At 56.3% G+C, this 48698-nt stretch carries 46 protein-coding genes and 2 pseudogenes; 15 read left to right on the top strand and 33 right to left on the bottom strand.

Annotated features, from left to right (window positions below; all coding sequences use genetic code 11):
* Positions 1 to 38: 38 nt before the first annotated feature.
* The 9 genes from L2W48_RS09140 to L2W48_RS09180 form a co-directional block, all read right to left on the bottom strand.
* Complete coding sequence (locus tag L2W48_RS09140; protein ID WP_236100196.1) at positions 39 to 2069, bottom strand: methyl-accepting chemotaxis protein; 2031 nt, start codon at positions 2067 to 2069, stop codon at positions 39 to 41.
* 202 nt (positions 2070 to 2271) lie between these two features.
* A complete protein-coding gene (locus tag L2W48_RS09145) occupies positions 2272 to 2676 on the bottom strand; it encodes a YbaY family lipoprotein (protein ID WP_236100198.1) in 405 nt (134 codons plus the stop codon).
* 137 nt (positions 2677 to 2813) lie between these two features.
* A complete protein-coding gene (locus L2W48_RS09150; protein ID WP_236100199.1) occupies positions 2814 to 3044 on the bottom strand; it encodes a glutaredoxin domain-containing protein in 231 nt (76 codons plus the stop codon).
* Between the two features lie 39 nt (positions 3045 to 3083).
* Positions 3084 to 3533, bottom strand: coding sequence for a 4Fe-4S binding protein (locus L2W48_RS09155; protein ID WP_236100200.1), 450 nt, complete (start codon positions 3531 to 3533; stop codon positions 3084 to 3086).
* Positions 3534 to 3589: 56 nt separating this feature from the next.
* Positions 3590 to 5761 carry a heavy metal translocating P-type ATPase gene (locus L2W48_RS09160; protein ID WP_236100201.1) on the bottom strand — a complete coding sequence of 724 codons (2172 nt, stop codon included), beginning with the start codon at positions 5759 to 5761 and terminating at the stop codon, positions 3590 to 3592.
* A 5-nt stretch (positions 5762 to 5766) separates the two neighbouring features.
* Entirely contained in the window at positions 5767 to 5991 is a 225-nt protein-coding gene (locus L2W48_RS09165; protein ID WP_236100202.1) for a DUF5665 domain-containing protein, read from the bottom strand.
* Between the two features lie 27 nt (positions 5992 to 6018).
* Positions 6019 to 6216, bottom strand: coding sequence for a heavy-metal-associated domain-containing protein (locus L2W48_RS09170; protein WP_236100203.1), 198 nt, complete (start codon positions 6214 to 6216; stop codon positions 6019 to 6021).
* A gap of 25 nt (positions 6217 to 6241) precedes the next feature.
* Positions 6242 to 7375 carry a SufB/SufD family protein gene (locus L2W48_RS09175; RefSeq protein WP_236100204.1) on the bottom strand — a complete coding sequence of 378 codons (1134 nt, stop codon included), beginning with the start codon at positions 7373 to 7375 and terminating at the stop codon, positions 6242 to 6244.
* Positions 7375 to 8199: an ABC transporter ATP-binding protein gene (locus tag L2W48_RS09180; protein ID WP_236100205.1), complete on the bottom strand. Its 825-nt coding sequence runs from the start codon at positions 8197 to 8199 to the stop codon at positions 7375 to 7377. Before L2W48_RS09180 ends, L2W48_RS09175 begins: the two co-directional genes overlap by 1 nt.
* A 213-nt stretch (positions 8200 to 8412) precedes the next feature.
* On the opposite strand from L2W48_RS09180, the gene L2W48_RS09185 reads away from it, so the two are divergent.
* Positions 8413 to 9366: a DnaJ C-terminal domain-containing protein gene (locus L2W48_RS09185; protein ID WP_236100207.1), complete on the top strand. Its 954-nt coding sequence runs from the start codon at positions 8413 to 8415 to the stop codon at positions 9364 to 9366.
* Between the two features lie 101 nt (positions 9367 to 9467).
* Here L2W48_RS09185 and L2W48_RS13040 read toward each other — a convergent pair whose 3' ends face one another.
* The 3 genes from L2W48_RS13040 to L2W48_RS09200 form a co-directional block, all read right to left on the bottom strand.
* Entirely contained in the window at positions 9468 to 9563 is a 96-nt protein-coding gene (locus tag L2W48_RS13040; protein ID WP_268906642.1) for a type II toxin-antitoxin system YoeB family toxin, read from the bottom strand.
* Positions 9560 to 9838: a type II toxin-antitoxin system RelB/DinJ family antitoxin gene (locus L2W48_RS09195; protein WP_236100208.1), complete on the bottom strand. Its 279-nt coding sequence runs from the start codon at positions 9836 to 9838 to the stop codon at positions 9560 to 9562. The genes L2W48_RS13040 and L2W48_RS09195 overlap by 4 nt, the downstream gene beginning before the upstream one ends.
* Before the next feature lie 96 nt (positions 9839 to 9934).
* Complete coding sequence (locus L2W48_RS09200; protein WP_236100209.1) at positions 9935 to 12079, bottom strand: methyl-accepting chemotaxis protein; 2145 nt, start codon at positions 12077 to 12079, stop codon at positions 9935 to 9937.
* A 174-nt stretch (positions 12080 to 12253) separates the two neighbouring features.
* Between L2W48_RS09200 and nikA the strand changes: the two genes are divergently transcribed.
* The 5 genes from nikA to L2W48_RS09225 are packed head-to-tail and all read left to right on the top strand — an operon-like array spanning position 12254 to position 17208.
* Complete coding sequence (nikA, locus tag L2W48_RS09205) at positions 12254 to 13861, top strand: nickel ABC transporter substrate-binding protein (protein WP_236100210.1); 1608 nt, start codon at positions 12254 to 12256, stop codon at positions 13859 to 13861.
* 15 nt (positions 13862 to 13876) lie between these two features.
* Positions 13877 to 14818 (top strand): nickel ABC transporter permease subunit NikB, encoded by a 942-nt coding sequence (gene nikB, locus L2W48_RS09210; RefSeq protein ID WP_236100211.1) that lies wholly within the window; start codon positions 13877 to 13879, stop codon positions 14816 to 14818.
* A gap of 1 nt (position 14819) precedes the next feature.
* A complete protein-coding gene (gene nikC / locus L2W48_RS09215) occupies positions 14820 to 15641 on the top strand; it encodes a nickel ABC transporter permease subunit NikC (protein ID WP_236100212.1) in 822 nt (273 codons plus the stop codon).
* The gene (locus L2W48_RS09220; RefSeq protein WP_236100213.1) at positions 15638 to 16411 is read left to right on the top strand and encodes an ABC transporter ATP-binding protein; all 774 of its coding nucleotides are present in this window, start codon (positions 15638 to 15640) and stop codon (positions 16409 to 16411) included. Before nikC ends, L2W48_RS09220 begins: the two co-directional genes overlap by 4 nt.
* Positions 16408 to 17208, top strand: a complete 801-nt coding sequence (locus L2W48_RS09225; protein ID WP_236100214.1) for an ABC transporter ATP-binding protein — start codon at positions 16408 to 16410, stop codon at positions 17206 to 17208. Before L2W48_RS09220 ends, L2W48_RS09225 begins: the two co-directional genes overlap by 4 nt.
* 57 nt (positions 17209 to 17265) lie before the next feature.
* On the opposite strand, the gene L2W48_RS09230 is transcribed toward L2W48_RS09225, so the two are convergent.
* The 6 genes from L2W48_RS09230 to L2W48_RS09255 all read right to left on the bottom strand — a co-directional run bounded on the left by L2W48_RS09230 (position 17266) and on the right by L2W48_RS09255 (position 22777).
* Positions 17266 to 18267: a BMP family lipoprotein gene (locus L2W48_RS09230; protein WP_236100215.1), complete on the bottom strand. Its 1002-nt coding sequence runs from the start codon at positions 18265 to 18267 to the stop codon at positions 17266 to 17268.
* A 27-nt stretch (positions 18268 to 18294) separates the two neighbouring features.
* Positions 18295 to 19158 (bottom strand): ABC transporter permease, encoded by an 864-nt coding sequence (locus tag L2W48_RS09235; RefSeq protein ID WP_236100217.1) that lies wholly within the window; start codon positions 19156 to 19158, stop codon positions 18295 to 18297.
* Positions 19159 to 19161: 3 nt separating this feature from the next.
* Positions 19162 to 20208 (bottom strand): ABC transporter permease, encoded by a 1047-nt coding sequence (locus L2W48_RS09240; protein WP_236100266.1) that lies wholly within the window; start codon positions 20206 to 20208, stop codon positions 19162 to 19164.
* Between the two features lies 1 nt (position 20209).
* Positions 20210 to 21727, bottom strand: coding sequence for an ABC transporter ATP-binding protein (locus L2W48_RS09245; protein ID WP_236100219.1), 1518 nt, complete (start codon positions 21725 to 21727; stop codon positions 20210 to 20212).
* The gene (locus tag L2W48_RS09250; RefSeq protein WP_236100221.1) at positions 21720 to 22397 is read right to left on the bottom strand and encodes a metal-dependent transcriptional regulator; all 678 of its coding nucleotides are present in this window, start codon (positions 22395 to 22397) and stop codon (positions 21720 to 21722) included. Before L2W48_RS09250 ends, L2W48_RS09245 begins: the two co-directional genes overlap by 8 nt.
* 128 nt (positions 22398 to 22525) lie before the next feature.
* Entirely contained in the window at positions 22526 to 22777 is a 252-nt protein-coding gene (locus tag L2W48_RS09255; protein ID WP_236100222.1) for a hypothetical protein, read from the bottom strand.
* 151 nt (positions 22778 to 22928) lie between these two features.
* Between L2W48_RS09255 and L2W48_RS13120 the strand changes: the two genes are divergently transcribed.
* Positions 22929 to 23822 (top strand): peptidylprolyl isomerase, encoded by an 894-nt coding sequence (locus L2W48_RS13120; RefSeq protein ID WP_236100224.1) that lies wholly within the window; start codon positions 22929 to 22931, stop codon positions 23820 to 23822.
* Between the two features lie 74 nt (positions 23823 to 23896).
* Here L2W48_RS13120 and L2W48_RS09265 read toward each other — a convergent pair whose 3' ends face one another.
* Positions 23897 to 27466, bottom strand: coding sequence for an AsmA-like C-terminal region-containing protein (locus tag L2W48_RS09265; RefSeq protein WP_236100226.1), 3570 nt, complete (start codon positions 27464 to 27466; stop codon positions 23897 to 23899).
* 93 nt (positions 27467 to 27559) lie between these two features.
* Positions 27560 to 28300: a thermonuclease family protein gene (locus L2W48_RS09270; RefSeq protein WP_236100227.1), complete on the bottom strand. Its 741-nt coding sequence runs from the start codon at positions 28298 to 28300 to the stop codon at positions 27560 to 27562.
* Between the two features lie 201 nt (positions 28301 to 28501).
* On the opposite strand from L2W48_RS09270, the gene L2W48_RS09275 reads away from it, so the two are divergent.
* The 3 genes and pseudogenes from L2W48_RS09275 (at position 28502) to L2W48_RS09285 (ending at position 32673) form a co-directional block, all read left to right on the top strand.
* Positions 28502 to 29611, top strand: a complete 1110-nt coding sequence (locus L2W48_RS09275; RefSeq protein WP_236100229.1) for a M20/M25/M40 family metallo-hydrolase — start codon at positions 28502 to 28504, stop codon at positions 29609 to 29611.
* A 334-nt stretch (positions 29612 to 29945) separates the two neighbouring features.
* A pseudogene (locus L2W48_RS09280) lies at positions 29946 to 30437 on the top strand (AbrB family transcriptional regulator); the annotation flags it as partial.
* A 223-nt stretch (positions 30438 to 30660) separates the two neighbouring features.
* Positions 30661 to 32673, top strand: a complete 2013-nt coding sequence (locus L2W48_RS09285) for a methyl-accepting chemotaxis protein (RefSeq protein ID WP_236100234.1) — start codon at positions 30661 to 30663, stop codon at positions 32671 to 32673.
* A gap of 73 nt (positions 32674 to 32746) precedes the next feature.
* Here the strand turns inward: L2W48_RS09285 and L2W48_RS09290 are convergent, their stop codons facing one another.
* The 9 genes from L2W48_RS09290 to L2W48_RS09330 all read right to left on the bottom strand — a co-directional run bounded on the left by L2W48_RS09290 (position 32747) and on the right by L2W48_RS09330 (position 40247).
* Complete coding sequence (locus tag L2W48_RS09290) at positions 32747 to 33196, bottom strand: DUF2000 domain-containing protein (RefSeq protein ID WP_236100235.1); 450 nt, start codon at positions 33194 to 33196, stop codon at positions 32747 to 32749.
* A gap of 56 nt (positions 33197 to 33252) precedes the next feature.
* On the bottom strand, positions 33253 to 34284 hold the full coding sequence (locus L2W48_RS09295; RefSeq protein WP_236100237.1) for an AIR synthase-related protein: 1032 nt from the start codon (positions 34282 to 34284) through the stop codon (positions 33253 to 33255).
* Entirely contained in the window at positions 34284 to 35243 is a 960-nt protein-coding gene (locus L2W48_RS09300; RefSeq protein WP_236100238.1) for a radical SAM protein, read from the bottom strand. The genes L2W48_RS09295 and L2W48_RS09300 overlap by 1 nt, the downstream gene beginning before the upstream one ends.
* A gap of 180 nt (positions 35244 to 35423) precedes the next feature.
* The gene (locus tag L2W48_RS09305) at positions 35424 to 35651 is read right to left on the bottom strand and encodes a hypothetical protein (RefSeq protein ID WP_236100240.1); all 228 of its coding nucleotides are present in this window, start codon (positions 35649 to 35651) and stop codon (positions 35424 to 35426) included.
* Between the two features lie 261 nt (positions 35652 to 35912).
* A complete protein-coding gene (locus L2W48_RS09310) occupies positions 35913 to 36140 on the bottom strand; it encodes an HD domain-containing protein (RefSeq protein ID WP_236100268.1) in 228 nt (75 codons plus the stop codon).
* Positions 36141 to 36279: 139 nt separating this feature from the next.
* Complete coding sequence (locus L2W48_RS09315) at positions 36280 to 36831, bottom strand: hypothetical protein (protein WP_236114993.1); 552 nt, start codon at positions 36829 to 36831, stop codon at positions 36280 to 36282.
* The gene (locus tag L2W48_RS09320; RefSeq protein WP_236100243.1) at positions 36821 to 37531 is read right to left on the bottom strand and encodes a B3/B4 domain-containing protein; all 711 of its coding nucleotides are present in this window, start codon (positions 37529 to 37531) and stop codon (positions 36821 to 36823) included. The genes L2W48_RS09315 and L2W48_RS09320 overlap by 11 nt, the downstream gene beginning before the upstream one ends.
* A 19-nt stretch (positions 37532 to 37550) precedes the next feature.
* Positions 37551 to 38495 carry an agmatinase gene (locus tag L2W48_RS09325; protein ID WP_236100245.1) on the bottom strand — a complete coding sequence of 315 codons (945 nt, stop codon included), beginning with the start codon at positions 38493 to 38495 and terminating at the stop codon, positions 37551 to 37553.
* 27 nt (positions 38496 to 38522) lie between these two features.
* Complete coding sequence (locus L2W48_RS09330; RefSeq protein ID WP_236100246.1) at positions 38523 to 40247, bottom strand: dipeptidase; 1725 nt, start codon at positions 40245 to 40247, stop codon at positions 38523 to 38525.
* 219 nt (positions 40248 to 40466) lie between these two features.
* On the opposite strand from L2W48_RS09330, the gene L2W48_RS09335 reads away from it, so the two are divergent.
* Together L2W48_RS09335 and L2W48_RS09340 are read left to right on the top strand one after the other, a co-directional pair.
* Positions 40467 to 42434 (top strand): OPT family oligopeptide transporter, encoded by a 1968-nt coding sequence (locus L2W48_RS09335; RefSeq protein WP_236100249.1) that lies wholly within the window; start codon positions 40467 to 40469, stop codon positions 42432 to 42434.
* Positions 42435 to 42553: 119 nt separating this feature from the next.
* A complete protein-coding gene (locus L2W48_RS09340) occupies positions 42554 to 43552 on the top strand; it encodes a hypothetical protein (RefSeq protein WP_236100250.1) in 999 nt (332 codons plus the stop codon).
* Here the strand turns inward: L2W48_RS09340 and L2W48_RS09345 are convergent.
* Complete coding sequence (locus L2W48_RS09345; RefSeq protein ID WP_236100252.1) at positions 43531 to 44130, bottom strand: LysE family translocator; 600 nt, start codon at positions 44128 to 44130, stop codon at positions 43531 to 43533. The two genes, L2W48_RS09340 and L2W48_RS09345, sit on opposite strands and share 22 nt — an antisense overlap.
* Positions 44127 to 45029, bottom strand: a complete 903-nt coding sequence (locus tag L2W48_RS09350) for a DMT family transporter (protein WP_236100254.1) — start codon at positions 45027 to 45029, stop codon at positions 44127 to 44129. Before L2W48_RS09350 ends, L2W48_RS09345 begins: the two co-directional genes overlap by 4 nt.
* A gap of 189 nt (positions 45030 to 45218) precedes the next feature.
* Between L2W48_RS09350 and L2W48_RS09355 the strand changes: the two genes are divergently transcribed.
* The gene (locus L2W48_RS09355; protein ID WP_236100256.1) at positions 45219 to 45821 is read left to right on the top strand and encodes a pentapeptide repeat-containing protein; all 603 of its coding nucleotides are present in this window, start codon (positions 45219 to 45221) and stop codon (positions 45819 to 45821) included.
* On the opposite strand, the gene panD is transcribed toward L2W48_RS09355, so the two are convergent.
* Complete coding sequence (panD, locus tag L2W48_RS09360) at positions 45818 to 46204, bottom strand: aspartate 1-decarboxylase (protein WP_236100257.1); 387 nt, start codon at positions 46202 to 46204, stop codon at positions 45818 to 45820. The two genes, L2W48_RS09355 and panD, sit on opposite strands and share 4 nt — an antisense overlap.
* Before the next feature lie 5 nt (positions 46205 to 46209).
* Positions 46210 to 47058, bottom strand: coding sequence for a pantoate--beta-alanine ligase (panC, locus tag L2W48_RS09365; protein ID WP_268906612.1), 849 nt, complete (start codon positions 47056 to 47058; stop codon positions 46210 to 46212).
* A 93-nt stretch (positions 47059 to 47151) separates the two neighbouring features.
* Here panC and L2W48_RS13155 point away from each other — a divergent pair.
* Both L2W48_RS13155 and L2W48_RS09370 read left to right on the top strand, forming a co-directional pair.
* Positions 47152 to 47457: pseudogene (locus tag L2W48_RS13155) on the top strand (IS66 family transposase); the annotation flags it as partial.
* Positions 47458 to 47570: 113 nt separating this feature from the next.
* Positions 47571 to 47927, top strand: a complete 357-nt coding sequence (locus L2W48_RS09370; protein ID WP_236100259.1) for a hypothetical protein — start codon at positions 47571 to 47573, stop codon at positions 47925 to 47927.
* Positions 47928 to 48698: the final 771 nt, after the last annotated feature.

The following is a 48698-nucleotide window of genomic DNA, read 5'->3' on the forward strand; positions in this document are numbered from 1 at the left end:
ACAGCCTGATTCCCGGCGCCCGCTACTTTTATCTTTATCTAGCTGTCCTTCTCCGACGGGACCAATCCCGTTTCACCCTTCCTCAGCTTGAAGCGTCTCAACATCTCCTCCAGGCTCTTGGCATCGTAGGCCAATCGTTCCGATTCCTTGGAGACCCCATCTGAAGCCCTGAACGTCTCCTCCACCGTCGAGAGAATGCGCTCCATCCGCTCGGCCACACCTCTGGTTCCCTGAGAGACCTTCTCCACCGAGTGCTCCATCTCCTGGGCGGACGCGGCCTGCTCCTCAGCTCCGGCCGCCACGTTCTGCATGGCCTGGTTTACCGTTCCCACCGCCTTAAGGGTTCGATCCAGACGAGACTGGGCCACCGAGGCCCTCTCGGACGTGGACTCAAGAGATTCGGCGGAACGATGGCTCTCCTCCATAGACTCTCGGGATTTTTCCTTTAGATCCTCTATAAGACCTCCGACCTGCTGCGCCGCCTGGTTGCTCTCCTCCGCCAGCTTTCGGACCTCCTCCGCCACTACCGCGAAGCCTCTACCGGCCTCTCCCGCTCTGGCAGCCTCTATGGCGGCGTTGAGAGCCAGGAGGTTCGTCTGGTCGGCTATAGCCGTTATTGTGGCCACGAAACCGGCTATATCCTCCACCGACCGGCCCAGACTCTTCATGGTGTCCATGGCTTCCTTGGAAGCGGACGTAACGGTCTTTATCTCCTCGATAACCCTCTCTACCTCAGCGACGGCCTCCTCGGCGGTGGCCCCCATTGTGGTGGCGGCCTCGGCGCCCTCGGTAGCGGCTGAAGCCACCGAGGTAGCGCTGGCAGCCACCTCCTCTATACCCCCGTTGATCTGCCCGAGGGAATCGGAGTTCTCGTCCGCCGATCGAGACGTGTCCTCTACCAGCCCCTTGGCCTCGTCCATGGCGGCCCCCGCCTCGCCGGAGTACTCGCTCAGAGCAGCCGCCGATGAAGTGAGATCGCCGACGGAACGGTCTATTATCGACAGCAGGCCGTTCAGCTCGTCCACCATATGGTCCATATCGGAGGCCAGATCGCCGAACTCGTCGCTCTGGGATACGTCGGAACGAAAGGTCAGATCGCCCTGGGCCATCGCTCGAGCCAAACCGGCCATGGGCCCGAGAGGACGAAGTATCCTCTTGACCACCAAGGCCACCGCCATCATGGCTAGGAGCAGTGCGGCGATACCTATTCCGGCGGTAACGGCAAGAATATGATTTCTAACGCCGTTCAAGGCCGCTACGGAACGACCGGCGAAGGATATCCCTACGACCTGGCCGTCGCCATCTCTTATGGGCTCGTAGGCCGTAACGTAAGGTATGCCAAGTATGGAGGCGGGACCGGTAAAGGAGCGTTCCTCTTTAAGCAGGATATCGGCGATCTTAGGATCCAGAGAGGTTCCGATCACCCTATCGCCGTCCTTCACTATGGTGGTCATGAACCTCTTGTCTCCCAGAAATATGGTGACGTCCACCTTGAACAGCCTCTTAGCCTCGTCCACGAAAGCCATATCGTCCATCCTTATTCCGGCGGACACAACGCCTATGACCTTTCCTTCACTGAAGATGGGAGCCCCCGCCCTGGCGGAGAAGGGAATCTCGGAACCTCTCTCAAGCGCCCAGGAAGCCTTTCCACCAAGGGCTGAGGCCACGTTGGATTGGTCCGACACCGAATCGCCGAGGCGGTCGGACGAATGGGTCCTCGCCAAGACAACACCCTTCGAATCGGTCACCGTGGCGAAATCCAGCTTCAGCTCCGCGAGGATCGGCGAGACCATCCGAACGATCTCATCCCTGTTTCCTCCGTCTATGGCCTCGACCAGATCCGGCCTGTACGACAAGGCGAGAGCCCCGTCCATAGCCCTCTTTCCGGCGACCTCCATGGAGTTCAGAAGCCCCATAGCCCCGGCCATCGCCTGCTCCTCCGCCTGATCCACGAAAGCGTTCGAGAAAAGCCGCCAGGCCGGGATAGCCACAGCGATAACCATGATCAGCAGAATAGGCACCATGGTGAGGCCTATCTTTTTCCCCACAGATAAACGAAACCCCTTCAAAAAAAGCCATCTCCTTTTACCAATTTGGTATTACCTACAGGTTACATTGTACAGGAGAAGATGAAAATAGCCGGACTATTCGAGAAGGGATATCGAATCGATCTGACAGTGGCTTTTATATCGGTCGAGGGAGCATTCAAGCCCAGTCAAGAAGGCCCTCCCTAAAAGAAACCGCCCTGCGTGGACTCGCAGGGCGGTTTCTTCATCTCACCGATATCAACATTATCTCGACAGGCTCGTCGTCTTTCGGTATGGGAACCGGGTCCTTAGTGACGAACAACAGTTCTCCCGTCCCGCTCTCTATTCTAGCGAAAAGCGAGTAGACCGCTCCTTCCAATATCGTCTTTTCCCTGTAAAACAGCTCGAAGGAGAGGGGGACCTGTTCGCCCTCCAGGTTTCGAGATACCGACGCCACGGGAACCCTGGATCCGTCCTTTTCCTCCGAGAGTATCACTATGAAACGACACCCATCGGGAAGGACTATCCTCTCCCTGTAGGCCGCCGTCCCCGATATGGATCGGTGATCGTAAAGCTCCGCGGCGAAAAAGACCGCCACGACCAACAACGTTAAACCGGCTACCATCGCCAAGGTTTTTTTCAAGTTCAAGCGCTCTCGCTCCTCTCTCGTTTATCTTTATATGTTATCACGAGAGGTCCTCCGTATAAAAACTCCGGATCGAGGGAGAGATAAAAAAATCGGCGGAGAGCATCTCTCCGCCGAAAAACATATATTATCGTATTAACCTAAAGCCCCAGGGCTTCGTCCAACGCCGCCTTGTCGAAACCGACTATGAAGCGGCCGTCCACGTCTATGACGGGAACCCCCATCTGACCGGTCTTAGCGACCATCTGCTTCGCTGCCTCTCTATCTGCTCCTACGTCTACAGGCTCGAACTCCACGCCTTTCTCCGTAAGATATTCCTTGACTCTCTTACACCAGATACAGCTCTGGGTCGAGTAAACTTTTACGGTCATTACGACTCCTCCTTTTTTCGGCTGAAAAATATGCTATGACTAACGTCTTAACAGGTTACCCACCGGGCAGATCGAACACCAGGCCCGATGGTTTCTCCACAACGCCAAAGGCAACGCCACCATGGAGGTGACGAAACACATCCTGTAGGCTACTTTTCCCATCAATTTCCAGGAAAAACTCTCCAGCAGTCCGCTGACGATTATCTGAAAACCGAACATGAACAGGAAGACCGCTATCGATATATACCATATTCTCTTTCCCGTCATCCACCTGGGAACGGGCTTCTTAGGCGAGATTCTCTTCATCACCAGGTCGAGAAAGCTTCCTCTAGGACAGTAAGAACCGCACCACTTTTTGCGTTTCCCCGCCAAAAGGGCTAACCCCATCAGGAGGAAAGCGGCGAGAGCGACTACGGGATACCACCATCCTACTATCATAACGGTACCATAAACGAACGCCGATATCCAGCGAATGGATTTTCCGCTCACGATCGAACGACCCCCTCTCGAATTCGCATCAAATATACCCTAAGGGGGTATATTTGTCAACGACCGACCCTCATGGAGTTGAGTATCACCGATATGGAGCTGAAGGTCATGGCGACCTCGGCCACCACCGGATGAAGCAATCCCGCCATGGCCAGGGGCAGCGCCAGTAAATTGTAGCCGAAAGCCCAGAACAGGTTCTGTCTTATGACGGAGAAGGTCTTTCTGGAAAGGGCTATTCCCTGGGCGATGCGTTCCGCTCCTCCGGAGACTATGACCATGTCGGCGCTGTCGATGGCCAGGTCGGTACCGGACCCTACCGCGACACCGACGTCGGCGCCTTTGAGGGCCGCGGCGTCGTTCATGCCGTCTCCCACCATCAGGACCTTGCCGCCCCTGCTCTGCTCGGATCGGATTATGGCCAGTTTGTCCTCCGGCTTAATACCGGCATGGACGTTCGACCGATCTATTCCGACGGCGTCCGCCACCAGCTCGGCGGCGCCTCGGTTATCTCCGGTGGCCATCACCGGCCTTATGCCCAGTTTTTTAAGCTCCGACACTGCGTCGACCGACTCCGGCCTGATAGGGTCCTCCAGGGCCAGAAATCCCATGACCTCGCCTTCCTTTCGGACCTCCACCACGGTCCGGCCAGCCTGGGTCATCTCCTCGTATTTTTCCATGGACTTCGGTCGTCCCAGGGTCCAGGTCTCGCCGTCCACTACGGCGGTAAGCCCCTCTCCGGCTATCTCCTCCACCGATTCCATGTCTATGGGGTCGGCGTCCAGAGCGGCTATGGCCTTGGCAAGAGGGTGATTCGACGCCGACTCCATGGCCACAGCCACGGCCAGAGAGCGGGAATCCAGAGATATCCGGGTAACCTCGGGGTGTCCCTCCGTCAGGGTGCCGGTCTTGTCCAGCACCACCACCGTTACGTCTCCGGCGGTCTGTATGGCCTCGGCGTTGCCTATCACTATGCCCTTTCTGGAGGCGGCGCCGGTTCCGGTTATGAGGGCCATGGGGGTAGCCAGCCCAAGGGCACAGGGACAGGCTATCACTATGGTAGTGACGAAGGCGAAGAGCCCCACCGAGAGGGGATCTCTTGCGGAGACGACCCAGGGTATCCAGCGAGATGCCTGGTCCAGTATCCATCCAAAACGGTCCACCCCGAGATACCAGAACAAACCGGATGCCAAGGCCAGAGAGGCAACAACCGGCACGAAGGCTCCGGTCACCCTGTCTGCGAAGGCCTGTATGGGTATCTTGGCTCCCTGAGCCTCCTCTATGAGGGCGATCATCCTGGACAAAAACGTGTCTTCTCCGGTGCGGGTAACCTCTATCTTCAAAGATCCCGTCACAGCGACGGATCCCCCCGTAACCTCGTGCCCCTCTTCCTTGGACACCGGCATGGGCTCCCCTGTTATCATGGATTCGTCCACGGCGGAGCGACCGGATAGCACGACTCCGTCTGAAGGTATCCTTTCTCCCGGACGAACCGACAGGACCATCCCTGACGAAACCGCCTCTATCGGAACTGTGACCTCTCCGTCGTCTCGGACCACTCTGGCCTCCCGGGCCTGTAATCCCACAAGTGCCCTGATCTCCTTGGAGGCCCTGTCCCTGAGGTGAGACTCTATAAACCGTCCCGTGACGTGAAGGGCCACTATCATGGCCCCCACCGCCCCGAAGGAGGATACAGCGACGCCGGACTGAGCCAGTATGGCCGTGGACCACGCCGCCAGGGCTCCGAGACAGACCAGCACATCCATGTTACCGTGTCCGTGGCTGAGGGCTATCCAGGCCCCTCTGAGAGAACGCCATCCGGCGCCGAATATCACCAAGGCTCCTCCGGCTATCTCCATCCAGTGATATCCAAAGACATGATAGCCTACCATGTGAGGTATCATCAGGGCCATCAGGGGACCTGTGACGACCCAAGCGAGGATAAGGTTACGTCTGGCCTCGGAGTACCGTCTGCTCTCAAGATCCGCCGGTCTCTCCCGAGAGACGCCGTATCCCGCCTTGGTCACGGCCTCCTCCAAGGTCTCCAGCGGAACGTCCTTTTCCAAAACGACAAATGCCGTCTCCGTACCCAGGTTGACCGCAGCGAAAGCGACTCCGTCGATCTTTGAAAGCCTTTTCTCCACTATTCTGGAACAGGATGCACAGGTCATCCCCGTCACTGTGAGCGATACGCTCCTTTTCTCCTCTTCCATGTCCTCATCCTTTCTCATATGCCCTACCTGACGCCGTTTTGAAGCAGATGCATCTGATCGTTTACCACCTGCAGAAACTGGGCCACGTATTTACCGACGAAGGGCAGGTTCCAGTCCACCACTGTTTTGAGAAACCCGACCAGTCCCCAAAGAAGGGCCGCCGCCACAACGGTCAGGCCCAGGGCGAAGCCTACGCCTCTGGCGATACCTCCGAGAAACGAGACCCACAGGAAACGTCCGTATTTCATAAGACAAAAAAAGCGGGGTTTCCCCCGCTAGATCTCCTCGGCCTCGTAGCCACCGTCGTCGAGGGCCTCTATCACCCTTTTAAGGTCGTCGGTCTCGATCGTGACGGTCTTTTCCGACAGGTTTACCGAGAAACTGGGAACCTTCATCTCTTCCAGTATGGCGGTTATCCTGGCCTCACAGTGGGCACAGGACATATCAGGCACCTTGAGCAAATGACTCATCATGGCTATACCTCCGTCCTTTCGGATGTTACATGGCTCCTTCCGATCCGGCCTTGCGGATGGTTTCCTCCATGTCTCTCTTGAGTTCGTCGGGCAAGCCCATTATGTCCAGCGACAGGAATCCCTTTATTATGAGCGACCGAGCGTCCTCCTCAGAGAGCCCCCGGGCCATGAGATACTCTATCTCCTCCTGGGCTATCTTCCCTACAGCCGCCTCGTGGGACATTTCCAGGTCGTTGCAGCGGGCCTCCAGCTCGGGAATGGCGTGGATAAGTCCGCTATCGGAGAGGATGAGGCCGTCGCACTCCAGATGGGCCTTCACTCCCGGCACCTCTCCCACCAGATGCCCCCTGGCGTATATCTTTCCGCCCATGGAGACGGCTCTGGAGACGACCTCGGCCCTGGTATCGGGGGCCTTCAGTATCACCCTGGACCCCGAGTCTATGGTGGATCCCGGTGTTGCGAGAAAGACACTGTTGAAGGTGGCCACTGCCCCTTCGCCGTTAAGGATCGCCGTGGGGTACATTACCAGGTCCTTGGCCGGTTTCAGGCATATGTAGTTGGAGATGAAGGTTCCCCCTTCCTCCACCATTATCTTGGTCTTGGGACGGACCGCCATTTCCTCCGCCCAGTTGTGGACCATGGTGAACGACAGAGTCGCTCCCTTTTTGACGTAGATCTCCGATATCCCCACGTGGAGACCGGACCTCACCCCCGGAGCGGAGGCGCAGCCGCTCAGTATATTGAGAGTGGAGCCCTCCTCGGCTATCACTATGTTGTGGACGTCCTGGGCGGATCGATCCTCCGCCAGGTAGAGACAGGTCTGGAGCGGATATGTGACGGTGGCTCCAGGCCTGGACCTTATGAAATAGCCTCCGTCGACCTGATCCGATTCCTTTTCCATGAGTTTCCAGCTGTATTCCTTCAGGCCGTCGTGCAGGTCCATGGCGGTCTGCATAGGAAGCACCTCGACGTTGGGGTCGGAGCAATTACAGTGAACGGTGGAGCTGTCTGTCAGCATGAAGCTGCCGGAGACCTGGGCGTTCGGGTCTATTCCGCTTCGGACCAGTGTGGCTTTGTCCTCCTCGGGAAGGTCCGCCAGTCTGGCCAGATCGGGCCTCTCGGGAGCCCTGTGTCCGTAGGCTTTTCTATCTATGTCCATCAGCTCCGCACCCCTTCCTTTACGAGACAGCGGAAGCACTCGGAGTATCCGCTTCGACGGATCTCCGCCAGGATGTCCCCGGCGTTTCCGGAGCAGACTATCCGACCGTCCATCATAACGTGGCCTCTGTCCACGTTGACGTAGTCCATTATGTGGCCCGTGTGGGTTATGAGAAGTCCCGCCTTGTAGCGAAGCTCTTTCATCTCCTTCAGAGAGACGTCCACCCTACAGGATGTTCCGGGACATCCGTCGCAGGCGGACATGGGCCTCTCTCTGCCGAGCACCGACGCGGAGGCCCGCCCTATGAGGGCCATGTTCTCCAGGTCGACGCCGGACTCGGGCTCGTCCAGAAAGACCAGCTCGGGCTTCTGAAGCAGCAGCTGAAGCAGCTCCACCCTCTTGAGCTCGCCGCCGGACAGTCCGGCGTTGACCTCTCGGTCAAGAAAAGGAGTTACATTAAGTTTTTCCGAAAGGGCCTCTATCTCGGCGGAGTCGCCTCCGTCGCATATCTCTAGCAGCGATCTGAGCTTTACGCCGTTTATGGTCGGAGGCCTCTGGAACGACATCCCCACGCCGAGACGGGCCCTCTCGTCCACGGACATACCGGTGATATCCGTGCCTCCGAACAGAATAGTTCCTTTGGTGACCCGGTATTTACCGAGTCCCATGACGCTTCCCAGAAGGGTCGTCTTGCCCGAGCCGTTCGGTCCGAAGACGGCGTGGACTTCGCCCTCGCCGATCTTCAGGGACACGCCTTTCAGTACCTCCCGGCCCTCGACCTCCACGTGAAGGTCGTTGACCTCCAACAGTGTCGTCGAATTCATTCCCCATTCCTCCTCCATAGTAAATGGCGATATCGCGACGGATGTCGCCACAAAAAAGACCTTTTCCCCCTACGAAAAGAGTATATGCCATAGGAAGATAAAACACAAGCTTTCTAGTGGGATTTAAGGTCGGGGGGTTCACAAAGGGGTGATATCACTGTATAATTCCCAAGGTCAAGATATGTCAAAGCAAGAGATGAGGGAGGCCGTCCCATGTCGGTACAATACAAGGATTACTACGAGATTCTGGGCGTTTCCAAAAGCGCCGAGGAGTCGGAGATAAAGAGAGCATACAGGAAGCTGGCCAAGAAGTATCATCCCGACGTGAACAAGAGCACCGAGGGAGAGAAGAGATATAAGGAGGTCAACGAGGCCTACGAGGTGCTTCGGGATCCCAAGAAGAGAAAGCTGTACGACGAGCTTGGCCCCAACTGGCAGAACGGCCAGGATTTCGCCCCTCCCGGCGAGGGATACGGAGGCTACGGCCCCGGGGGCAGAAGGGTTCACATGGATTTCGGCGGGGATATGGGGGGCTTCAGCGATTTCTTCAAGACCATCTTCGGCAACATGGGCGGGATGGGAATGGACGGTATGTCCATGGAAGACGATATGTTTTTCGGAGGAGGGGGCCAATCCAGAGGACGGGATCAGTCGGTGACCCTGGAGATTCCCCTTTCCGACGCGGCAAAAGCTCCCATAAAAAGAAAGATGACCTTGCAGGGGCCGAGAGGACGAAGGACCTTGGAGGTGAATCTTCCGAGAGGCATCGCCGACGGCAGCAAGCTGACCCTTAAAGGCCAGGGAGGGCAGTCCGGAGGGAGCCCCAGAGGGGATCTGCATATCACGGTCAAGTTGATCGAGGATTCCAGATTCGAGGTAAGAGGACACGATCTGACGACCACGGTCAAGGTAACCCCCTGGGACGCAGCCTTGGGGATGGACGCTCTAGCCGTTTCCACCCTGGACGGATCGGTGAAGATAAAGCTGCCTCAGGGAACCCAGACCGGCAGGAGACTGAGGCTTAAGGGAAAGGGACTTCCCCTCAGAGGCAGCGGCAACGGAGATCTTTACGTGAAGATCGAGATCGTGATTCCGGAGAAGCTGACAGATCGAGAGAGAGAGCTTTTCGAGGCTCTTCGAGAGGAATCGACCTTCGCTCCCAAATAAAGAGAGAGGCCCGGCCGGGCCTCTCTCTTTTTCGTCTAACTTGCGTTTTTATCGGGACTCCAGTTTATAGCGCTATCCTTAGAACCGTAATGGGATCGGCACTATGCTATCTCTATAGCACCACCGTTTATCCTGTAGACGATTCTGTCGAAACGATTTATCCTGCGACTCCACCAACCGGCAAGATCGCCTTTCAGACCAGGTCTTTATCATCTTCCGTACCCACCAGTTCGTGGGAAGAGCCCTTCCCTGCCTCCAACGATGCGATAGATTTCCTCAAACGTTCCATATTAGCAGGAAAGTAAAAGGGGTCTTTAACCTTCAAGTCGAAAGGTAAACCTCCCTCGTTGACGACACTATGGAAAAACATCCTTATAGCACTTGCCGTGTCGATTCCCAACGTCTGAAATATCTCTACCGCTTCGTTTTTAATTCCGTCGTCTATCTTCGCTTGAACGAGAACCTTACCCATGGAGACACCTCCTTCGACGGATCGATCTTAAGCATCTACTTGCTAAAAGCATACCATGGTATTTAAAAACAGGCAAACAACATACCTTCCGTGGATCTATCCCTCTATCGCCGGGGGGGTTCCATCCGAGGGCTTCAGGCGGTATATGGAGGTCAGCTCCCGCAGCTCTACGAGCTGGTTATGCTGGTCCTCCCTTATCATCTGAAGGTTCTCCATGCGAGAGGCCATTTCCTTGGCTGCCCTCTCGGTATCCTTGGCGGAGTCTCGGCCTCCGTTGAGCATGGAGGCTATGGTATCAATGGCCCGGGCTATCTCCTGGGTGCTGGCGGTCTGTTCCTCCGAGGCGGCCGCTATGGACTGGATTCCCTCCGCCATGGAGGCCACTCCTCCCGTCACCTCCGAGATCTTGGCCGCCGCCTGTTTCGAACGCTCCAGCAGATCGGCCATGACTGTTCCGGCTTCCCTGGTGTCCTCCGCGGCTACGGACATGTCCTTTTGGACTTCCTCTATGACCCTACGGATGTTCGAGGCGGCTTCGTTGCTTTCCTCCGCCAGTTTACGGACCTCTTCCGCCACTACCGCGAAGCCTCGACCGGCGTCTCCGGCCCTGGCCGCCTCTATGGCGGCGTTCAGCGCCAATAGGTTGGTCTGGTCCGCTATGGTGGCTATGGTGTTGACGAAGCCGCTTATTCCCTCCACCGATTTGCCAAGTTCCGCCACTGCTTCCTCTACCCGACCGCTGACCTCTCCGGCTTTGCCGGTTCCGTCCGTCACCGCCTCGACCGATCTGCGCCCCTCCTCGGCGTTCTCCGATACCACGCTGGCCTGTTCGCTCAACTCGGTCACGACCTGGGTGGAGCTGGCGACTCCGGAGGATACTTCCTCCACTCCGGCGTTGGTCTCCTCGGCGGAGGCCGCTATGGAGTCCACCATCTCGGCGACGGCTTTGGAGGCTTCGTCCACCGAGGTCAGCGATTCGTGGACGTCTCGGGATATTTCGTTCATGGCCTTGGATCCTTCGGCTATCCGGCGGTTCATGTCCTCCACCTTCTGAACCAGGGCCCGGTATTCCTCCAGGATGCGGCCGAAGGCGGCCATGACTTTCTTTATCTCGTTGCGGTTGGACGAGTCTCCGCTTATCTCCATGGACAGGTCTCCCTCGGCTATGCGGTCCGCAACCGTCACGACCTCCTTAAGAGGAGACATCAGCTTGATCACGGCGAAGGCCAGAAGGACCAGGCCGACCACCGCCAGGGGCAGGGTCCAGAGCAGGAGTCCTCTCTTCATGGCTCCGACCGGGGCCATGGCAAGGTCGGCGTTGACCACCATCATGGCGTACCAGTCGGTTCCCTCTACCTTCTGGACGTAGCCCATGGACCTACGGCCCTCGAAGTCGTATTCAAACCTCACTGGCTCGGTCGTGTCGAAAAGCCCCGCCGATTTACAGGCTTTCCAGAGGGGAGGGCAGCTCTCCGACATGGAGACTCCCCTCTCCAACTTGGGATGGATGACCACCGCTCCGTCTTTGTCGAAGATTATGCCGTAGCTCCCCTCTCCGAGGCTGGAGTAGGCCACGCGCCATTCGACGGTCTGAAGGGAAGTTCCGGAGAAGACTACCATCCTGACGTCGCCGTCGGCATCGATCACGGCCTTGTAGCAGGCCAGATGAGGTACTCCGTCTATCTCTACGATGTCCTCGTAATCTCCTTTGTTCTCCACGGTGGCTTTGTACAGAGGAGAGGCCTTGTCGTAGAGACTTCCCCACAGGACGTTGCCGTCGGAATCCTTGAGGGTAGTGGCGACGCGGACCAGGCCTTCGTCCACCACCTGCAGGACGGAAAACTGGCTTCCCATGGCGTTCTGCCATTCCTGGACCAGCATCTCGTCTCCGGTTATCTGCTGTAGTCCGTCGTCCATTATGAAGATCTTAGGTACCTGACGATCGCCGATAGGGATAGTCTCCTGGTTCTCGAAGACCCTCTTGCTGGCCAGCCTCTGGACCACTATGTTTACGTAGGATCGGTTGCTGATCCTCAGGGTCTCTATTTCCTGGGCCACCCCGGTCTGGAGGCTTTCGACGAACCCCAGACCTCCGTCGTCTATGGTCCGCTCCAACATCCTTCCGGCCCTGACGGACGCCACTCCTACTACCACCGCAAGCAGGACGGCTATTATGACGCCGACCACCACCACTACCTGAACGCCTACGGACAACCCCTTGATGTCTGCCTGTCCACTCACGAAAGAGACCTCCCTTACTTTTCTTATTTAAATTATTGTACCACCTGCAATGGAAATTGAATGGGACTTTGAACCCAGGCATATTCGTGCTACTTATTTCTATTTATTTGACACTAAGCACCTCCCTAGTTACACTCTACGAAATTCATAACACTGATCATAGGAGGCAAAAACATGAGAAGATCAAGGTTGTTAATTTCTTTGGCCGTCGCCCTTTCTGCGATCGTTCTGTCCACGGCCGTTTGGGCACAGGAAAGCTCGAAAAAAACGAGGGTCGTGTATTCGTGGCCCAGTTACGCCGGACCCCTTCTACCTCATATGTACAGTCCAAGTCAGATGTACGCCCAGCGCATGGTGTACGACCCTCTGGTGGAGTACGAGGAAGACGGATCCTACAGTCCCGCTCTGGCGACGTCCTGGGACATCTCTCCGGACGGCAAGGTCTATACCTTCAGACTCAGAGAGGGGGTGGAGTTCTCCGACGGCACGCCTTTCGATGCCGAGGCCGTGGTGATGAATTTTGACGCCATAAAGGCTAACGAGAAAAGACATAAATGGATGGACCTGGTCACTCAGATCGATGGCTGGGAGTCGGTGGACGAACACACCTTCCGGCTGACGCTGAAAAACGCGTACTACCCGGCTCTGGCCGAACTGAGCCTGATAAGACCTTTCAGGTTCCTGTCTCCCTCGGCATTTCCCGACGACGGAGATACTTCCAAGAGTATAAAGGCCCCTATCGGAACCGGACCCTGGATGCTAGTCGAGTCTAAAAAGGGAGAATACGACCTTTTTAAGGCCAATCCTCACTCCTGGAGGGGCAAACAAGACGTAGACGAGATCATGGTCAAGGTTATATCGGACCCCACCGCAAGAGCGCTGGCATTCGAGACCGGAGAGATAGACCTGATATACGGAGCTAGCACGGGGCAGATAGACATGGAGACCTTCAATCGCTACCGTTCCATGGACGGTATCGTCACAGGTCTGTCCGGCCCCCTCGAGGGACGAAACATCGCGATGAACTCCGGCAGGTTTCCCACCGACGATCCCTCGGTAAGGCAGGCTATTCTTCACGGGGTGGACAGAAAAGCCATAGTGAAACACGTTTTTCTAGGAATGGAATACCCGGCGGAAACCCTGTTCGCGAAAAACCGACCCTACTGCGATCTGAATCTGAAGCCATACGTCTACGATCCCAAACTTTCGGCAAAAATACTGGATAAAGCCGGATGGGAAAAAAATGACGATTCCCCCTTCAGGAAAAAAGACGGGGCTCCTCTAACCCTGGATTTCTGTTTCATAGGGACCAACGCTCTCCAGAAGGCATCGGCGGAGGCCATTCAGGGAGATCTGAGAAAAATCGGAATCGACGTCAGGCTCGTGGCGGAAGAGGCGGACTCGTACTATAAGAGACAGAAATCCGGCGAATTCGGGATGATATTTTCATCGACCTGGGGAGCTCCCTACGACCCTCAATCCTACTGTAGCTCCATGAGGATCCCGTCCCATGCGGATTACCAGGCTCAGTCTGGACTGAAGATGAAGGAGAAACTGGATCGCAGCATATCCGAAGTCTTGATCACAGTGGACGAGAAGGAAAGAGCCGATCTCTATCGGTATATATTGACGACGCTGCACGAAGAAGCCATATATATGCCGCTTTCGTTTTCCACCGCGATAAAAGTCTACAGGGAATGCAATTTATCGGACATTCCCTTCAGGCCGACTCCCTACGATATTCCCTTCGAACGGATAAGTCTTCCGAAGAACGGTATTTAGAACACGATATCGAAAATGATTCGATATATATCCAAAAGAGTGGCCCAGCTCATACCATTGCTTGTTATCGTATCGATCGTGGTGTTTCTCGTCCTCAGACTGGGACAGGGAGATCCGGCCATGACATATCTGCGCCTGTCAGGGATACCTCCGACTGACCAGGCCCTCGCCACCGCCAGAGAGGAACTGGGGCTGAACTCGTCTCTGCCAGTTCAATATATACGCTGGGCTACGAAAGCGATCCACCTGGATTTCGGAAAATCCTACGTGACTGGAAACCCGGTATTTCCGGAGATCATATACTACATGCCCAACACGTTGAAACTGGCGGCGTTTTCTCTGGCTCTGACGCTTGCGGTAAGTCTGCCCCTGGGAATGTGGGCCGCACTCAACAGAGACCGTCTGCCGGACCATTCCACCAGGTTCCTGGCCTTCACAGGGGTTTCCATGCCTGGTTTCTGGCTGGCGTACCTGTTGATATGGCTGTTCTCCATAAAGCTCAAGTGGCTACCCTCCATGGGACTTGGGGGCCCTGCTCACATGATAATGCCAGCCATATCGATGTCTCTGATGTCCATATGCATAAACATCAGGCTGATAAGGGGAAGCGTTCTGGAAAACCTTCACGCCCGCTGGGGACTTTACGGTCGACTGAGAGGTCTTCCTGAAAAAATCGTAATAGGAAAACACGTACTGGTAAACTCGCTGATACCGATAGTGACCGCAGTAGGAATGCACATAGGCGAGCTGTTCGGAGGAGCGGTGGTGGCCGAAACCATCTTCTCATGGCCCGGGGTAGGCCGATACGCCGTCTCGGCGATCTACAACAGGGATTATCCGGTGATGCAGTGTTTCATACTCATGATGACGGTGATATTCGTGGTGATGAATCTGGCGATAGATATTCTATATGCCTGGCTCGATCCGAGGATAAGACTGGAAGGGGGACAAAGCTGAGATGCCATTAAGGAAGACCACTGTAGTGGGGCTTGCTCTACTAGCCCTGATAGCCCTGTCCGCCGTCGGAGCCTCTCGTCTTACTCCCTGGGATCCCATGGAAGTCGACCTGGCTATGAAATTCGCACCTCCGGGAAACGGCCATGTCCTGGGCTGCGACCATCTGGGACGAGACGTCCTGTCCAGGCTTCTCTACGGAACCAGAGTCTCTATGGGATCGGTGGGCCTGATCCTGGGACTCGTTATGGGAACGGGGTTTGTCGTCGGGGCCGCCGCAGGATATTTCGGAGGCAGGGTCGATACCCTTCTGATGAGACTCTGCGACGTGTTCCTTACCTTCCCCACGTTCATCCTCGCCATGTTTCTCATAGGTATCCTCGGAACCGGAATGACCAACGTCATACTGGCGGTAGCCATGACCCATTGGGCCTGGTACGCCCGTATAGTCCGAAGCATGGTCCTGTCCATACGAAACAGGGATTATATAATGGCCGCCAGGGTATCTGGAACCGGGCACTGGGGGATACTGTTCCGCCACATGATGCCTTCGGTCTTCTCCCAACTGGCGATACTGGCGACGATGGATATAGGCCATATGATGCTACACGTTTCTGGTCTCTCCTTCCTTGGCCTGGGCGTAACCCCTCCGACTCCCGAATGGGGGGTCATGATAGCCGACGCCAGGGCCTACATCTGGACTCACCCGGAACTTATGGTCTACCCGGGAGCGATGATATTTCTCACCGTGATGGCCTGCAATCTTCTGGGAGACTCGCTTCGAGACTCTCTGGACCCGGCCCTGGTAACGGAGGCTGCGGCATGAACTCGCCCTATCTGACCGTCAGGAACCTGAAGGTACGCTACGGTTCCAAAGAATTGGTGAAGGGAATTTCTCTAGATGCCTACAGAGGACGGATTCTGGGAATCCTGGGAGAGAGCGGATGCGGCAAATCATTGACCTGTCTAGGCATATTGGGACTTCTGCCGCCGGGATTATCCTCCTCCGGAAAGATAACTATAGAAGGGAAATCGACGACGGAATCGAGAGAATATCTGGACTCTTCGATCACCTCGATCATGCAGAACCCCGTGAGCTGTTTCGACCCTGTCTACACCGTAGGAAACCATTTTGCGGAGACCTTGAAAGCCCACGACATATCCGACTACTCCACCGTAGTCAAAGCCCTCGAAGAGGTGGGCCTGTCGAGGGAATCCAGGTTACTGGATCTATATCCTTTCCAGATGAGCGGCGGAATGCTTCAGAGGGTTATGATAGCCCTGGCCCTGGTTACGGAGGCTCCGTTCATCGTGGCCGACGAGCCAACCACAGACCTGGACGCCATAAACCAGACCAGAATATTGACCCTTCTGGGAAAACTCGTAAATCGCAGAAATCTGGGGATGATAATTGTGACCCATGATCTCGGAGTGCTGGCGAAGATGGCCGACGACGTCGTAGTGATGAAGGACGGTGTAATGGTTGACTCCGGAACAGTCGAAAACCTGTTCGATCACCCCGGATCGGACTACACCGCCGAGCTGGTAGAGGCTCACATGAAACTCTCGGGAGAGACGGAGGAAATCCTATCGTGAAGATTACCCCTGTGATCGAGCTATCGAGAGTCTCAAAAAGCTACAGAAGAGGCGGTTTCTTTCGAAAGGGAGAGAGAGTGGAGGTACTGAAGGAGATAGACCTGTCGATCCGACCGGGCGAATGCGTGGGATTGATAGGGCCCAGCGGTTCCGGCAAAAGCACCATGGGACGGATCCTGCTGGGACTGGAGTCTCCCGACGACGGAGAGGTTCGTATGATGGGAGAATCGATCTCCGCCGAAACCCATCTATCGAAAAACCGACGCAGGGCCGTTCAGGTGGTTTTCCAAAACGCCCCGGATTCGTGCAATCCCAGGATGACGGCCAGAGAGATACTGTCCGAACCGCTGAGAAACTTCGAAAAGCTCAGGGGTAGACGTCTAGAAGAGAAGATAGACTCTCTTTTGAAAAAGGTCGGCCTACTCTCTTCCGATAAAGGGAAACGCCCCGACCGTTTCAGCGGTGGAGAGCTTCAGCGTATATGCATAGCCAGAGCTCTGGCCCCCGGCCCCGATCTGATCCTATTGGACGAGGCGGTCAGTGCCCTAGACATGGTAGTCCAATCACAAATACTGGATCTATTGGACGAACTGAGATTCGACCTGGGAACGGCCTATCTGTTCGTGACCCACGACCTTCGACTGGTAAGACGATTCTGCGACAGGGCCTTTCTGCTGGAGAACGGTCGTCTGGAACCCTTCGACCCCGCTACTTTCGCGGCGAATAAGCATCTCCCTCTGCTGGACGAGCTAGTAAAGGCGATGCCTCCGTCGAGACCGAATAGAAATAGAGGATGACACGAAAAGGGCCCTGCGTTTACGCAGGGCCCTTTTAATGAGAAAATCCGACGACGGCTACTTCGTGGTCTCGGCGACTTCTATCTTTCCCGAAGCGACCTCCTCGGTCAGCTCGTCCAGACGGGCCTTCACGTCGGCCGGAACGAGCTTAAGGGCGCTGTCGGACCAGGAAAGTCCCACTCCGCCCTCTTTCAGTCCGTAGCGAAGCACCGTCCCTCTCCGGTAGGTTCCCTCCTGCTTGGCCTTGATAAGGTCGTAGACCACAACGTCCAGCCTCTTGAGCATGGAGGTCAGCACCGCCTCGGGAGCCAGATGCTCCTGAGGGGAATCCACACCTATGGCGTAGAATCCGCCCTCCTTGGCGGCGGCTATGATGCCCTCTCCCGTGCCTCCTGCGACCTGGTAGACGACGTCGGCACCGTTTTTATGCTGGTTAAGGGTCATTTCCTTGCCACCGGCGGGGTCGTCCCAGCGGCCGACGAAGCCCCTGAGGATCTTTATGTCCGGGTTTACCGTCTTGGCGCCCTGCTCGTATCCGGCGATGAAGCTGTACATGACCGGTATGTCCTCGCCGCAGACGACTCCTATGGTGGCCTCGGGGTTGACCCTGGGATCGCCCTCTCTGGCGGTCATCATGGCAGCCAGAGCCCCGGCCAGGAAGCTGCCCTCGCTCTGTTTGAAGTCGATGAAGGTTACGTGAGCTATGTCGCCTGTGGTATCGAACTGGGCGAAGTCGGTCTCGGGGAACTTAGGGGCCACCTCGGCGATGGCGTCCATCATCCCGAATCCCACAGACAGGACCAGATCGAACTTCTTGGCGGCGGTCGCCATGTAGGGCACGTAGTTGGCCGGGTCGTAGTTGCACTCTATGACCTTGCCCACTATGCCCAGCTCCGCCTTGGCTTTGTCGAAACCGCGGCTGGCGCTGTCGTAGAAGGAGGCATCTCCCAACTGACCCTCTATTATGAGGGCAACGGAGAGTTTGTCCGCCGCCAGGGAAGCCCCGGCGAGACCGAGCAACATGGAGAGGCATAGCAGTAGTACCGTCACTTTACGCATTATTCTATTCCTCCTATATGTTATTGATCAGGAAGATCGGCTTTTTCCGATCCCCCGGGTCACCAGTGCGATTATGACCAGAACGTAGGGTAGCATGAGGGCCAGATGGCTCGGAACTCCCATGGCCTGAAGCTGGAATCCCCCGGCCTGTGCCACCCCGAAGATTATAACGGCGAAGACCGTCCATCCCAGGTGTCCATCTCCGAATATCACCGCCGCCACGGCCATCCAGCCCCTGTCGGCGCTCATTCCCCGGACGAAGGAAAGCAGATAGGATGTGGAAAGGAAGGCGCCGGCCAATCCCACCATAACCGAGTTCACCACCAAGACGCCGTAGCGTAGACGCCATACGGGAACTCCGGCGGCGTCGAGGGCTTCCTCGTTCTCCCCGGCTGCCTTGAGTCTCATTCCCAGGACAGTCCTGGAGTCCATGTAGGCAATTACCGCCAATACTGCAACCGCCACCCAGACGATCAGAGAAAATCCGTCCAGCCAGCTAGGCAGGAAAGAGAGCTCCACATCCGGTATTCTGACCATGTTCGAGCTTCTGAAACTTCCCTTCACGCCGAAAAAGCTTTTCAGAAAGAGAATCGACAGGGCCGATCCCATTATGTTCAGGGCCATTCCTATGACCCATATGTTGGAACGCAGGGTCACGGAGAAGAAAGCGAATATCATGTTGTAGACGAGTGCTACAGCTACGGCGAAAACTATCCCCATTATCCAGCTTCCGAAGAGGTGGTTTCCCAGCACGGCGAAGAAGGACGCCAGTATTAGCCCTCCCTCTTGGCCTATGTTGAGTATGCCGGTCTGTAGGGTCCAGGTTCCGCCGAGGGCCATAAGGAGAAGGGGGGTTCCCATGCGGACCGCCGCCTGAAAGAATTCCGTCATGGATCAGTCCTCCCTGAGCCTGCTGGCCATTCGGTTGGCCACGGCGAATCCGGCTGTGACGAAAAGCACTCCAAGACACATGACTATCTGTACGACCTCCACCGGGACGTCGGTCATGAGCTCCATCTGGAGGGCTCCTGACTCCATCACAGCGTAGACAGCCGAGGCCAATATTCCTCCCACAGGATGATAGGCCACCATCATGGCGAGTATCATTCCCGTCCAGGTGTAACCCGGCGATATGGCGGTCCGAAAACGGTACTGCTCGCCCATCACCAGAAGGGTTCCGGCAAGTCCCGCCAGGGCTCCGGAGAGGAGCATGGCGGACATCTTGACCTTTCTGACGTCGATCCCTCCGTATTTAGCGAAACGACCGTTCAGGCGGCACATTTTCCAGTCGTAGCCCCTGATGGTGAACAGCATGGCGATAGTCACCAATATCACGGCTACGAGAGCTATGAATATTCCGGTGTTGAGGTTGCTGAAGTCGGTCAGTTTGGCGAAGCGCATGGCCTCGGGGATCTTGTCGGTGGCTCCCGCCGCCACCTGATAACCGGCGTAGGGACCGACTGTGAGGGCCTGGGTCGCAAGGGTGCCCAGGGAGTTGAGCATTATGGTCAGCACCACTATGTTGAGCCCGTGGTCCAGGTTGAGCTTGGCCGGGATCCAGGCCCAGAAGGCGGCTCCTCCGAGTCCGGCCAGAAGGGCCAACGGTATCAACACCGCACCGGGCAGGGCGGGGAAGGTCAGTCCGATCCATGTGGCGGAGAAGGCACCTACGTAGAGCTGCCCTTCCGCTCCGATGTTCCACATTCCGCCGTTGAAGGCCGCGGATATGGCGAAGGTGGCCAGCAGAAGGGGTACCCATTTGGCCAGAGTGCCCAGCATGGCGTCCGAGTCTCCCAGGGCACCGTTTATCATCTCTCCGTAGGCCTCCATGGGGTTAGCCCCGTAGAGAGCTATTATCACCCCTCCGAACAACACGCTGGTTACGAAGGAGCCCAGGACGATAAGGCCGTCCCTGTGTTCCTGAATCCATCTGTTTTTCACGTCAGACAAGGTCGGCGTCCTCCCTTCCCTCCAGCATGATCCTTCCCACTCTGTCCCTAGTGGCCTCCGTGGAGGACAGGACCGAGACGATCCTGCCTCTTAACATGACCGCCACCCTGTCGCTCAGGGAGAGGACTTCGTCCAGGTCGGAGGAGATGAGCAGGACAGCGCTGCCCTTGGAGCGAAGGTCCAGTATGTGACGGTGGATCTCCTCGGCTCCGCCGATATCGACCCCTCTCGTCGGCTGGGATACCAGGAGAACCTTGGGATCGTGTTCCAGCTCCCTTCCCATGACGAGACGCTGCATGTTGCCTCCCGACAGGGTTCCAGCCTGGACCCCTCTGTGGGCGGCTGCCACACCGTAGCGCTCCATCACAGAGTCGGCGTGGACCACCGAGGCGCCGTAGTTTCTGAATATCCCCTTTGCGAACCGGGGATCGTACTGGTAGCCCATGAGGGTGTTGTCTACAAGATCCGCCAGGGAGGCCAGTCCGGTCCGTATCCGATCCTCCGGTATGTAGGCCAGCCCGAGGTTCCGTCTGCCCAGGGAGTCCAGCTCGGATACGTCCAAACCATCTATGACGACCGTGCCTTCGCAGCCTCTGAGCCCGGACAAAACCTCCTCCAGCTCGCTCTGGCCGTTTCCGGTGATACCGGCGATCCCCAGTATCTCGCCTCCGAAGACCTCGAGGGAGACGTCTTCGAGAAGGGGCCGCGGGGCGCCGGAGACTGAGACGGACTTGAGCTCCAGAATCGGATCGGGAGAGAGCCTGGAAGCTTCAGATACCGATGGCATGTCTATGGAGCGACCTACCATGAGCTCGGCCAAAGATGCCCTGTCCAGCTCGGAGGCGGGTTTGGTGTCTATCAGCCGTCCCTTTCTCATCACGGAGACTATGTCGGAGATATCGAGGACCTCGCCCAGGTTGTGGGCGATGAAGATTACGGTCCGTCCCTCCTCACGAAAGCCTCGAATCGTCTGGAAGAGCCCGTCTACCTCCTTGGGGGACAAAACCGCCGTCGGCTCGTCGAAGACGAGTATCTCCGCACGGCGATAGAGGAGCTTGAGTATCTCCACCTGCTGCTGTCGGCCAACCGGGAGGTCTCCTACCGGCACGTCCGGGGATATGTCCAGTTCGTAACGATCGATCAGCTCTCCTACCCTGGCACGAGCTCCGTCCAGGTCGAAGGCGACTCCTCTTTTGGGCTCGTCGCCTAAGACCACGTTACGGCAGACGGACATGGATGGCACCAGCATGAAGTGCTGATGCACCATGCCTATGCCGTATCCCATGGCGTCCCTGGGGGACCCTATGGACAGGGGTTTATCGTCCATCCGAAAGCTTCCCCCGTCTGGGTGGTAGATACCGTAGAGACACTTCATCAAGGTGGATTTACCTGCGCCGTTCTCTCCGACGATCGCGTGGATCGTTCCGCCCTTGACCATCAGAGAGAGATCGTCCACGGCTGTGAAGGGACCAAAGGTCTTGGTGACGTTTAAAGCGGAGAGCTCATTCATCGTCGTCCTCCGACGGAATAACCCAGATAGCCAGGGCATCCAGACTTCCGAGGACCTCGGTTCGATCTTCCAGACGGACCTCGACATCCTTTCCCCTGCCGTCGTCCAGCCTCTTTATCTCCTCTCCGGGCAGAAACCCCCTATCCCTGAGGGCGGTCCTCTTGGGACCCGAGGCGGTTATACGAAGGACCTTGGCTCTCTGTCTCGGCAGAAGCATCGTGAGGGGAATGGAGAGATGTTCCGGCGAGGCTACGAAATTCTCCATAGCCGCTATCCAACCGCGCCCCTCGGCTTTGGAGCGACAGCAGAAATCGACGAAGGCGGCAAGACGCCGTTCGGTGGTAGAGTCGAGACAGTGCTCGGCGGCACAGGCCATCTCCTCGGCGATAGGGTCCTCCACCCCCAAGATCTCGGAGAAGAGAAAGGTCATGTGCTGATGTCTTCTGTAGGTCTCCAGGGCCTTCTCCCTGCCCTCCCTGGTGAGCTCGATCTTTCCGTATCTCTGGTGGTCCAGAAGCCCTATATCGACCATCTTGCGGACAGCCACGACCACCGTGGCCTTTCGGACTCCCAGACGGGAGGCAAGCTCGGTCACGGAAGGGACCGAGCCCTCCAGCTCTATCTCAAGAACGGTCTCCAGATAATCCTCTATACGCTCAGTTATGGCCATGCCGTCACCGCTTTCTAAAATGTTCTATCCTGAGAATACCCAAGTGGAGTTACGGTGTCAAACCTCTAGGGGAACCGAACAATAAGAAAGCTCCCGAGGGCGTTCCCGGGAGCTTTGGATCATGCGATCTACAGGTAAGGGCATCCCTCTATCCTGAAAAGATGGGGACCCTTGGGCCTGGTCAGGTTCTCCGGAGGCTTTCTTCCCATGTAGTCGAAGATTATCCAGCCTCGGTCGTGGTCTATCCGTAGACACCACTCGGGGCACCTGGCGGAAAGAGTATGCTCGGTAAGCCCCTTCAGAAAACGGTCAACCTCCCTGAAGACGTGAGCGAAAGCTCTCTTGAATTCCTCCCAAGAGAGTGAAACGACCTGGATCAATAGGACCACCTCCCATGGCAGAATAACAGCCACAGGAGATGACAGTCAAGCTCAGAGGCTCCCTTTCCGTAGATGTGCCTATGGATCAAGGCCCTCTTTTCTGGTATAAACGTTTACTGAACGCAAATATTTTTTCTTGGAGGTAACGAATGTGAAGAAAAAGAACATCGTACTGGCTTTGACACTGACGGTCGCCCTCAGCGGTGCGGCTTTCGCGGCGGACGAGAAAAAAGACGAAATTCTCGCCAAGGTAGGCCCCGAGACGGTCACTCAGGCGGATTTCGACGAGGTGATGGCAGGAGCTCAGCCCAACCAGGCAGCCTACTTCGGCACCCCCGAGGGCAAGAGGGCACTGGTGGAGGACATGGCCGACTCGGTGCTCTTCTACCTCTGGGGAAAGGACAACAAGCTGACCGAGACGGAGAAGTACAAAGAGACCATGGCCGAGCTGGAAAAGAGGGTTCTGGCCGGAATGGCCATGGAGAAGGTCCTCTCCGGCGCCAAGGTATCCGACGAGGAGGTCAAAAAGTTCTACGACGATCACAAGGCGGCCTTCAAGGTTCCCGAATCGGTAAAGGCCAGCCATATACTGATACAGGTTTCCAAGGACGCCGGAAACGATCTGTGGAAAAAGGCCAAAAAAGAGGTAACCAAGATCCGTAAGGATATCCTGGCCGGCAAGGTCAGCTTCGAGGACGCCGCCAAGAGGGACTCGGACTGCCCCTCCAAATCCAGAGGCGGAGATCTGGGCTTCTTCACCGAGGGACAGATGGTTCCCGAGTTCGAGAAGGCAGCATTCGCAACCAAGATCGGAGACATCAGCGATCCGGTCAAAACCCAGTTCGGCTACCACATAATAAAGGTGACCGACCATAAGGACGCCTCCGAACAGCCTTTCGACGAGGTGAAAGACGGAATCCGCCAGCAGCTTCTCCAGCAGAAGCAGAGGGACACCCTGTCGGAGTACGTGGACAAGTTGAAGAAGACCTACAAGGTCGAGATCCTTCTCCCCGAGCCCAAAGAGGTGTCGGCGGACAAGAAATAAATAAAGACAACAAATATAAAAAAGGTCGGAGGGACCCCGAGTTCGGGGCCCCTCCGACTTTATGTTTAAATCGATTACTCCGTGGTGTCTTGGTCGCCTATAACCTGTTTGAGCAAGTTCTCCAGGATCTGCTGCTTCACCTGATCTCCGGCGTCGGTCTCCTCCCCTCCGCCCTCTCCGGTGGGTATGTCGATCTGTATCCTTATCTTGGTCTCGCCGCCCTTTCCGTTGGTCGGCAGGCCGGTTCCGAGCCCTCCTAGACCGCCTTTCTCACCGATTTTGAGGTCCGATATGACCGGGGAATCCCAGCCCCCTCCCACGTGGAGACTTATCTCCCTGAAGTCTTTGGCCGAGTATCCCCCGACTATTCCCGCCAGAAGGTCCGTAGCCAGCGATCTGGGATCCTTGATGTTCTCTATGGTGGCCTCCAGGAGGCTTCTCATGGCTCCTAGAAGGGCGTTGAGGGCCTTCAGGTTAACCTCTCCGGAACAGCTCAGGTCCAGAGATTCCCTTTTATCTCCCATGGAGTTGGACTCGCTTCTCCAGGCCGATCCGCTGACGTCGAGGTATCGATAGAAATCGTCGCCGGGCCAGGCGGAGGCTCTGCTCCCCGGAAGTATGTACAGCTCCTGACCGTCTATGTTAAAGCTAGCCGCCAGGTCCTTGATCCTGAGAGGAGCTCCCTTGGTGACCGGGGTCAGGACGGAGAAGTCGATAAGCTCCACCGACCTTCCTCTAAGAAAACCGGTTACGTTGAAGAGAAAGGCCCTCCCTGCGACTCCGGATAGGTCCAGTTTCAGGTCGGCGTCGCCAGAGATGGTCCCGGGGAGATCGGCCCCGTCCTCCAGGAGAGGCTTCACGTCTATGCCCTTCACCTCGACCTTGCCCTTCCAGGAATTTCTAGTCAGGTCCACCGATAGATCCACGTCTCCCCTGCCCCCGTACATCTCGGCCTTGCCGCCGGATACCTTAAGGGAAGGGCCATCTACCTTCAGAGGCAGAGAGACCGACCGGATCTTCACCCCGTGAGTCGACAATTCCCGAGACGAGGCATTGCCCGAGGCTGAGACCTTTCCGTCTTTCCAGGAGCCGGACATATTAAGGTCCACTCGGCCGTCCACCACTCCCTCAAGGTTCGGCGCCAAAGATGACAGAAGTACGTCACCTCCGGAAGCGTCGAACTCCAATCCCCAGCCCGAGTCGTAAGGCTTCACGTCGCAGGAGGCCTGCACCCGCCGGTCTCCGAAAAGACTGGAGGCCTGGAAGGAGAGGTCGTCGTCCCTGCCCAGAAAACCTCCGAGGTCGACGCTGGCGAAGGCCATGTTACCCACCTGTAGCCGTGGAGCCTTACCCTGTGCGTATAGCTTGGGCTTATCGAGAGGGCCTAGAAGGTGAATCTTGCCGAAAAGGGTCCCTCCCATCTCGATGTCCTTCGGCATTATGCTCCTTATGTCCAGTCCCCTAACCGAGGCCTCCAGGTCGAGGGCACCGACGTCCTTCCCCGACGGCAACCTCACCCATCCTCCTCCCTTGAGGGGGAAACCACCCATCAGTCCCTTGAGAGAGGCATCGATCCGATCCTTGCCGCTCTTCAACGACAGAGATAGCTTCTCCAAGGGAAGGCTCTCCAGGTCCAGCCTGTCGGTCCGGGCGGAGAAATCCAACCTGGGAGACGAGTAGGAGCCGGACAGGGAGAATTCGCCGTCGATCTTGCCCGTAGCCTCCAGACCTCCCATAGCTCCGAAGAGGACCGAGCCGTCCAGACCGGACAGCGATCCCTTGACCGCCATATCCCCTACCGCCAGGGGGACAGCTCCGGACAGGGAAAGTCTTCCTCCGTAGAGCCCGGCTTCCACCTTATCGATCTTCAGCCTCTCGCCCTCGAGAGATACCTTGGCCTCGAGGTTCATGAAAGGGAACACCTCGACGAAGACTAGTTTGCCGGACCTGAGGTCCATGTTTAAAAGCCCTCCGCTCCCTTTGGATCGATAGGACCAGCTGCCATCCAAGACGCCTTCGGGCATATTCCCTCCGGCGGCGGGAAAAGCCTTTTCCAGAGACGCCCCGGAGATACCTGAAAGCTTTCCGTCGAGACGGATGGACGGTCCCTTTTCGAGGTCCACCGTGCCTTCTCCTGTGACCTTGCCGGAACCTATCGCCGACGAGAGGGAGATGATCCTCAAAAGACCTTTATCGTATCGAAAACTGCCCTCGGTCCGTCCCAGAGAGCCACCGGAAACAGCGAGTTTATCGGAGAAAATCCTTCCCTCCGCCGACGGGGCTCCCATCGGACCGAACACCTTTACCTCAGCCCCAATCTTTCCTTCGACGTTTGAAAGGCGGTTACCCGTCAGAGAAGCCAGCTCCGAGAGATCCACTTTATCGGCCAGAGCCGACAGATCCACCGAGCCACCGCTCAGGTCGACCGCCCCCTCCACCGACAGCTTTCCCCCGGCCAAAGGCGACCGGACCAGAACGTCGAGTCCTCTGTCTTTCTTTATGGACACCTTTCCCGATATATCGGTCAGGCCTCTCCCGTTTTTCAGAGCCCTGACCTTCCGAAAGCTCATCTCGCCCACAGGCGATGCGGCGGGGCCTTTCAGGGCGATGGATAGAAAGCCTACGTCCAGCGAAACCGCCTTATCCTTAAGCTCTTCAGAGAAGGAGGACAAATCGACGTCGGTCGCCACCAGATCGACCTGGATAGGAAGGTCATCCGAGGCCAACCCCACCGAGAGATCTCCCGATAGCGTTCCCTCTCCAAGCTCAATGCGACAGGAGGACAAAGACAGCTCCCCGTCGGAAAAGCCCAGATCTCCCCTAACGTTGGGCAGAGGCAGCTCTCCCAGGCCACCTTCGGAGAAGTGGAGATCGCCGGACAGAACGGGGGACGACAAAGTCCCGAAAAGACGATACCGTAGATTCGCCCTGCCTCTTACGGCGGACTTCTCGAGAGATGGCAGAATCCCTCCTAGACGTTCCATCGAGAGGTCCTCCAGGCTTCCCGAACCGTCCAGCCCGGGAGACAAGCTGCCTGAAAAGGAAATAGACCCTCCCACCCCGCGAATAGATGCGGCCGGAATCCTCACTCCCTCGGACAGATCGAGCTCGAAATCACCGTCCAGAGGCTCCCCGCGCCATGATCCCTGGACATGTCCGCTCCAGGACATTCCGTCGCCGACGGCTCTCAGCTCGGTCAAACTCCATCCCCCACCGTAGAGGGGACCGCAGTCCGACACAGTCACCAGACCTATCTCAAGGGGAACCTCTTCGTCACCACTGTCGGTTTCGGGAACAAGACCGTGAAGCAGCATCTCCTCAACCCTAACGCCCTCCACCTCCAGGGAAGCCAGCCTTACCCTGCCGCTCAGCAGAGACTTGATATCCGGCTTGCCTATGACGGATCGGACCGTCGCAACCGTGACCCCCGATCGGTCCATAAGCCGAAGAGAGGCGATACGGTAGCCGCTGAAGGGATTCCCGTCGATAGACCCTATCGACAGGGAGGCCCCTCCCATCGAGGCGACCCCATCTTGGATTCCCCTATCTATCAGATCGACGATCTTGGCTCCACCCCATCTGAACGCCAATATCGCCAGAAGAATAACCCCTGCCAAAAAGGAGAAATATATCCTTTTTTTCATCTTTCTACCCCCAATTTTTGTGGATATAGTGGATAACCCTGTGGATAACCGGTGAAAACCCCCGTGGATTAGCGTTGGAAAAGATGTTATCCACTATATATGGCGAGAAGGAGAGATCTGGATGGCCGATCCGATCGAGATCTCCGCACCATGGTACCCAGCCATAACCTTTCCTACCACCCTTATCTCCGCCCCTTCAAAGAGGTAATCGGGCAAGACACCTCGAAAGACCTCTTTTCTCACGGTAACGGAGAATCCCCTCTCCGAGGAACATATCCTCCACAGGGAAGGGCCGTCGAAAATTCGAGAAATCCTCATTTTGACACCGACGAAGTGCCCCCTCAAGGAGGTCAGCTCCGATTTTATCTGTCCAGGCGAAAAAGGCCTGGAATCGGCGAGTCCCCAGAACCCGGCACCCTTCGAGCAAGCCTCCGCCAAGGCCAGCTCCACCCTGTCAACATAGGTCAACTCGTCTCCCATCAAAAGAGGTTGAGCCAAACCGAGACGACATAGCTCCTCGGACAGCAGCCGGTCCTCTTTGCCGTCGCTATACCACAGGTGGGCCAAGGTCCTTCCGTAACGGTCCACTCCGGCGGTCTCCAAAACGACTGCCTTTCCTAAAACCATGGACTCGGCGACCTTCATGGCCTCCAGCCCGAACTCTTCTTGCCCTCTGACGGGATGGTGAAGCTCGGGGGTATCCACCAAGAGACAGCGAACCCTCAGCTTTCGGCGCTCGCACATAACGTCGAAGGTATCCCCGTCCAAAACCGATGCGACCTGACCTCGAAGGATCGCACCTTCCGAGGAAAAGGCGGATAATATCAGAAACATAGACAGGACAAGCGACGATCGGCCTCTCAAGGAAGACCACCTCCGGCAAATATAATACATTATGGGAGGGCTGGAGTATATAAGGTCAGTAAAAATCAAGCTCAACGTACCCTTTCAACCTGGATCTACATGGGATAAGCTATCCTTGAAGCCGCTTATCGAGCGAAAAGAAGGGCTACTACCGAAAAAGGAGGACCCGAGATGATCGACAAAGACAGGCTCCTTAAGAGCTTCATCGAGTTGGCCCGCGTTACCGCTCCTTCGGGACGGGAAGGGGCCATGGGAAAGACGCTTATTCGGCGACTTAAAAACCTGGGTTTGGATGTGTCGGTGGACGACAGCGCCGATAAAACCGGAGGCGAACAGGGAAATATAGTGGCACGATTGGATCCCTCGGAGGGAAGGGAAGACTGGATAGCCCTGACGGCCCACATGGATACGGTGCCGCTCTCCCACCCCACCAGGCCTATAGTAAGAAACGGGGTAGTCTACTCCGACGGCACGACCGTCCTTGGAGCGGACGACAGAGCGGGAATAGCTTCAATTCTAGAGGCAATAGAGGTATTAAAAAAAGACGGATCCGACCATCCGGGAATTGAGGTTATCTTTACCGTATCGGAGGAGGTGGGTCTTTTGGGATCCAAGGCGTTGGATCTCTCGAAGCTAAAATCCTCCATGGCCTTCGTCTTCGACAGCTCTACCGAGCCGGGATCGATAATAACCACCGCCCCCTTCGCCACCTCGATAACCTGGACCGTAATAGGACTGGCGGCCCACGCCGGGGTGGCTCCGGAAAAGGGCATCAACGCCATACAGGCGGCATCCAGAGGAATAGCCTCCCTAAGAATCGGTCGTATCGACGAGGAGACCACCGCCAACGTGGGGACGATCAAGGGGGGGCACGCCATCAACGTGGTCTGCGACAGGGTTGAGATCAAAGCGGAGGCCAGGTCCCTCAAGGAGGACAAGCTGAAGAGGCAGGTTCTGGAAATGAGGACGACCATGAAACGGGCGATCGCGGAATACGGGGCAACCCTGGAGGAAAAGGTGGCGGAAAAATACCCGGGATACTTTCTTACGGCCAATGCCCCCGTAGTCGTAAAGGCGGTAGAGGCGGTCAAAGCAGCCCGACTGATACCAAAGATCACCTCTACAGGAGGAGGCAGCGACGCCAACGTGCTCAACTACGGAGGGTTGCCGTCGGTGAACCTCGGCCTGGGATATCAGAGAGCCCACACCAACGAGGAATCGCTGGAGATATCGAAACTGGAGACCATGGCGAAGGTGGCCTTGGAGATAGTCCGATCCTAACCCAGAAGAAGGCTTTTAGCTACTCAAAAGAGTCTCTAAAGAACGACCTTTACTGACCAATGTACATAAAAACCTTGCCCTTCAAGGCTTGGAGCTCTATACTGGTCTGAAGCGATGACGATGTCACATGGAAGGAGGGGTCGCTTTGTCGGCTTTCAATTTCGTAGTAGCCTATCTCATACTGTCGGCCTGCGTGCTCTGGAGGAAAGAGATCCTTCAGAAATACAGGACTATTCGACAGAACGCACATCAGACCTAGAGAAATACCGTACTTCACGAGGGGGCCTCTGAAACGGGAGCCCCCTCCCCTGTTTTTGACCTAGGAGGGTTCGCCGATATGAACCACGTTTTCATGGTATGGGGGGCCGTAGCCTTGGGGGGCTTGATAGGCCATCTCTGCCGGATGCCGTCGGGAATAATGGTCGGAGGTATGATCGCCGGACTGGCGGTCAAGATTGCCTTCGCTCCCGACATGGAAAGCTCCAGATGGCTCAGCGCAATATCCCAGCTTCTAGTGGCCGGAGCCATAGTCTTCAACTCCGACGTAAGCTCGGTCAAGAGCCTTCCGGGAATGATACCTGTGGCCATGGGCTACTCGGTAGTGATGTTGGGGTTCGGCGTATTGGTGGCACTTGTCCTGTCTCGATTTTTCGGCATGGACATTCTGACCTCCCTTTTCGCATCCTCCCCGGGAGGGCTCTCCGGACTTGGACTGGCAGCGACCGAGAGCGAGGCCAACGCTCCGCTTGCCTTGCTCTTTCACGTCAGCAGGATAACGCTGGTACTCATGGTGGTACCTCTGCTGGCCCGCTACCTGAGCAGATAACAGACGAAAGCAGTCTAAGACCTCGTTTGACAGAACGAGGTCTTTTTTGACGTTCAAAAAAACTGTTGATCAGCGCAGCCACGCTGGGGTAGGACGCAAATCCCAGTCAATTGATGCGAAATACCTATACATAATAATCCGAATACCTCTCTAGCCTCCCCCCTCTTTTGGCAATATAATTTTAAAAAGGGTGGATTATGCAAAAACAAGGAGGGGGATCAACATGAACACACTTAAGGGGAGACTAATAGCGGTGTTCGTCCTTACGGGGCTCATAGGCCTTGGAACCCTGGGGATATTGGCCATTCAGAGGTCCGGAACGGCTCTGACCGCCGCAGCGGAAAAAGAGGGAATAGCCCTGACCAGCTCGGTAGGGGAGATGATCGACAGCTACATCAAATCTGAGGTAGCTGCAGTGGATCTGCTGGCATCCAGCGTCAGCATGAGATCCATGAACTGGGAGACCCAGAAAACGTTCATAGAACAAGTCGATATAAACGTAACGGGGATACAGGAAATCTGGGTGGTGGACGAAAAAGGACAGGCCCGTTATCTGGACGGGACCACCCTGGATCTCGAAAACAGAGACTACGTCAAGGAGGCCCTTTCGACCGGCAAGACCACTTTGAGCGATCCCGTAAAGTCTAAGAAAACCGGAGAGATGGTCATAGTTGTGGCCAGTCCCATTTTCGAGGACGGCAAGTCCAGGCCGTCGGCGCTTCTCTGCGGGAGGATACCTCTGAAATCGCTCCAGAAAACGGTCGATAAGTACAGCTGGGGACAAACCGGTTACATCTTCGCCATAGACAGAAAGGGTATCGTGGTTCTCCACCCTAACGAAGAGCACCAGGGAACTTTGAACGCATCGGTCGAGAGCAAAGCCATTCCGGCAGAGCTTGTCGAAATAGTGAAAAAAGGTATGAGAGGAGAAAGTGGCGTAGAAGGCTATCCCTTCGAGGGCAAGGAAAAGCTGGCGGCCTACGCACCTTCTGAGTTCACCGGCTGGCTGATCTTCTCGTCGGCCTATCTGGACGAGTTCACGGCCCCGGTGATTCGAATGAGAAACACCATAGCCCTGATCACATTAGGACTGATCCTGGCGATAGCGGTGGTATCGTTCTTCATAGCAAGATCCATAGCCACCCCTGTGGAAAAGGCCGTACAGGCCATGGGCAAGATAGCGAAGGGCGACCTCGACGTAACGATAGAGGACCGCTCCAGCATAAAGGAACTCAAACAGCTCAGACAGGCTGTGGACGCAATGACGTCCGAGGTATCGTCGGCGCTATCGGTGGTGAACGAGAGCGCAAGAACCGTTCTCGACAGGGCCCAGGACGTCAACGCCGCCGTCGAGGAGGCCAACGCCACCTCCGATCAGATCCTGGAGCAGACCGTCAGAGGCAACGAGATGGCCCAGAACACCGCCTCAGCGGTGGAACAGACCAACGCCAGCATATCGGAGGTAGCGGAGGGAGCCCAGTCGGGAGCCCAGAACGCGGTGGAAGCCGGCGAGGCTGCGGAGAACACCTCCCACGAGGCGGAGAAGGGCACTAAGGCTCTCAACGCAATGGTATCCGTCATAGACGACGTCTCCTCCGCCGGGACCAAGGTCGGGGACGCCATAAAGAGCCTGGACGATTCGGTGGACTCCATCGGCCAGTTCGTGACGACGATCACCACCATAGCGGATCAGACGAACCTTTTGGCCCTCAACGCCGCGATAGAGGCGGCCAGGGCTGGAGAGCACGGCAGAGGATTCGCCGTGGTCGCCGAGGAGGTTAGAAAGCTGGCGGAGGAGAGCAACAAGGCGGCCCAGAACGTGGGCACCCTCATCCAGGAGATAATAAGCAGAACCAAGACGGCCGCTTCGGACCAGGAGAGATCGGCCACCCTGATAGGAGAATTGGTCAAGCGGACCAACGAAACCAAGGAAGTCTTCACCCAGGTGGTCGTGAGGATGAACGGCATAACCGAGAACGTCCAGTCCATAGCGGCGGCGGCGGAGGAACAGTCGGCCAGCACCCAGGAGATGGCCTCCGGAGTGGAGCACATATCGACCAACACGAAAAACATAGCGGAAGCCTTGAAATCCATCACCCACGGCATGGAGGAAGAGAGCCAGGCTCTGGAGATGATGGCTCGTTCGGCGGAGGAACTGGTCTCCCTGAGCGACGACATGGAGAAGGCGGTAGCCCACTTCCGTCTGAGATCCCAGAGAGCTCTGGACGTAAAGTAGTTAAAGCAGCTAAAAAGGCGAAGAGGCCGGATTCCCAGAGGAATCCGGCCTCTTTATTAACCGCCTCACGAAGCTACCACCAAGGTCTAAGTTTGCCGGTTATGCTGTCGACTACGTCTCTGGAACCGTGGATCAATATTCCCATGTAGTCGACGTCCTGTTCGTTCATTTCCTCCAAAGCCGTAGCCAGCTCGTCGTCTCCGGCGGTATCCAGCAATATGGAGGGGCAGTCTATGACGAGAAGCTCCGGAGTCTCCCGGGCCTTGTTCAAAGCCTCCCTGAGCTGGGCAACCTTTGCCTTGAACACCATCAGAGGATAGCGGGGCAAACCGCGATGCCTCACTCCCGATTTATCGGAAAGCCATTCCCTTCCCATGTGCTCCTCTCCGTGGAACCCCATGGAAGTGCCCAGATGAGCGGCAACCGTGAGGGCCACCCCTACCTTCAGCTTGGCGTTCAAGATCAAAACGGACTTTTTCTCTCGGTAATCGTAATCCATGATCTGACGAATCTCCCCCTTCAAAGGCCGCGGCGGTACGAGGACCGCCGTTCCTATCCCCGTCCTTTCGGGGTACCTTATCAGTGTACCAGCTTTTGCCGTTTCTCACAGGAGATATAGGCCTGAAGCCGGGCCAGTTCGTCGAAGTCGGGCTCGGGACCTTCGTAAAATCGATCTGCCGAAGGTGACGTTATCGTCACCCCCGTGCCTTTCTCCACCACTCCCACGGGATAAAGAGGTGCGATGGATTCGAGCTCCGCGCTGGCCCGTTCGACCGCTTCGCCTGGCAGGGTAACCACCAATGCCCCGGAGGAAATCATCCTCATGGGATCGAAGTCGAAGGCCCTGGAGAAACGCTCGACAGCCTCCGATATCGGCAAAGCGTCGCCGTCGATCCTAAAGGACATACCGGCTCCCTGGGCCATCTCGCACATAGCCTCAAGAACGCCCCCTCTGGTGGGATCGTGCATGGCCGTGGCCCCCAAAGAGGCCAGCTTGAGGGCCTCCTCCACGACGGAAAGCCTATCGGCCAGAGATCGGGCCTCGGCGATGTCCCCATCGGAAAGCCCTTTCGAGCGGCACTTCTCTGGGTAATCCCAGGCCAGTATGGCTGTGCCTTCAAGCCCTACCCCGCGGGTGACGCATACGACGTCTCCCTCGGAGGCACCTCCGGTGGACACCATCTGTCCCGGCTCGGCGGAACCGAAGGCGGTCACTGCCGCCAGAGGACGGGAGAGGGCCGAGGTGTAACCGCTATGGCCTCCCACTATGGTGACGGAGATTTCCTGGGCCGCCTTCACCGCGTCCTCCATTATGTCTTTAAGTATATCCTCGTCGCCCTTGTCCGGAACCAGCACCAGCAGCTGGGCCCATCTGGGACGAATGCCTCCGGCGGCGATGTCGTTGCAGGCGACGTGAACCGCCAGACGACCGAGCCCCTCGGAGGCTCCGACGATGGGATCCACGTGGGAGGCCACAAGACCGCTTCCGGTATCGACCAAGGCAATGTCCTCGCCGAAAAGGCTCCCCAACAGAACGGAGGGATCGCCAACCTGTAGAGAGAGAGGTCCGTAGACCGACCTCTCCATGGCAGAGCGTGAAAATTTGGACATCAGTAACTCTCCCTGTCCTTGGCGTTGCGGAGGTTTCTGGCGTAGAAGACGTCGCCTCTCCAGTCGGCCTTGACCACGTCTCCGTCCGCCACCATCCGCTCCACCAGGGCGGGATCGTCGCCTTCCTGCTCGAGGAAACGGGCCACAGCCGCCTCTTTCATAGGGTGAACAGACAGTATGGACAACAGGGCATCTCGAACGTCCCCAGTTCTGGTGAAATCGTCGCCCTCGTAGGCGTTGAGTATCATGGGATTCAAACCGTGTGACTGGAAGGTGGCGGTAGCTACGGCCAGCCTTTCCTCGTCGACGCAGGCTACGTCTGGACATGCGGGAGGACGGGTCGGAGACGAAAGTCGGCACACCGCAGGTGAAACCGACTCCAAAAAGGACGCCAAGGCCTCGAGCTGTTCGTCGCCGTCGTTCCCTCCGGCTATAAGCATGGTCTCGGTCTCCAGATGGCCTTCGTAGGAGGAGGCGAAGTTCCCGACCCCTTTCAATATGGAATCGAAGGAGAGTTTTTTATGGGGCCTGTCGACGAATCTCCAGACGTCTTCGGTAGCTCCGTCCACCTTGAGAGAGACCCAGTCGAACTGCATCAGCGCCTCTTGGACCTCAGGATCGCCTATCAGAGACGCGTTGGATATCACCGCTATAGGAACCCCGAAGGCCTTTATCTTCTCGGCCAGCGTTCCTATTCCCAGGTCCAGAGTAGGTTCGCCGTCGGGGACGAAGGCCAGATAGTCTACCGGATCTCCTGATTTTTTAAGATCCTCCAGCTTGGCCTCCACCTCCGCCGCTATGGCCGAGGGATCGAAAAAGTTCCGACGCTCGACGGACATATTCAAGGTGCTTCCCAACTGACAGTAGCGGCAGGCATAGCTGCATACCTTCGGGGGGATGTGGTTGACCCCCAGGCTGCGCCCCAACCTTCTAGACGGCACGGGACCGAATACGTGCATGAGATGACCTCCTTATATACGTATACATTGAGAATACATCTCACAAAGGGTCGAGGGATATAGCCAAAAAGCGAGAAAAACCCTCTAATCTGGATCGATTAAAAAACTTGGGCTCAAGATCAACCAGAAGAAACACATCCGCTACCAGCAAAACTCAGCCAACATTTGCGTTTTTTCATGTCAGTGTATCTTTTCCCCGTTGATTTCGAAAACCTCTTCGCCGATAACCTCCAATAGAGTCCCAGGTTCGAATTCAGATGAACCACCAGGCTTGACCTGGACATAGAAAGAGAAATAGTCTTCCCAAAGAAGGGTCTCAAATCGACAGATCAGGTGACGCCCATCCTTGAAGATTATATTCATATTTTTAGAACCATCATGCCTTCGGATTGCTTCAAGTAACTCCACAACGTCACCGCCTTTCTGGGAAACTACCGAGATCCTCTAGATAATAGCCGAATCGGTTCATCCCCACGTGTGTGGGGAACCCTCTTTTTCTTCTGCGAAAAACCCCTTATAAGGTATTTTTCGACACATCTTGAGGGGTATAACGGCTTAGCAAAAGACCACAATAATCCACAGGCTCTCGCCTAAGGATCTTCGTCTGACGGAATACGTCGCGACAGGCTCTACGGACCTCTCCTTCCGGATCCTCCGGGCTCTGACCGGCTATCCGAAAGGGCACAGGAACGACCGTCTCGAACTTAAAGACATTCGACGAATCAGCCTCCTAGGCGTTTCGATGATCGTATCGACGGCCGTCCCATTTAACGCCGTATTGTTTAGCCAGCGGAGAGCCACCGACGCCACGTCTAAACAGTGATAGACCAAGGGATGCCATCGATCCCCCTCGAATTTTCCCCAGTAACGAAACAGCTCGTCGTCGATAAAAGCCATAGACTTCACCTCTGAGCCACCCTAAAACACCATACCACCAAGCACCTTAAAATCAAGGATCAATGCCGTAAAAAAATAAAAAAAGAGTCCCTAAAAACTCAGGAACTCCTTTTTTCGATATTTCATCTTAACTCTCAGATCAATCCGCCGCTTTATGAAGGTCTCTGCTGGTCGGATGATATTCCAGTTCCATGGGGCCGTCGTATTCGCCGTCCACCATCTTGAAGAATATATCTATCAGTTTTTTGCAGAACTCCGGATCGTCGTATCTCCGCTCAGCCGTGTCCATCCAGTGATGGAGCTTCATATGGACCGTCAGTCTGTGCCGTCTGTAAAACCCGGGCCAGTAATCCGCCCTGGCGTGCTCGGTAAGGAGAGCCAGTATCTCCGCCGGGTCCTCGGGCAGGGTTATAGCGACCGGAAGTCGAGACAGATCGTCCTGGGTGATCCTGCCATCCAGTGCTAATTTGGCAGCGTACTCTTTCTGGCTTTCCCGAGTCAAGGTAGAGAGACGATCGACGAAAAGTTTTTCCCATGTGGAGATCGTCCCCAAAGAGTCCAAAACCGCCGAAGCCGTTTCGTCCATATCGGGGTACTCTCTGGAGCGATACTCCGCCACGGTCTCGGCGAACAGAGGAGTTCCCAGAAGCAGACAGACCGCCGTGAGAACCGCCGGTAAACTATATCTCAAGGATGTCGTTCTCATCGTCCAGTATGTGGACCGAGACGTCGCCTCCGCAGTGCTCTCGGACCATCTCGGCCAGCTCGTCCCCTATTGCTTTAAGATCCTGCAAAGAGACGGGAGGCATTCCCTCCACGTTTATGGCCACGTCGGTGGTCGTCTCGGTTATCTTGCTTCTGTCCCCGTTCTTCCAGCACCAGGCGCGGCAAAAGACGTCTCGGTTGCCGTCGTCGAAGTAGATTATCTCCCCTTCGTCCGGGTGTTCCAGAACGTCAGGCTTACCCAAGGGGACGTAATCCTCCATCCCGGACGCCACGTCCAGCCGAAGGTCTCCGGTAACCACCGAGAGATCGTCCCCCCCGCAGGGAACCATATGCCTCAGGCTGATGACGTTGAAGATGCACACCAGCTTGTTCACGAAGGGAAGATCGGTCCCCTTGCCGGTCCTTTTTATCAGGTTGGCAACCGAGGGGGGATACTTGTTCGGGTTGATGCCCATGGATCGGAAGACCTCGCGCCAAGATGCTATACGGGGAATCTCCTTGTAATCGGCCAGATCGGACCTCTCCCTAACGTCCGCCTCGGCGGCCCTGAGCTTGGCCATCAGACTGTCGTCCTCTCCTCTATTGTCCGCTCCCTTCACCAGAACCACCGCTCTGCGGTACCCCTCGAACCTCTCGAAAACGCCGGATCCTATCTTTATATTCATGAATACCTCCGTAGATAAATTAAATCTTAGCTTCCTGTCTCTTCAATATATGCCCCATGAACTCCAACAGGGTCATAGCGGCGATGCGGCAGGTGGCACCGGACGGATCGTACTGAGGAGCCACCTCCACCAGATCGAGACAGGCCACGTCGAACCTCCCGGCTATGCCCCTCAGTATGGCGGCCACCTCCTGATAGTACAGTCCCGCCGGCATGGGTGAGCCGGTGCCGGTGACCAGGGAGATGTCGAAGACGTCGATATCCACCGTGACGTAGTAGCGATCTGCCTCGGGTATGGCCTCCACCACCGCCTCGGGGCCGATCCTTCGGACCTCCGACGCGGTCACCAGCCTGCTGCCGTACTCTCTGGCGTCGTCGAAGTCCTCTTTCCTGCTGCTTCCGACACCTCTCAGTCCTATCTGGGTCATGGGGCCTATGTGGTCCATCTCGGACATACGTCTCATAGGGCTGCCGTTGCCGAATCTCTGACCTCCGGGAGCCATGGACCAATCCAGGTGGGCGTCCAGCTGTATCACCCCTACGGTGCCGCCCAACTCGCTAAGGGCTCGACCGACCGGTATCGATATGGAATGGTCGCCTCCGAGCACCACAGGGGTGGCCTTCCTGCGGAGGATCCTCCTGACCGAGTCCTCCACGTTGGCGAGGGAGTTCTCCATGTCGCCCTGGACCATGTCGGCGTCGCCGCAGTCCACTATCTTCCAGGGATCGCCCAGGAAGACCTCGTCCAGCTCGGGATCGTAGAACCCTCTGGAACCCCTGGCGTACTGGGTCGAGGCCTCCCTTATCCTTCTCGGGCCCAGCCTGGTGCCGCTGAGAAAACCGACGCCAAGGTCGTAAGGCACGCCGAGCACCGCCATATCCGCCTCGATCCCATCCGCATCCCCGCAGATGGGATATTTGCCGAAAGAACATATACCTGTTATGGGCATATCCACTCTTTCCATCCGAACCACCCTTTCAGTATCGTCAGATCAACGCTTCCCGTACTCCGTAGGTCCTTCGGGCCACGAGGTGGTCTTCAGCCACTCCATGGGATAACCCGCCTGGGTTCCCATCTGGCCCACGTTTATGAACCCGTCGTCGTACTTGACTATAAGCTCTTCGGAGAAATTCCACCAGCCGTCCACGGTACGACCGGCGTTTTCGTCGCAGAAGGAGGTTAGAAAACCGGCCAGTTTCTCCGGATTATTTCGATTTATCTCCATCGCATCTTTTTCTACCTCTTTGAGCTTTTCGAGGAAACCGGTCTCCAGAGCCTCACGACGGGAGACTATGTCGCAGTGGATGGCGTCGTATCTGAGTCCCGCCCAGTTGGAGACGAAGTTGAAGGCCCACCAGGCGCTGTCTCTGCTGAACAGAGAGGTGTCGCAGGTCTCCACCGAATCCGGAAGAGACTCCACCCCTACGAAGAAAGGCATGAACACCGTGTCAGCCGGTTTGTCCAGCCCTAGCCACATTATCCCTCCTATAGGATCGGGGAGCCAGCCCCTGGCCTGGTTTACGAAGGCATAGCCGCAGTAGGTCACAGAGATAGGACGCTCCCAGGCTCCGTCGAGCTTGCGTTTCGGGTCTCCCACGTCGCCCTTTCCGTCGTATGGTCCGTAGAAGCGGTCGGGGTATCCGAAGGGTCCTGCCGCCACTCCCTTGGTCAGGTCGAACTCGGTGCCCTCGTAACGGTCCCTATGTATGGCCATGACGTCACGGACCGACAGCTTTTTATCCGGCTTGATCGAGAAGGGATAGGCCTTCGTGTATCCGTCCTCCACCCAGGGGGACAGCCCCAGGGAGGGAGCGGCCAGGGAGAAGGCCCGCCAGACCCGGCGCAGGGAGTAGTACGGATGGTTGTACTCCCCAAGGCTCACGGTTCTGAGCCAATCCAAAGGCCCGTCGGAGGGCTTCCACCAGCCGTGTTTCTTTGCCACGGGAAATAGTTCCTTTCCCACCATCATGTCCGGATCGTCCCGGTCCACCTCGCGGATGCGAAACTCGTTGGCTCCGACGAACATCTCTCCGTCCGGCACCCTCTTGGCGACCCAGAGCCCGCCGGTACCCTCCGGAGAGGGGGCCATCTCCATTATCCAGCCCTCTTCCGTGTCGGCCACTGGAAGGGTCTCGCCCGTTCCGTAGTAGCCGTATTCCTCTATGAGGGATCCCATGAGGGCTATGGCCTCTCTGGCGGTGCGGCATCTCTCCAAGGCCACACGGGAGAGCTCGGAGGAATAGAAGATCCTCTTCCCCGGCTCGGGCTTTGCCGTGATCTTGGCCCCGTCGGTACACTCTCCAAACATCAGCTGATGCTCGTTCATTATGCCGTAGTTGCCGTCGAAATAGGCGTAGGTGTGGGAAACCTGAGGGATGGTTCCGAGGGCGATAGACGGCTCATCTCCCATATAGGCCGGTCCTCTTCTGTCGGTTATCATTCTGGGATAGAGGAAACACCGATACTCGGGGAACTCTCCCATGGCCGCCGCTGAACAGTAGACGGCTCTGGTCTCCCCCTCCTCGTGATCCATGGCGGGAACGTAGACGATCCTCTGATCCATGAGATCGTTATCGTCCGAGTGAGACACCACGACCGACCCGTCCTCCGTCGCCCCCTTGGTAATCAGCATAGTCGTACAGCCGATGGCGGACGAAACGGTCAGCAAGGTCAACAGGAAAACGACAAACACAGTCGACACCGTAATTTTCTTCACGACAACCCCTCCTTGTACCTAAAATTAAAAATCATATTCGGATCGTTCTTCATTATATGCCCAATAGCCATCGACGCAAAATGCCCAAAAACCAGACAAAGACGAATCAAATCTTACATATCCATACAATAGGACACAAAACCTTGACTGCCTATTATATCAGTAAGAAGATAGTTTTGACTTTGGTCAACAGTCTTAATTATTGAAGGAGGAATTTTTTTGAGTACTTCGGAGGAAACGAAGAAAGAGCCTATTCGCAGGCTACCCGAAGAGGCCTACGAGGTGATGGACGGGGATCAATATCCGCCCTATGTCTCATCGGAGAAGAAGATACCGGAGCTGACCTTCAGGGCCATCTCTCTCGGCTTTATCCTTTCCATCGTCCTGGGAGCAGCCAACGCCTATCTGGGTCTCAAGGTCGGCATGACAGTATCGGCGTCCATACCGGCGGCGGTCATCTCGATGGGCATAATGAGGGGAATCCTCAAGAAGGGGACCATCCTGGAGAACAACATAGTCCAGACAATAGCGTCCTCCGGCGAGTCCCTGGCAGCGGGGGTCATCTTCACCGTGCCGGCCCTTTACATACTGGCCCGAACCAACCCTCAGCTGGTACCCCCCAAGCTGATCACCGTAACCCTCATGTCCGCCCTGGGAGGGCTGCTGGGACTGCTCTTCATGATCCCCCTGAGACGTTTCCTGATCGTCAAGGAACACGGGAACATCCCCTACCCCGAGGGAGCCGCCTGCGCCGAGGTCCTCGTTGCGGGCGAGGTCGGAGGAGCCCCGGCCAAGACATTGTTCGCCTCTCTCGGTCTGGCAGGAGTGTATCGTTTCGCCCAGGCGGGAATGAAGATCTTCCCCGAGGAGATCGAGTGGGGCATCAAGGGCTTCACCGGAGCCCATATAGGCGCCGACATATTCCCATCCCTCATGGGTGTGGGCTTCATCGTCGGTCGCAGGATAGCCACCATTATGCTCGTCGGAGGCGTGGTCGCCTGGCTGGGAGTCATCCCCCTGATAGAGTTCTTCGGAAGACACTCGGCCGACGCCATCTTCCCGGCGGCTACGGCCATTTCGGAGCTCGGAGTGTGGGGGATATGGAATAAATACATCCGCTACGTCGGAGCCGGAGCGGTTGCTTTCGGAGGACTCCTCAGCTTCGTGGAAGCCCTTCCCACCATTATCAACAGCTTCAAGGCCGTCATGAAACGCTCCAAGAACGACGACGGGACGCCGGAGAGAAGGACTCAGCAGGACCTTCCCGGAAAGATCGTCACATGGGGATCCCTTTTGGTCGCCGTGTCCATGCTCTTCGTACTTCCCATAGACAACACCGTCGCCAGGATAGTGTCCGCCATAGCGGTGGTCGTCTTCGGCTTCTTCTTCGTGACGGTCTCCAGCCGGATCGTCGGTCTGGTAGGAAGCTCCAACAACCCGGTGTCCGGGATGACCATAGCCACCCTTCTGTTGACGGCCATTCTGGTCAAACTCGGTGGGATCTCCGGCATAGAGGGAATACTGGCGAGCCTCACGGCGGGATCGGTGGTCTGTATCGCCCTGGCCTGCGCCGGAGATATGTCTCAGGACCTCAAGACCGGATTCCTTGTCGGATCCACCCCCAAGTATCAGCAGATCGGGGAGATGATCGGAACCGTAGCCGCCGCGCTGGTGATAGGGCTCGTCCTTATAATGCTGGACAGCACCTACGGTTTCGGCTCCAAGGAGCTCCCGGCTCCCCAGGCGGGGTTGATGGCCATGGTCGTCCAGGGGATATTCCAGGGAGACCTGCCCTGGACCCTGGTGTGGATCGGAGCGGCTTTGGGACTCTGCGCCAGACTGGTCCAGATCCCGGTTCTTCCCTTCGGCATCGGCCTGTATCTTCCTGTCCATCTCTCCGTGCCGATCTTCTTCGGATCCCTCATCAGAGAGGCAGTCATGAAAAAGTTCCCCAAGGGGCACGAGAAGCACAAGCCCGCCCTGGAGACGGGAATGCTCATCAGCTCGGGCTTCGTAGCAGGAGACGCCCTCGTCGGCCTTCTGGCAGCCTTCCTGGCCTACGTCGGTGTGGCGGACAAGATCGCCGTCGGCGGGCCCCTCTCGGCGAGCGGAATCGGAGGACTGGCTCTTTTCATGGTGCTGGCTCTCTATATGTACAGAAAGTGCTGCACCGCCGAAGCGGACTAAGACGACTAAAAGCGACACACCTAAAGGAGGGGCCTTTCGGCCCCTCCTTTGTGTTTATAATAAAGGGAATATATAATCGAAAAAAGAGAGACAGCCCACAAGGAAGGAGATCTTATGCTATGAGCCACCTGACGCTTCTATTCGAGGGAGAAGCCGTCTGCTGGGACGAGGAGACGGTCCTTCTAGCAGGCAACGAACCGAACAACCTGGAGACTTTAGCGGACCAAGGACTCCTCAGACCGGCAGGAGGCGGAATGATACTTACCGAGGAGGGGCTGGCCGAGAGAGACAAGCTAGCCTCCGAGATGGGAATACCGCTGAAACCAATGGCCGACACCGCCCCTGCCACGGCTCTTTGGAGAAACAGGCTCAATCTGCTTTTGGAGAAGGCTTTCCTGGGACGGTGGGGGCTGAAGGAGTTTACCATAGCGGAGAAATTCCCCGTCGTACCCTATCTGGAAGGAGAGGAGCTATTCACCGAGGAGAACGGCAGATTCCGCTATCTATGGCCCGAACATCCCTCGGTGAAGGATCTTATGGACTCCTTTCCCTTCTGGGGAGTTTCCGCTAGAGAAGAGCCCATTCCGGGGGAAAGAGGACTCACAGAGTGGATCGAGAGAACCGGAGCCCCTACGGGCAGCCTGACGGTGGACCTTATGCTGAGAAGCGGCTACGACTTCGACCACTACAGGAGAACGGAGACCGCACCGGAAGACAGGTTCAGGCTTCAGAACACGGACCGACTTTTCTGCCTGAGGGTGAAGGACCCCGACGACCTAAAGGCCGCAGTGAAAGGACTGGGCCAGATCGAGCTGTTCATGCTGGGACAGAGACGGATATACATTCCCGGGTGGGCCGACATCGACACGGAGGACCAGGAGAACTGGACCATGGTGCTTCTGGTGACCGACGACGACGAGCAGCTAAACAGGCTGGAGTCGGGGCTCAAACCATCGGCGATGGACCTCATAGAGCCGAGCCGCCCTATTTTCCTGCTGGGAACCAGCGTAGAGGCCCTCAGAGGCATAAAGACCCCCAAGGAGACCATCTACGACTGGTTCTGCGACGAGGTCCGGCACATCGCCAGACCGGACGTTCATATCAACTCGGCCACCTGAAGGGCGGTCATGACCAACATGGCCGCGAAAAAGTAGTTAAGGGCCCTGCGCCTGCCGGGACTTCCGAGAAAGCTCTCTATACCGACTCCGAACAGGGCCCAAAGGACCACCGAGGAAAAACAGACCGCAGCCAGGAAGAGGGCGGACATCAGCACAGGCAGAGGCCTGGCCAACAGAGGCCTTAGAAACACCGAGTACAGGGTCAGGCAGTATATCATCACCTTGACGTTGACGCACTGAAGGGCCATTCCCTTGAGGAATCCCCCCTCGCCCTCGGAGGAGCCGTCCTCGTGGGGAACCTCCCGAACCAGTCCCCAGGCCAGCCAGACTATGTAGGCCGCTCCGATCCACTTCATGGTCCCCTCTAGCTTGGGAACCAACTCCATCAGAAAACCGGAAAGAGACCCTCCCAGGATCATCAACAGGAAAACCCCGGAGGCGATTCCCAAGGTGTAGCTCCAGGTTTTCCTCAGTCCGAACTTCGCCGCCATCGCGGCGGAGCTGACGTTGTTCGGACCGGGAGTGAAGGTCGTTATGAACACGTAGGGGATAAGCGCCGCCATATCTATCTCACTCAAGATCTAGCCTCCTTTTTTATCGACATACCGTCCGGCAGAGACAGTATCATTATCCCGATGAAGATGAGGGCAATACCCGCAAAAGATCTGACCCCCAGGCTCTCTCCCAAGAGAAACACTCCCAGCAAAGAGGCGGTCAAGGGCTCCATGAGGGTCAGGGTACAGGCCGTCGAAATAGGTATCATGGTCAATGCCACGGAAAACATACCGTAGGGGATCGCCGTTCCGACCAATCCGAGGGCCAATGCCACCGAAGCCCCTCGAACCGTGGCGAGCCAAGCAAGCGGATGGAACAAAAACAGAGGAGAGCCCAGAACGGCCCCTCCCAACATGGTGGCGGCTATGACCGCCAGAGGATTTCTGGTCCTCTGAAGCTGCTTCATCCCCAACCCTATGAATCCGTAGGACGCCCCCGCCCCGACCGCCAGAAACACACCTATCAGGTCGACCCGGACAGCTCCGTCGCCGAGGGACAGCAGAACGCATCCCCCTATGGCCGACGCCGTCGCCACGGCCCATCTGGGGGTCAGAGGCTCTCTAAGAACCGCCCTGGCCAGAAGTCCAGCCAATATGGGGGAACTGCCTATGGTGACCATGGTCCCCACTGCGACCCCGGTTCTCAGGACGGCGGAGAAAAAGAACAGCTGATACACCGCCATGCTGGAGGACGCCATCAAGAGGGTTTTCCAGGGCCATCTTCCGGCAAGAGCATCGGATCCGTATCTGAAAAGCACGAAAGCCGCCAAAAACAGCCCACCAAGGGTCATCCTCAGGACGCCTACCACCAGAGGAGACGCCCCCTCGGGAGCCAGAGCCTGAAGGGTTCCGGTGGTGCCCCAGAAAACAGCGGCCAGGAGCACTATGGCAGATCCCGACCGAACCGAACTATCTCCGTCCATATTCACCCCTCCCCAAAGACCGAAGTCTCTAACGTTCGATAATCTTCGTCATTCTACACCTTAAGCCAGGTCACAAGCCATAGGAATTACGATCACATAGATAAAGGTGTCCGAACGGCTGAAAAAGCCTTGCGGACACCTATAAATTACAGTAAACTTAATCTCGAAATTCAGACGGGAGGTCTTAATATGCTGGCACAAGCCGTAGAACAAGCTAGAGAGAGGGACGACTACGTAGGAGAGGCAACCTTCGAGGGAGAAACCCTGGAGGATCTGGATCTCTCTGGGCTGCGTATGGAGTCGGTCCGTCTGATCAACTGCACCTTCTCCGGCTGCGACATGGAGAACATAGGTCTCTACGACGTGGAGCTCAAAAACTGCGACCTATCCAACTGCAAACTGGCCAGAAGCTACTGGAAAAACGCCAGACTGACAGACTGCAAGGCCCTGGGCAGCTCCTTCGACAGAAGTTCTTTCAAGGAACTATCCCTGACCGGAGGTATCTTCAGCTACTCCAACTACGTGGAGACTTTCTGGGAAAACTGCACCGTGAAGGAATGCGACTTCAAAGACGCCTTCTTTTCAGAGGTCAGATTCAAAAAGGTCGCCCTGTCCAGGGTGAATTTCTCCGGGGTCAGTTTCTTCAAGACACCCCTTAAAAACCTGGACCTCTCGGACTGCAACATAGACGGCATAGCGTTCTCCGACACCTTCTCGGAGCTCCGAGGAGCCAAGGTCAGCGCCCTACAGGCGGTGGATCTGGCAGTAAGACTGGGGATAAAGATCGTCTAGACTTCGTTCCCGTCCCCTCTGTCCATATCGAAGACCCTCTCGACGGATCCATCCGGGCCGATCTTTACGACCTTGGCCCTGTGGGAAGCCGCCTCCTCTGCGTCCATGAGACACCATGCCATCACTATGACCCGGTCTCCCACCGTGCCCAGCCGCGCGGCCGCCCCGTTCAGGCAGATCTCGCCGCTTCCCCTGGGGGCCTCTATGACGTAGGTCTCGAAACGGTTGCCCGAGGCCATGTCCGCCACCAGGACCTTCTCTCCGATCAGGAAACCCGCCTGGTCTATGAGGTCTTTGTCTATGGAGATGCTTCCCTGGTACTCCAGGTTGGCCTCGGTAACTATCGCTCCGTGGAGCTTGCACTTCAACATCTGTAAAAACACTTGCATCACTCTCCCAACACGATGTTATCTATCAACCTGGTTCGACCGACCCTAACGGCGAGAGCGATCACGACGGGATCGCAGATCGATTCCACCTCGGACAGCTCGTAGGCGTCCCTCACCTCGACGTATTCAGGCTCGAGGGCCTCTTCCTCGGACAGAACCGAACAAACCAGATCCCTCAGAACCGATGCGGAGCGTTCTCCCTTCTCGAAAGCCTCCTTCGCCTTCGCCAGAGACCGAGACAGGGCCAGGGCGGATCTCCGTTCCTCTTCCGACAGATAGGCGTTTCTGCTGCTGAGGGCCAGACCGTCATCCTCTCTTATCAGAGGGCAGGGTCTTATGTCCACCGGAACGTTCAGATCACGGACCATCCTGCGAAGCACCTGAAGCTGTTGATAATCCTTCATGCCGAAATAAGCCCTGTCGGGACGGACTATGTTGAAAAGCTTCAGCACCACGGTGCAGACTCCTCTGAAATGGCCCGGTCGGGACCCTCCGCACAGAGGGAGGCTCAAGGCAGTCTCGTCCACATAGACCGAGTGTCCCGGAAGGTACATATCCTCAACTCCGGGGGCAAAAAGCACGTCGACCCCCGCTGCAGCCAATAGGGACAGGTCCTTCTCCTCGTCTCTGGGATAGCGCTCCAGGTCCTCGCCGGGACAGAACTGAATCGGATTTACGAAAAGGGACACGACCGTGACGTCGTTCTCTATCATGCTCTTCTTCACCAGCGACATATGGCCGTCGTGCAGATACCCCATTGTGGGGACCAGGCCGACGGACTGCCCCGCCCTGCGGCGTTCCAGGACGAAAGCCGACATTTCCTTCGGTTTGCGTATAATTGAAACCAACGTACCCACTCCTTCGAGGTTCTTCTCTCCGAAATTACGGTGATAATATAGTTCCAAAAGCCGGACTACGCAACCGTAGAGTCGCCCGCAAGAGGCAGGCCCAAAAAAGGCAAGGCCAGGAACCTCCTGGAGAGATTTAGGGACCATAAGGAGGAGATCCTGCTCTATGCCAGGGACTTTGCGATCCCCTTCGACAATAACGAGGCTGAGCGAAACATCCGCAACTTCAAAGCGAAGCTTAAAATATCGGGCTGCTTCCGAACCTCGGAAGGGGCTAATGACTACGCCAAAATAATGTCGTTTCTCATCACGGCGAAGAAAAGCTCGATCAACATCTTCGAGGCCATGTCTATGGCTCTCGATGGTCAGATTCTCTTCTTAGCTGGGGCAACTGAATAGTTACATCTGAAACAGATGGCCGCAACGCTCCAATATTTGCAGGAAAACGGGCGACGGAAGTCGCAGACCGTTTTCACGTTCTTTCCGAACAGATCAAGTCCGTCGAGGCTGTTATGCGCACCAATGCAGAGCTAAAGGGCGCGGTGGTGGATTACGCTAAAAACCAGCCCGTGTTCAACGGTTACAAGGCCGCGAAATACAGCAGAAAATATCTTCGGGATCATGAGGCCAATATCGCGCTTTACCGGGCGGCGCAGGAAACATTTCGGCGCATCCTGTCCGGGGCGAAACTCCCGAAGGTGGACGCGCTCAAAGCTGAATCTCAAAAGCTGACTACGGAAAAACGGGCCGCATATAAAGAGTATCGCGCGGTGAGGAAGGATATGCAGGAGGTTGTCACGGCGAAGGAAAATATCGATCGCTTGTTCAGCCTGACGGACGCGCAGAAAAATAAGGAACGGCAGCGATAGCGACGGTGACGCAACGACAGGCGCGGAGCGCCGACTTCGGGCCAAGTTGGCCCGAAGTCGCAGGATTTGGGGCGGCTTGCCCCAACAAGCAGTTTTATGGTTTGACCGCAAGGGAAAATCCATAAAACACGCAAGTGTCTATACACTTGCCCTGCTTGCTACTTTGCACTAGACTAACAAACTCAATATAGGAATACTTGTCCTAATCATTGCATTTATGGTACAAGAGTGCTAAAATATAGTTGAGCCACTCATATATTAACTACGTCACGCATATGGAAAGGAAGATTTATGTCTAACAATTGCATTCGTGTATTGGGAGCAAGAGAACGAAACCTAAAAAATATAAATGTTAAAATACCAAAAAAGCAAATTACGGTTTTTACCGGTGTATCCGGTTCGGGTAAATCTTCATTAGTGTTTGATACAATAGCAGCAGAATCACAGAGACAATTAAATGAAACCTATACCAGTTTTATTCGTCACCGTATGCCACACTACGGGAAGCCCGATGTGGACACAACTGAAAATTTATCGGTAGCATTTATTATTAATCAAAAAAGATTAGGTGGGAATGCCCGGTCGACAGTAGGAACGATTACAGATACTTATTCGTTATTACGCCTGCTGTTTTCACGAATTGGCAAACCCTTCGTAGGTTACTCCGATGTTTATAGTGGACCCGGAAAAATGGACCACCGAGTAAGTTGCTAGGTTAAGGTGAAGAACAGGCTGCTGTATCATAGGTCTCAGAAAGAGAGGGGACATAAT

The sequence above is a fragment of the Dethiosulfovibrio russensis genome (assembly GCF_021568855.1).
GTDB lineage: Bacteria > Synergistota > Synergistia > Synergistales > Dethiosulfovibrionaceae > Dethiosulfovibrio > Dethiosulfovibrio russensis.

Coding starts and splice junctions, on each gene's coding strand:
- L2W48_RS09150 (WP_236100199.1), bottom strand. CDS start 3,044: ATGACCGTAAAAGTTTACTCGACCCAGAGCTGTATCTGGTGTAAGAGA.
- L2W48_RS09160 (WP_236100201.1), bottom strand. CDS start 5,761: ATGAGAAAGGATGAGGACATGGAAGAGGAGAAAAGGAGCGTATCGCTC.
- L2W48_RS09165 (WP_236100202.1), bottom strand. CDS start 5,991: ATGAAATACGGACGTTTCCTGTGGGTCTCGTTTCTCGGAGGTATCGCC.
- L2W48_RS09170 (WP_236100203.1), bottom strand. CDS start 6,216: ATGATGAGTCATTTGCTCAAGGTGCCTGATATGTCCTGTGCCCACTGT.
- L2W48_RS09175 (WP_236100204.1), bottom strand. CDS start 7,375: ATGGACATAGATAGAAAAGCCTACGGACACAGGGCTCCCGAGAGGCCC.
- L2W48_RS09180 (WP_236100205.1), bottom strand. CDS start 8,199: ATGAATTCGACGACACTGTTGGAGGTCAACGACCTTCACGTGGAGGTC.
- L2W48_RS09185 (WP_236100207.1), top strand. CDS start 8,413: ATGTCGGTACAATACAAGGATTACTACGAGATTCTGGGCGTTTCCAAA.
- L2W48_RS09195 (WP_236100208.1), bottom strand. CDS start 9,838: ATGGGTAAGGTTCTCGTTCAAGCGAAGATAGACGACGGAATTAAAAAC.
- nikA (WP_236100210.1), top strand. CDS start 12,254: ATGAGAAGATCAAGGTTGTTAATTTCTTTGGCCGTCGCCCTTTCTGCG.
- nikB (WP_236100211.1), top strand. CDS start 13,877: ATGATTCGATATATATCCAAAAGAGTGGCCCAGCTCATACCATTGCTT.
- nikC (WP_236100212.1), top strand. CDS start 14,820: ATGCCATTAAGGAAGACCACTGTAGTGGGGCTTGCTCTACTAGCCCTG.
- L2W48_RS09220 (WP_236100213.1), top strand. CDS start 15,638: ATGAACTCGCCCTATCTGACCGTCAGGAACCTGAAGGTACGCTACGGT.
- L2W48_RS09230 (WP_236100215.1), bottom strand. CDS start 18,267: ATGCGTAAAGTGACGGTACTACTGCTATGCCTCTCCATGTTGCTCGGT.
- L2W48_RS09235 (WP_236100217.1), bottom strand. CDS start 19,158: ATGACGGAATTCTTTCAGGCGGCGGTCCGCATGGGAACCCCCCTTCTC.
- L2W48_RS09245 (WP_236100219.1), bottom strand. CDS start 21,727: ATGAATGAGCTCTCCGCTTTAAACGTCACCAAGACCTTTGGTCCCTTC.
- L2W48_RS09250 (WP_236100221.1), bottom strand. CDS start 22,397: ATGGCCATAACTGAGCGTATAGAGGATTATCTGGAGACCGTTCTTGAG.
- L2W48_RS09265 (WP_236100226.1), bottom strand. CDS start 27,466: ATGAAAAAAAGGATATATTTCTCCTTTTTGGCAGGGGTTATTCTTCTG.
- L2W48_RS09270 (WP_236100227.1), bottom strand. CDS start 28,300: ATGTTTCTGATATTATCCGCCTTTTCCTCGGAAGGTGCGATCCTTCGA.
- L2W48_RS09275 (WP_236100229.1), top strand. CDS start 28,502: ATGATCGACAAAGACAGGCTCCTTAAGAGCTTCATCGAGTTGGCCCGC.
- L2W48_RS09285 (WP_236100234.1), top strand. CDS start 30,661: ATGAACACACTTAAGGGGAGACTAATAGCGGTGTTCGTCCTTACGGGG.
- L2W48_RS09295 (WP_236100237.1), bottom strand. CDS start 34,284: ATGTCCAAATTTTCACGCTCTGCCATGGAGAGGTCGGTCTACGGACCT.
- L2W48_RS09300 (WP_236100238.1), bottom strand. CDS start 35,243: ATGCACGTATTCGGTCCCGTGCCGTCTAGAAGGTTGGGGCGCAGCCTG.
- L2W48_RS09310 (WP_236100268.1), bottom strand. CDS start 36,140: ATGGCTTTTATCGACGACGAGCTGTTTCGTTACTGGGGAAAATTCGAG.
- L2W48_RS09320 (WP_236100243.1), bottom strand. CDS start 37,531: ATGAATATAAAGATAGGATCCGGCGTTTTCGAGAGGTTCGAGGGGTAC.
- L2W48_RS09325 (WP_236100245.1), bottom strand. CDS start 38,495: ATGGAAAGAGTGGATATGCCCATAACAGGTATATGTTCTTTCGGCAAA.
- L2W48_RS09340 (WP_236100250.1), top strand. CDS start 42,554: ATGAGCCACCTGACGCTTCTATTCGAGGGAGAAGCCGTCTGCTGGGAC.
- L2W48_RS09350 (WP_236100254.1), bottom strand. CDS start 45,029: ATGGACGGAGATAGTTCGGTTCGGTCGGGATCTGCCATAGTGCTCCTG.
- L2W48_RS09355 (WP_236100256.1), top strand. CDS start 45,219: ATGCTGGCACAAGCCGTAGAACAAGCTAGAGAGAGGGACGACTACGTA.
- L2W48_RS09370 (WP_236100259.1), top strand. CDS start 47,571: ATGCGCACCAATGCAGAGCTAAAGGGCGCGGTGGTGGATTACGCTAAA.